Source organism: Streptomyces sp. NPDC032822 (assembly GCF_055578825.1).
Genome location: NZ_JBVIOL010000021.1, coordinates 56,596 through 109,255, shown reverse-complemented (window position 1 = coordinate 109,255; position 52,660 = coordinate 56,596). Strand labels below are relative to the sequence as shown.

At 68.2% G+C, this 52,660-nt stretch carries 48 protein-coding genes and 7 pseudogenes; 22 read left to right on the top strand and 33 right to left on the bottom strand.

What is annotated here, in order from left to right:
• Positions 1–218 (top strand): annotated as a pseudogene (locus ACZ5VD_RS37695) (hypothetical protein); the annotation flags it as partial.
• A 591-nt stretch (positions 219–809) separates the two neighbouring features.
• Here ACZ5VD_RS37695 and ACZ5VD_RS37690 read toward each other — a convergent pair.
• Both ACZ5VD_RS37690 and ACZ5VD_RS37685 read right to left on the bottom strand, forming a co-directional pair.
• On the bottom strand, positions 810–1,565 hold the full coding sequence (locus ACZ5VD_RS37690; protein ID WP_468684985.1) for a class I SAM-dependent methyltransferase: 756 nt from the start codon (positions 1,563–1,565) through the stop codon (positions 810–812).
• Positions 1,566–1,579: 14 nt separating this feature from the next.
• Positions 1,580–2,340, bottom strand: a pseudogene (locus tag ACZ5VD_RS37685) (transposase).
• Between the two features lie 89 nt (positions 2,341–2,429).
• On the opposite strand from ACZ5VD_RS37685, the gene ACZ5VD_RS37680 reads away from it, so the two are divergent.
• Entirely contained in the window at positions 2,430–2,852 is a 423-nt protein-coding gene (locus ACZ5VD_RS37680) for a hypothetical protein (RefSeq protein ID WP_468554517.1), read from the top strand.
• Positions 2,853–2,939: 87 nt separating this feature from the next.
• Here ACZ5VD_RS37680 and ACZ5VD_RS37675 read toward each other — a convergent pair whose 3' ends face one another.
• Positions 2,940–3,116, bottom strand: coding sequence for a hypothetical protein (locus tag ACZ5VD_RS37675; protein WP_468554518.1), 177 nt, complete (start codon positions 3,114–3,116; stop codon positions 2,940–2,942).
• A 507-nt stretch (positions 3,117–3,623) separates the two neighbouring features.
• Between ACZ5VD_RS37675 and ACZ5VD_RS37670 the strand changes: the two genes are divergently transcribed.
• The 3 genes from ACZ5VD_RS37670 (at position 3,624) to ACZ5VD_RS37660 (ending at position 5,328) form a co-directional block, all read left to right on the top strand.
• A complete protein-coding gene (locus ACZ5VD_RS37670; protein ID WP_468554519.1) occupies positions 3,624–4,046 on the top strand; it encodes a hypothetical protein in 423 nt (140 codons plus the stop codon).
• A gap of 435 nt (positions 4,047–4,481) precedes the next feature.
• Positions 4,482–4,646 (top strand): hypothetical protein, encoded by a 165-nt coding sequence (locus ACZ5VD_RS37665; protein WP_468684981.1) that lies wholly within the window; start codon positions 4,482–4,484, stop codon positions 4,644–4,646.
• Positions 4,647–4,977: 331 nt separating this feature from the next.
• Positions 4,978–5,328 carry a hypothetical protein gene (locus ACZ5VD_RS37660; RefSeq protein ID WP_468554521.1) on the top strand — a complete coding sequence of 117 codons (351 nt, stop codon included), beginning with the start codon at positions 4,978–4,980 and terminating at the stop codon, positions 5,326–5,328.
• A gap of 370 nt (positions 5,329–5,698) precedes the next feature.
• Here the strand turns inward: ACZ5VD_RS37660 and ACZ5VD_RS37655 are convergent, their stop codons facing one another.
• Positions 5,699–6,718, bottom strand: a complete 1,020-nt coding sequence (locus tag ACZ5VD_RS37655) for a Rieske 2Fe-2S domain-containing protein (protein ID WP_468684979.1) — start codon at positions 6,716–6,718, stop codon at positions 5,699–5,701.
• 542 nt (positions 6,719–7,260) lie between these two features.
• Here ACZ5VD_RS37655 and ACZ5VD_RS37650 point away from each other — a divergent pair.
• Positions 7,261–7,485 carry a hypothetical protein gene (locus ACZ5VD_RS37650; protein ID WP_468554523.1) on the top strand — a complete coding sequence of 75 codons (225 nt, stop codon included), beginning with the start codon at positions 7,261–7,263 and terminating at the stop codon, positions 7,483–7,485.
• A 257-nt stretch (positions 7,486–7,742) separates the two neighbouring features.
• Here ACZ5VD_RS37650 and ACZ5VD_RS37645 read toward each other — a convergent pair whose 3' ends face one another.
• From ACZ5VD_RS37645 to ACZ5VD_RS37635, 3 genes and pseudogenes are all read right to left on the bottom strand, one after another.
• Positions 7,743–8,207 (bottom strand): hypothetical protein, encoded by a 465-nt coding sequence (locus ACZ5VD_RS37645; protein ID WP_468684977.1) that lies wholly within the window; start codon positions 8,205–8,207, stop codon positions 7,743–7,745.
• Between the two features lie 94 nt (positions 8,208–8,301).
• Entirely contained in the window at positions 8,302–8,598 is a 297-nt protein-coding gene (locus ACZ5VD_RS37640; protein WP_468554525.1) for a hypothetical protein, read from the bottom strand.
• A 68-nt stretch (positions 8,599–8,666) separates the two neighbouring features.
• Positions 8,667–8,780: pseudogene (locus tag ACZ5VD_RS37635) on the bottom strand (hypothetical protein); the annotation flags it as partial.
• 117 nt (positions 8,781–8,897) lie between these two features.
• Between ACZ5VD_RS37635 and ACZ5VD_RS37630 the strand changes: the two are divergent.
• Positions 8,898–9,398, top strand: a complete 501-nt coding sequence (locus ACZ5VD_RS37630) for a GNAT family N-acetyltransferase (RefSeq protein WP_468684984.1) — start codon at positions 8,898–8,900, stop codon at positions 9,396–9,398.
• Between the two features lie 4 nt (positions 9,399–9,402).
• Here ACZ5VD_RS37630 and ACZ5VD_RS37625 read toward each other — a convergent pair.
• Positions 9,403–9,669 (bottom strand): annotated as a pseudogene (locus tag ACZ5VD_RS37625) (IS5 family transposase); the annotation flags it as partial.
• Positions 9,670–9,808: 139 nt separating this feature from the next.
• On the opposite strand from ACZ5VD_RS37625, the gene ACZ5VD_RS37620 reads away from it, so the two are divergent.
• Entirely contained in the window at positions 9,809–10,351 is a 543-nt protein-coding gene (locus ACZ5VD_RS37620) for a hypothetical protein (protein ID WP_468554526.1), read from the top strand.
• Positions 10,352–10,390: 39 nt separating this feature from the next.
• Here the strand turns inward: ACZ5VD_RS37620 and ACZ5VD_RS37615 are convergent, their stop codons facing one another.
• From ACZ5VD_RS37615 to ACZ5VD_RS37600, 4 genes are all read right to left on the bottom strand, one after another.
• Positions 10,391–13,573, bottom strand: a complete 3,183-nt coding sequence (locus ACZ5VD_RS37615) for a family 78 glycoside hydrolase catalytic domain (protein WP_468684975.1) — start codon at positions 13,571–13,573, stop codon at positions 10,391–10,393.
• A gap of 85 nt (positions 13,574–13,658) precedes the next feature.
• Entirely contained in the window at positions 13,659–14,930 is a 1,272-nt protein-coding gene (locus ACZ5VD_RS37610) for an ABC transporter substrate-binding protein (protein ID WP_468684974.1), read from the bottom strand.
• A 29-nt stretch (positions 14,931–14,959) separates the two neighbouring features.
• Positions 14,960–15,781 carry a carbohydrate ABC transporter permease gene (locus tag ACZ5VD_RS37605; protein WP_468684972.1) on the bottom strand — a complete coding sequence of 274 codons (822 nt, stop codon included), beginning with the start codon at positions 15,779–15,781 and terminating at the stop codon, positions 14,960–14,962.
• Positions 15,778–16,728: a carbohydrate ABC transporter permease gene (locus tag ACZ5VD_RS37600; protein WP_468684970.1), complete on the bottom strand. Its 951-nt coding sequence runs from the start codon at positions 16,726–16,728 to the stop codon at positions 15,778–15,780. The genes ACZ5VD_RS37605 and ACZ5VD_RS37600 overlap by 4 nt, the downstream gene beginning before the upstream one ends.
• A gap of 319 nt (positions 16,729–17,047) precedes the next feature.
• On the opposite strand from ACZ5VD_RS37600, the gene ACZ5VD_RS37595 reads away from it, so the two are divergent.
• From ACZ5VD_RS37595 to ACZ5VD_RS37580, 4 genes and pseudogenes are all read left to right on the top strand, one after another.
• Positions 17,048–18,091 (top strand): LacI family DNA-binding transcriptional regulator, encoded by a 1,044-nt coding sequence (locus ACZ5VD_RS37595; protein WP_468684968.1) that lies wholly within the window; start codon positions 17,048–17,050, stop codon positions 18,089–18,091.
• A gap of 171 nt (positions 18,092–18,262) precedes the next feature.
• Complete coding sequence (locus ACZ5VD_RS37590) at positions 18,263–19,399, top strand: ABC transporter substrate-binding protein (RefSeq protein WP_468554532.1); 1,137 nt, start codon at positions 18,263–18,265, stop codon at positions 19,397–19,399.
• A gap of 796 nt (positions 19,400–20,195) precedes the next feature.
• On the top strand, positions 20,196–21,845 hold the full coding sequence (locus ACZ5VD_RS37585) for a carboxylesterase/lipase family protein (RefSeq protein ID WP_468684967.1): 1,650 nt from the start codon (positions 20,196–20,198) through the stop codon (positions 21,843–21,845).
• 184 nt (positions 21,846–22,029) lie between these two features.
• Positions 22,030–22,128: pseudogene (locus ACZ5VD_RS37580) on the top strand (IS21-like element helper ATPase IstB); the annotation flags it as partial.
• Positions 22,129–22,265: 137 nt separating this feature from the next.
• On the opposite strand, the gene ACZ5VD_RS37575 reads toward ACZ5VD_RS37580, so the two are convergent.
• From ACZ5VD_RS37575 to ACZ5VD_RS37565, 3 genes are all read right to left on the bottom strand, one after another.
• Complete coding sequence (locus tag ACZ5VD_RS37575; protein ID WP_468554534.1) at positions 22,266–22,598, bottom strand: hypothetical protein; 333 nt, start codon at positions 22,596–22,598, stop codon at positions 22,266–22,268.
• Between the two features lie 693 nt (positions 22,599–23,291).
• Complete coding sequence (locus tag ACZ5VD_RS37570) at positions 23,292–23,978, bottom strand: IS3 family transposase (RefSeq protein ID WP_468684965.1); 687 nt, start codon at positions 23,976–23,978, stop codon at positions 23,292–23,294.
• A 3-nt stretch (positions 23,979–23,981) separates the two neighbouring features.
• Positions 23,982–24,155, bottom strand: coding sequence for a hypothetical protein (locus tag ACZ5VD_RS37565; RefSeq protein WP_468554537.1), 174 nt, complete (start codon positions 24,153–24,155; stop codon positions 23,982–23,984).
• A 265-nt stretch (positions 24,156–24,420) separates the two neighbouring features.
• Here ACZ5VD_RS37565 and ACZ5VD_RS37560 point away from each other — a divergent pair, with 265 nt between their 5' ends.
• Positions 24,421–24,945, top strand: coding sequence for a P-loop nucleotide/nucleoside kinase family protein (locus ACZ5VD_RS37560; protein ID WP_468554538.1), 525 nt, complete (start codon positions 24,421–24,423; stop codon positions 24,943–24,945).
• A 111-nt stretch (positions 24,946–25,056) separates the two neighbouring features.
• Here the strand turns inward: ACZ5VD_RS37560 and ACZ5VD_RS37555 are convergent.
• Positions 25,057–26,509: pseudogene (locus ACZ5VD_RS37555) on the bottom strand (IS701 family transposase).
• 169 nt (positions 26,510–26,678) lie between these two features.
• On the opposite strand from ACZ5VD_RS37555, the gene ACZ5VD_RS37550 reads away from it, so the two are divergent.
• Positions 26,679–27,869 carry an RNA-guided endonuclease InsQ/TnpB family protein gene (locus ACZ5VD_RS37550; RefSeq protein WP_468684964.1) on the top strand — a complete coding sequence of 397 codons (1,191 nt, stop codon included), beginning with the start codon at positions 26,679–26,681 and terminating at the stop codon, positions 27,867–27,869.
• 71 nt (positions 27,870–27,940) lie between these two features.
• Positions 27,941–28,366: a hypothetical protein gene (locus tag ACZ5VD_RS37545; protein ID WP_468684962.1), complete on the top strand. Its 426-nt coding sequence runs from the start codon at positions 27,941–27,943 to the stop codon at positions 28,364–28,366.
• 55 nt (positions 28,367–28,421) lie between these two features.
• Here the strand turns inward: ACZ5VD_RS37545 and ACZ5VD_RS37540 are convergent, their stop codons facing one another.
• From ACZ5VD_RS37540 to ACZ5VD_RS37520, 5 genes are all read right to left on the bottom strand, one after another.
• The gene (locus ACZ5VD_RS37540) at positions 28,422–28,850 is read right to left on the bottom strand and encodes a NucA/NucB deoxyribonuclease domain-containing protein (protein WP_468684960.1); all 429 of its coding nucleotides are present in this window, start codon (positions 28,848–28,850) and stop codon (positions 28,422–28,424) included.
• 96 nt (positions 28,851–28,946) lie between these two features.
• Entirely contained in the window at positions 28,947–30,503 is a 1,557-nt protein-coding gene (locus ACZ5VD_RS37535) for a hypothetical protein (RefSeq protein WP_468684959.1), read from the bottom strand.
• Positions 30,504–30,704: 201 nt separating this feature from the next.
• Positions 30,705–30,851 (bottom strand): hypothetical protein, encoded by a 147-nt coding sequence (locus ACZ5VD_RS37530; RefSeq protein WP_468554542.1) that lies wholly within the window; start codon positions 30,849–30,851, stop codon positions 30,705–30,707.
• A gap of 45 nt (positions 30,852–30,896) precedes the next feature.
• Positions 30,897–31,058 carry a hypothetical protein gene (locus tag ACZ5VD_RS37525; RefSeq protein WP_468554543.1) on the bottom strand — a complete coding sequence of 54 codons (162 nt, stop codon included), beginning with the start codon at positions 31,056–31,058 and terminating at the stop codon, positions 30,897–30,899.
• A gap of 984 nt (positions 31,059–32,042) precedes the next feature.
• Positions 32,043–32,435 (bottom strand): ester cyclase, encoded by a 393-nt coding sequence (locus tag ACZ5VD_RS37520; protein ID WP_468554544.1) that lies wholly within the window; start codon positions 32,433–32,435, stop codon positions 32,043–32,045.
• A 128-nt stretch (positions 32,436–32,563) separates the two neighbouring features.
• Between ACZ5VD_RS37520 and ACZ5VD_RS37515 the strand changes: the two genes are divergently transcribed.
• Positions 32,564–33,142: a PadR family transcriptional regulator gene (locus ACZ5VD_RS37515; protein ID WP_468554545.1), complete on the top strand. Its 579-nt coding sequence runs from the start codon at positions 32,564–32,566 to the stop codon at positions 33,140–33,142.
• A 20-nt stretch (positions 33,143–33,162) separates the two neighbouring features.
• Positions 33,163–34,146: an NADPH:quinone reductase gene (locus ACZ5VD_RS37510; protein WP_468684957.1), complete on the top strand. Its 984-nt coding sequence runs from the start codon at positions 33,163–33,165 to the stop codon at positions 34,144–34,146.
• Between the two features lie 38 nt (positions 34,147–34,184).
• On the opposite strand, the gene ACZ5VD_RS37505 is transcribed toward ACZ5VD_RS37510, so the two are convergent.
• Positions 34,185–34,547, bottom strand: coding sequence for a hypothetical protein (locus ACZ5VD_RS37505; protein ID WP_468554547.1), 363 nt, complete (start codon positions 34,545–34,547; stop codon positions 34,185–34,187).
• A 37-nt stretch (positions 34,548–34,584) separates the two neighbouring features.
• Here ACZ5VD_RS37505 and ACZ5VD_RS37500 point away from each other — a divergent pair.
• A pseudogene (locus ACZ5VD_RS37500) lies at positions 34,585–34,770 on the top strand (IS630 family transposase); the annotation flags it as partial.
• A gap of 27 nt (positions 34,771–34,797) precedes the next feature.
• Here the strand turns inward: ACZ5VD_RS37500 and ACZ5VD_RS37495 are convergent.
• Positions 34,798–36,249: a pyridoxal phosphate-dependent decarboxylase family protein gene (locus ACZ5VD_RS37495; RefSeq protein WP_468554548.1), complete on the bottom strand. Its 1,452-nt coding sequence runs from the start codon at positions 36,247–36,249 to the stop codon at positions 34,798–34,800.
• Between the two features lie 423 nt (positions 36,250–36,672).
• Here ACZ5VD_RS37495 and ACZ5VD_RS37490 point away from each other — a divergent pair, with 423 nt between their 5' ends.
• Together ACZ5VD_RS37490 and ACZ5VD_RS37485 are read left to right on the top strand one after the other, a co-directional pair.
• Positions 36,673–37,272 (top strand): TetR/AcrR family transcriptional regulator, encoded by a 600-nt coding sequence (locus tag ACZ5VD_RS37490; RefSeq protein ID WP_468554549.1) that lies wholly within the window; start codon positions 36,673–36,675, stop codon positions 37,270–37,272.
• Positions 37,273–38,024: 752 nt separating this feature from the next.
• Positions 38,025–38,603, top strand: coding sequence for a MarR family winged helix-turn-helix transcriptional regulator (locus tag ACZ5VD_RS37485; protein ID WP_007379215.1), 579 nt, complete (start codon positions 38,025–38,027; stop codon positions 38,601–38,603).
• Positions 38,604–38,887: 284 nt separating this feature from the next.
• Here ACZ5VD_RS37485 and ACZ5VD_RS37480 read toward each other — a convergent pair whose 3' ends face one another.
• The 10 genes from ACZ5VD_RS37480 to ACZ5VD_RS37435 form a co-directional block, all read right to left on the bottom strand.
• On the bottom strand, positions 38,888–39,607 hold the full coding sequence (locus tag ACZ5VD_RS37480; protein ID WP_468554550.1) for a gamma-glutamyl-gamma-aminobutyrate hydrolase family protein: 720 nt from the start codon (positions 39,605–39,607) through the stop codon (positions 38,888–38,890).
• Positions 39,604–41,094, bottom strand: coding sequence for an aldehyde dehydrogenase (locus tag ACZ5VD_RS37475; RefSeq protein ID WP_468554568.1), 1,491 nt, complete (start codon positions 41,092–41,094; stop codon positions 39,604–39,606). Before ACZ5VD_RS37475 ends, ACZ5VD_RS37480 begins: the two co-directional genes overlap by 4 nt.
• 517 nt (positions 41,095–41,611) lie before the next feature.
• Positions 41,612–43,069, bottom strand: coding sequence for an APC family permease (locus ACZ5VD_RS37470; protein WP_468554551.1), 1,458 nt, complete (start codon positions 43,067–43,069; stop codon positions 41,612–41,614).
• Between the two features lie 211 nt (positions 43,070–43,280).
• The gene (locus ACZ5VD_RS37465) at positions 43,281–43,916 is read right to left on the bottom strand and encodes a TetR/AcrR family transcriptional regulator (protein ID WP_468554552.1); all 636 of its coding nucleotides are present in this window, start codon (positions 43,914–43,916) and stop codon (positions 43,281–43,283) included.
• 129 nt (positions 43,917–44,045) lie between these two features.
• A complete protein-coding gene (locus tag ACZ5VD_RS37460; protein ID WP_468554553.1) occupies positions 44,046–44,891 on the bottom strand; it encodes a fumarylacetoacetate hydrolase family protein in 846 nt (281 codons plus the stop codon).
• A 12-nt stretch (positions 44,892–44,903) separates the two neighbouring features.
• Positions 44,904–45,839: a 3,4-dihydroxyphenylacetate 2,3-dioxygenase gene (locus ACZ5VD_RS37455; protein WP_468554554.1), complete on the bottom strand. Its 936-nt coding sequence runs from the start codon at positions 45,837–45,839 to the stop codon at positions 44,904–44,906.
• On the bottom strand, positions 45,832–47,295 hold the full coding sequence (locus tag ACZ5VD_RS37450; RefSeq protein ID WP_468554555.1) for an aldehyde dehydrogenase: 1,464 nt from the start codon (positions 47,293–47,295) through the stop codon (positions 45,832–45,834). Before ACZ5VD_RS37450 ends, ACZ5VD_RS37455 begins: the two co-directional genes overlap by 8 nt.
• Before the next feature lie 34 nt (positions 47,296–47,329).
• On the bottom strand, positions 47,330–48,136 hold the full coding sequence (locus tag ACZ5VD_RS37445; protein ID WP_468684956.1) for an acetoacetate decarboxylase family protein: 807 nt from the start codon (positions 48,134–48,136) through the stop codon (positions 47,330–47,332).
• Between the two features lie 12 nt (positions 48,137–48,148).
• The gene (locus ACZ5VD_RS37440; protein ID WP_468554557.1) at positions 48,149–49,363 is read right to left on the bottom strand and encodes an NAD(P)/FAD-dependent oxidoreductase; all 1,215 of its coding nucleotides are present in this window, start codon (positions 49,361–49,363) and stop codon (positions 48,149–48,151) included.
• A gap of 5 nt (positions 49,364–49,368) precedes the next feature.
• A complete protein-coding gene (locus ACZ5VD_RS37435; protein WP_037898529.1) occupies positions 49,369–49,557 on the bottom strand; it encodes a ferredoxin in 189 nt (62 codons plus the stop codon).
• A gap of 366 nt (positions 49,558–49,923) precedes the next feature.
• Here ACZ5VD_RS37435 and ACZ5VD_RS37430 point away from each other — a divergent pair, with 366 nt between their 5' ends.
• Both ACZ5VD_RS37430 and ACZ5VD_RS37425 read left to right on the top strand, forming a co-directional pair.
• Complete coding sequence (locus ACZ5VD_RS37430) at positions 49,924–51,279, top strand: glutamine synthetase family protein (protein WP_468684954.1); 1,356 nt, start codon at positions 49,924–49,926, stop codon at positions 51,277–51,279.
• A 20-nt stretch (positions 51,280–51,299) separates the two neighbouring features.
• A complete protein-coding gene (locus tag ACZ5VD_RS37425) occupies positions 51,300–52,598 on the top strand; it encodes a cytochrome P450 (protein WP_468554559.1) in 1,299 nt (432 codons plus the stop codon).
• Positions 52,599–52,660 lie beyond the last annotated feature (62 nt).

Genomic DNA, 52,660 nt, shown 5'->3' with positions numbered 1-52,660 from the left:
GCCACACACGACACCGACTGAACACCGGCAACCCAGACCCGGTGGGTCAGAACTCGACCGCCCACACCGGGTCAGGATTCAACCGCCGCCGACACTTCGCGGCCTACATCGCTGGCGGCATCGACTCCGGAAGTCTGGAGACGGACCTGCAGATCTACCTCTACTGGCTACAGGAACGCCGCTCTCCCACCCCGGCCGACCGACTGCCCGAGCTCTAGACCGATATATCCCGACTTACCTGAGGCAGGACAGCGGCCCTCAGCCTCACATGACTCTGCAGCCACCACAGGTCGGACGACGGGTCCCGAGACCACGGCAACGAGAGGTGAGGCAGAACAGAATTCTGACGTCACCATCGGGGCTGCGGTGTCAAGCTGGATGTGCCCAGAAAAGGAGCACCCCCGATGCCGCCGGGCCAGTCGAAGGTCGAGTTGTACGCCACGCTGCGGCGCGACTCTCGCGATAGCATGTCGAACCGGGCGTTGCCGTGCAGTACGGCGTCACCTGGAGCACGGTCAACAGGGCCCTGGCCTCGCGGCTTGGCCGCAGCCATGCACGACAACCGCTTCGGTGCGGCCGTCGAAGCTGGATCCGTTCACGCTGCTGATCGACGAGATCCTGCTCATTGATCTGGACGCGACCAGGAAACAGCGCCATACCGTCACCCCGGATCTACCGCCGTCTGATCGACGAGCACTCCTCGTCCGAGGCGTTGCGTTGGCGTTGACCACTTGAACCCGCACCGATGAGAGGGCGCAAGCATCCTGCGAGCAACCGGGCGGTCCGGCCAGGGACTGAGAGTCCGGTGTTCATACCTTGCTCGCGACCACCATGTAGTTCTCGGCCCCAAGATCGAACGTGCTCAGTTCCGTTTGGAGTCCGACCCGGTGCAGCTCGACTTCGAGTTCCTCGTACCGGTAGGGCCAGCAGGACAGCAGTTCCGAGCGGACAAGAACCAACCCGGTCGCATCAACTTGCGCGATCGCAATCTCGATGTGGTGCTCCTCCTCCCAATGCGGCGCAATCTCCCAGCGGTAGACCACGACGGCATCGCGACCGTTCCGGCGGACGAGTCGGTCACTGATCTCCAGCCGGGAACCTCTGGCCCTCACGAGTTCCCAAGTGCGGGATGTGAGTACCAAGCGCCCGCCGGGGCGCAGAAGCCGTGACATCGACTCCAGAGCAGCACCCCTGCCTGTCGCGCCCGCGGCATGGTGAAGTGAGTTGCCGACGCAGAACACCATGTCGAACGTGTTGTCCTGGAAATGGTCGGGCAACTCTTCCCAGTTCGCCCGTACGGCCCGGACGGATGCCCCGAACTCCTCAGACAACTCTGCAGTCCGACGAACCATCGCCTCGCTGGCGTCAGTTGCGACAACCTGCATGCCACGACCGGCGAGGCCAACCGCCAACTGTCCAGTTCCGCACGAACAGTCGAGGACGTGAGCGTTCGACGGCAGGAGATTGAGGACGTCGTCGAACGACGCAGCGAACTCGGCTGGAGGCAACTTTGCATCCGAGATGAGCCATTCGTACACCTCGGCAAGCACGTCATAGCCTGTCACAACCACTACCCCCGTCACGCGGCAGACTCACGGCAGGACTGCAGTCCATCAGCGGAGCAAGCCGGGCACCAATGGTTTTCGCAAGGGTGGTGAACGCCGTCGCCCTTGAGGCGGCAGTCGCGGAGCATCTTCCAGGTCTTCATACGGGCGAAGGCGTGCTCGACGCGGGCGCGGACCTTGCGGTGGGAGGTGTTGTGTTCCTCTCTCCAGGGCCGGGAGTTCGGCCTGGCCGGGTTCACGGCGGTGCGGGATGACCAGGCCGGTGCCGCGGTAGCCGCCGTCCGTGATGACCGTGGTCTTGCCGACGGCGTCCTTCGCGCCGGACAGTTCCCACCCCTTGCAGTCGTTGCGGTTTGCGGGCAACAGGCGGCCGACGGCGACGACGAGCCGGGTGTCGGCGTCGATGACGACCTGGTGGTTGGTCGAGTGGCGGTGGTTCTTCGACTGCTCGGCGACTGCGTGGTCGCGGGTGGGGACCAGGGTGCCGTCCACGATCAGCACGGCGTCCTTGCGGAAGCGCTTGCGCTGCTGGAGTGCGAGCGCGGGTCCGAGGTGGTCGATGATGCGGTCGGCGGCCGACTTCGACACCCCGAACAACGGCGCCAGTTGACGCAGTGTGAGGTTGGTCCGCCAGTAGGCGGCGACCAACAGCACCCGCTCCTCCAGCGGCAGGCTCCACGGGCCGGCCCTTGCGCACCGGGTCGGCGCCCTCGCGCCGCAACGCCGTGATCAGCTTCCCGAACTGGCGCGGACTCAGCCCGGCGAACGGGGCTATCCAGACACCTCAGGGTCCTAACTCGTCAAGCCGCACGCTTGCAGCCGCTGTGTAGCCTGTCGATCTGTTCGAACGGGATGAGGAGGCCGATGGTGGATGCCGAAGGAACGCATACTGCGATCCAGCTTCCCGAAGGGTCCTGGTGGGACTGGGACGTCGTCGCTTGGGACGGCGGACAGCTCAGGCTCGCCGCCGACCACGACCTGACCTACCACCACGGCCTGGAACTGGTCTTCGGCGATCCGGTCTTCGTCAGCTGTCCGTCCGGCTTCCACGACCCGGTCTTCCGATCCCCGTCGCCCGCCGAGCTCCTGAAAGTCGCTCGTCAGCTTGGAGAGAAGCCGCCCGTCGTGGCCGCCTTCGAAGCCGACGCCGGCGGGCAGGAGCCGGTCTCGTGTCTCATCGCCGCAGAGCGCCTCGACATCATCCAGGAACTGGTCCTGCGCTACTGGCGCGAGGATGCAGGCCCCGATCAGCGCTTCGCTCCCTGGGTGACACCCCCAGGCCAGTAGACGCACTGCGCCAGGCGGCCGCTGCGGTGACCTCGGTGGCCGGTGCTGGGAAGGCCAGTACGCTGACCGGAACCTTGAAGGCGCCCGTCATCCGGGCACCGGCCCGGCCCGGCCCGCGAGCGCAAGACCGACCGCCACCAGCGTCGACCGCAGCCGCTCGGTCATTCGCCCGAACCTGCGGGTGAGTCCGGGTACTTGCTCGGCGAAGGTCTTGCGCGGGCAGCAGTCCTCCGCGCAGACGAACCGCCGCACACGTAACGACACTTGCCCGCTGTCGGCAGGTCACGCGGAAACCGCAGGTAGGAGCCATGTATTCGCCCTGACCAGCATCCGCACCCCGGGCAGGCCGCCCGTCCTGCGGTCATATGAACCTCGATCCGGACGACCGTGTCGATCACCGACCGACTCCACTAACACGCCCTCGACCGAGGAGAACAGCAGCTCATCCAGCTGTGGCAGCATGTCGTTCACGGCGAAGAACTTTCGACCACAGCACCGTCCAGTCTCGCAATTTTCGGGCGAACTCAACCGGCATCAGGCGGAGATCAACAGTCACCCTGCGTACGCGACCGCACCAAGTGGACCAGAGCCCGTTGCGAGCTTCGCAGCCAGTCGGTCGACGATAGGGCTCGCCGGTGGCCAGGAGTGGGCCCACGTCGTAGCAGGTCGCGGGACGGCGGTTCTCGGAGTCCACGACGCGGTTGACCTTTCGGCAGGAATAATGAGGCCGATACTGCCGCCGGCCCTACAGGCCCCACCTCCGGAGACGACATGCCCAGCCCTTTCGCCGCCGCCCTCAGTACCGCCGCACTCACCGCGGGCATGCTCCTCGGCGCTCCCGCCGCCGGTGCCCAGAGTGCCGCGTATCCGACCAGCTCCTTCGACGTCACCTACGGGAACACGTACACCCGGGGCACGATCACTTGGTACAACCGGGAGGTCGTCGTGTCCGGCGAGCACAAGTCGGTCAGTGCGACGAGTTGCCGCGGCACCACCGCATTCGGCGTCGACTCCAAGAACCACGACGTGGCGGTCAACTTCAGCGACCACAACGTATGCGGCGCCAGCGCGTCGTTCAGTTTCCCCGTGACCTTCTACGTGGCCGGAGTCGGCGTCGTCCGGATCTGCCTCGACAACGGCGCGGAGAACCCTCCCATCAAGTACCTCAAGTGCACGCGCTACGGCCGCCCCTGACACATAGGTCCCTGGCAACGGACGACCGCCGGCGCCGTCGTAACGGGGAAATCGGACCGGCCTACGGTAGTGCGGTGCCCTAGCCTTCCCACGACGATGCCGATCTTGTGCCCGCACCCGTCCTAGTCGTGCTGCCCGCCTTCCTGCTGCTCGGCACCGCACAGCAGGAAGGCATGGCGCGACTGTGGCAGCGGCGGCAAACCGACACGGGCTGCGTCCATCTCGTGGGGCTGCCGTCCTACCGACATCGCGAGGACAGCGGTGTGGACGCGTCGGAGTACCGGGTGTTGGTGCGCGCCCCAGAACATCTGCGGCCGGTCGACGTCGTCGACTACGACCAGGTCGTCACCGAGAAGCTGGAGCGGTCACCGCAGTCGGCGGTCCGTGAGGTCCTCGGGGAGCGCCGGCCTTCGGGGTGGGTGCTGGTGAAGCTGCATGGAAGCACCGGCGGGCGCGCCGCTGCTCGACGTGGGCCGCGCCCTGGACGCGGCGGGGCACCCGGGCACCCGCCTGTACACGCTGTGCGGAGCCGCCCAGGAGCTGACACCTCTGCTGCGCGGCTTCGACCACATCACCGACTCCGCCCCCGACGACTCCTGACCCCGGCCGCCGCACCGTCGGCTGCCCCGGCGCGGCGGCCCCGCCCGGCGCGCAACACCAGCGAACGCGCCCCGATCCCCTCGCCGGCCGCCCGGGCCTGACCCACCGCCCACCTTCCTTGTTCTTCCCGCTGTGGGGCGTGGTCCGGGGCGTAGAGAGGACCGGGTGCGTTCGTACGGTGGGGATGACCTGCACGGATGCGGCGCCATCGGTGAGGCTGACGCACGAGAAGTCGCAAGAGATGCCGTAGGAGAAGACGCAAGAGTCGGCGCAGGAGATGGTGCCGCGCGGCAGACCGAAGCACGGTTCGACCAGCAGTACCTTTTGCCCCGTGGCAGCTTCGTACGACTTCCCTCAGGGCCTGACCGACGCGCAGGACGAACTCCGTCAGGTCCGCGCTGAACTGCGGACCCTCTACCAGCGGGTGCCGTGGTCAGCCGAACCACTGGACGCCTGGAAGACCGACGACAACGTCTGGCGCCAGGCCTCCCGCCCCGCCTCCCAAGGCTGGGACCTCCAGGACGCGACGGAGATCGCCCGGCTGCGGAAGCGGGAACTCGAACTCGCCACGGCGATCGTCACGCACCCGTACTGGAGCGAGTTCACCGCGTCCGACGTCCTCGCCGCCCGCACCGCCCTCAAGCACCACCACCAGCTGCAGGTGACCGACGCCTCCAGCTAGCCGCCGACCGCTTCCCCCGCCGCCGCACCGTCGGCGGCCCCGCCCAGCGCGCAACACCGGTGGCTTTGTAGGTGACAACCTACAAAGCCAGCCCCCTTCGTGGGACCGTGGATGTCTGTGATGCCCTTGATGGTGGGTCTGGAATGGGCGGCGAAGGCCGCACGAATCGCCCACTGAGAACGCGAGAACGGCCGGGTGCTGTGGCGGGGCCGCGTCGGGAGCAGGCCCTGGGAGGTGTCGTGGTCCCCGGCCGGCCCCCGAACACCGGCTCGAACCGCGAAAGACGCCCCGCTTCCCGTCTGAGTAGCCGGGGTGCCGCGCTCGGCGAACTCCAGGGGCGATCGAGCCTCGTCCCCGCCCTCGCCCCCGTCTACGTCGCAGTCCGCACCGGCTCGTCGCCCCCTGTCCGCCCGACAGCCTCGGCCCTGGCCTCCGGCGCCGGCTGGCGCGCCCCCGGAATCGTCACGTCAGCCGGGTAGAACTGCCCGTACCACCGGCGCAGCGCCCTGATTCCCTTCTCGTGCGGGAGCAGGACCGGGCGGGACCGGTGGATCTTGTGATCCCAGATCTCGACCTCCTCCCGTACCTCGCCCAGAGCCTCCGCGCGGAAGACGAGCTTGAGCGCGGGCGTCAGGAAACGGAGCGGGAGCCGGGACGGTTTGCGCAGGTAGTACAGCATCCGGAGTTCGCTCGTGCGGTCGTCGATCGGGGTGGTGAGGGCGACCGCGGTCACCGACAGGACGGGGCCGTGGACGCGGACCACCATGACGCCCGGGCCGTACATGAACGCGTCGAAGGTGTTGTTGATGTCCCAGCGCAGGACGCGTCGGGCGATCCGGCCGCGGGCCTCGGCATACGGGCCGTCCTGGCGCCAGTCCTGGACGGGGGGTTCGGCCTGGCCGTGGATGAAGTGGAAATGGGACTCGTCGACGATGTTCTCGCGCATCTCCTGGACGTGGATACGTGCCCGGCAGGTGTCGTCGATCGGGGCGGCGTAATCCTTGGACTCCGTCTCGGGGATCTCCGGTACCTCCCACGACGGTTCGCCCGGCCCGGTGTACACGAGGACGAGTCCGCTGTGTTCGCGGACCGGGAAGCCGCCGAGGGACACCTTGGGGGTGTGGGCGGCGAACGGTGCCTCCACGCACCTACCGTCCGTGCCGAACCGCCAGCCGTGGAACGGGCACACCACCGTGCCGTCCACGACCTTCCCGCCGGCGCCCAGGTGGGCGCCGTAGTGGGGGCAGTGCGCGTCCCGGACGGTCGCCTGTCCGTCGGTCCCTCGGAAGGCGATGAGCGCCCGGCCGAAGTAGTGGAGGCTGACGACCTTGCCCGGCCGTAGCTCGGCGCTGCGGAGCACGGCGTACCAGCCGTACGGAACGAAGGGCATCGGATACTCGTCGGCCCGGGGGTCGCGGGGCAGGGACGCAACCGTGTCATGACTCCGCCATAGACGCATGTGCCGATGTTAGGTCGCTGAAACAGTGTTCGACAGGATGCCGCTTCACCCAGGTCCCGTCTGTCTCCCCGTGGGCGAAGTGTTCGTGGTCGGCACACCGTTCACCACCTGGTGGTGATTCAGCGCCGGCCCCGGCGACCATCCACACACGGCTGCGAACGTGCCCACGGGGAAGTCGGCCGAGACCGTCGCCAAGAACTCCGGCACCTACGCCAAGGAAGCCGACGAGGCCGCCGTACAAGCAGCGGAGTACCAACGCGAGCAGGAGCGCGAAGCCCGCGAGGAGGCGGTCCGGAGCAAGGAGAAGGGCGACGCGTACTCCCTGGAGGAGGCCGAGCGCACGGACTTCGAGCCGCGCCTCCTTCTGCTGCCCGGGGACACGTTTCGTGACTTCACACTCATGGCAGCCTCGTGCGCGTTGTCGCCCCCGTTGGGCTGTCCGCCGCGACTGCTTCCGCGTACTCCTGAACGTCTTGAACGAGGGAGGACAACTGATCGACGAGGTTGTGGGCTGCTTCCGCGACGACCTCGGGGCCCTCCAGCACCACCGCCAGTCCCCCGCTCTCGGCATCCTTGAATTTCAGCCTGATTGCGGCGATCCGCGTCTCGTCGAGCGGGACCGGAGCCTGCCCAGCGCGCAACTCACGGAAGCAGGCTTGGTTGTCCCGGTCAGCGTTGCCCAGCGCTTCAAGGAATGAAGGGTCGCCGCCACCTCGGTGAGACGGACCAGATCACCTGAGACGACAAGCGAATCGGGCCAGATCACCTGCGACAGGCGCGAGATCCCCCCGAGACGGACAAGTCGGCTCCACTGTTCAGGCCGGGCTCGGTGTCCCGTCGCCCCGAAGATTGATCGTTCCTACCGACCTTTAACCACGGCGTGTGTGGCGTGAGCGTTGGCAGTTGCGATCGCGGTGGGAGCCGACCCACACAGTGAAGCGGGCACCGACAGCCGTCAGCTGTTGTCGTTCACACCCAGGTCGGCCCTCATTGCAGTGCGTACGAGTGTCATCGAGTCCATGTACTTGTTCATAGCTTCCGTGCCCCGGACATGGATGTTCGTGCCGTCGATGATGACGTCTCGCACAGCTCGCGCGCACGAATCCAAGTCCCGAGCTGGGGACAGCACTGATGGAGAGGCCGACACCTCAAGCTCGGAACGCGAGGCAAAGCAGCCGGCGTAAGCCGTGCGGGCTCGATTCGCTCGCTCCTCATCCGAGAGGCCGGAGGTCGCAGCGAGGACGCGCAGTTGCGTGCGCATATGGGCGTGAGCCGCCAGGTAGCGCGCGTACAGGTCCTGCTTGATCGCGCGGCGATCGATTCGGTCCTGCCTGCGTTCGCGACGGCGCTCAACGAGGAGGGCAGCGGTGAGCGCGATAGCCGCTCCGACAACAGTCCCAAAGAGAGGGAGCCACGACATGCCATGACGATAGGGAGGGCAGCGGTGGCAGGGAATGGCTAGGGCGTTGAGATCAGTCGGCCTTCGGTGAGACGAGACACTCGGGCCACCTGTTTCACATGCCGCGGCCTGAGATCATCTGGTCCACGGCTTTCTGGACCTTGGGCAGGAACGCCGCGATGGTCTCGCTGTTGGGTTCCTCACCGAGCTGGTCCAGAGCGGTCTCGCGGGTGAGGACGATGTCAGGCTGGTAGACCAGGCCTGCGGCCCACACATCCAACTCCGCTTCGGTGTCCCCGTCGCCAGGACCGTAGTTGATGTACAGAACGGGGAGCTCAGCGGACGAGTCCAAAAGGGTACGGATGTCTGTGACGGTGACCTGCGGCGCTGGCCTGTGGACGGTCGGTTCCATGGTGTGACGCTCCTCCGGCTGATGGTTGAGCCAAACCTATGTGAACCGCTCCGGGATCGGTGGAGGCTCTATGCATTGACTCCAGCCGCCGGTCGGGGCTGGTGATGAGCGTAGTGGTTGGTTTCGTGCTCGTGGGGCGGAATATCGCCGATAGCGGTGTGGAGTCGCTGGTTGTTGAACCGGTCGACCCATTCCGCGGTGCCGAGTTCGACGTCGGCGAGGCCGTGCTAGGGCGTGTGTCGGAAGTGCTCCTCCGGGGCTCCCACGGAACGTGGTCTCTGTCGTGTGATCCTGTTGTCATGACTGATCACCGCGAGGTTGCCATCGTCCGCTGGCCAGGCCAGACTCCTCCGATCGAGGACGGCCTGGCCGCCTTGCTGGCGGCCTACCATCTGCGGACTGAGGCTGAGAAGGGGGAACCGGTTGCCCATGTGGACGGGTTGCCGGATCGCTACCGAGCAGAGATCACCGACCCTCGGACCGCGTTTGCCGGTGACGTCGTGCTGGTGGCTCTCCTGCGGGATGCCGCTGTGGGCTGTTTGGTGCTGACCTCCCCGGCCAACGAGCCATCGGAGATCAAGAGGCTCTGGACCGACACTGAATTCCGTGGCCGGGGCATTGCGTCCGCCTTGCTCGGCGCTGCGCTCGCCCATGCCGCGGAGAACGGCGTGGACACCGTCCGGCTCTCAGTGTGGGAATGGCGGACCGGGGCCATTGCCCTGTACGAACGACTCGGCTTCACTGTCATCGACTCATGGGATGAGCGGGATCAATTGGTGTGCATGCAACGCGCTGTCTGAGTGGTCACAGCCATTCGTTGATGGCCGCGATGAGAACGGTTGCCTCGTAGGGGACCGCGAGCTTGTCGTATGTCGTAGCGACGGCACGGTGCCTCTTGAGGCGGTTGATCCCGCACTCGACCGCCTGACGCTCGCGGTAGTCGACCGGGGCGAAGTGCGGCGGCCGGCCACCGCGGGAGCCGAGCTTTCGGCGGTTGCGTGCCTGGTCGGCCTTGTCCGGGATGGTGCAGCGGATCCCGCGGCGGCGTAGAGAGGCCCGGTTCTTGCGGGAGCAGCGTCAGCTTCCTTGCCCAGACGTTCGAGCCATCAGCACACCATCGTGGTCGTGTCTCCGGCGGCCGGAGAGTGAGGGGGGCGGCTGGTCAATCCCAGTCGGATGCCAGCTGGCCGACTACGCAGAGGAGACCTCCATGCCCGTCCTGCGGGTTGTCAACTGCAACACGCTCTTCGGTGGGCACACAGACTTCGGGCTCGGGTCGGCCGACCGGTGGGACGGGCAGATGGAGTTCCTGCGCTCCTTGATGCCGGACGTCCACGCCCTACAGGAGTGCAACTTCTGGGAGGTGCTGGGCAGGCGGCGCCTTCAACGGGCGGTCGCTTCGCTGGGCATGGCCCGGGGGTTCCTCGCGGAGGCCAACGTCACGACGGCCGGCCGCCGCTTCCACTACGCGATCCTGCTCAGCGACCATGTCGCCGTCGATGCCGAGGCCGCGGACCGTACCCGCTACCACCACGTCATGGGCTGGACGAACCTGCGGCTCAAGGGCGTGGACGGGCTGTTGGAGCTGCGCAATCCGCACCTGGACCCGTCCGAGCCGCGCAGCACTCCGCTGCCTGACTCATTCCGCCTCCTACGACACCCGTTCCTACCGACACGACACCGGCCGTCGCCGCGAGCACGGTCCGAGGGCCCACTGCCGTTCCGTGTCCGCGGGGTGCGGGTTCTTCGCTGACATCGCGGTCGGCGTCGTCCGCGCTGTGCGCCTCATGGCTCACGCCTCGGTCCTCTCGGTGTTCCGGGAATCGGTCAGCGGATCGCGGGTGGTGAACGTGTGCCGGCCCGAGCCGACGACGTAGGTGGCGCGGTCGCCCATAGGCATGCGGACCTCCGCCGTGGTGTTCGGCGGGAGTGCCACGTGGAGGCGGAACCTGCCGTTCTTACGGACCCACTGCACGGACACCACGCCGTACGGCGTGCGGTAGCCGCCCTCGGCATGAGTGAGGTCACCGACCGGGCGGGGGTCGATCACCAGCTCGCGGTAGCCGGCTCTGCCGCGTGCCTGGCGGATGCCCACCAGGCCGCTGTGGAACCACTCCTCGATCTGCAGCAGGATCATGTGGTTCTTGGAGTTGCCCATGTCCCACTGTTCGGGAACGGTCGTCAGGCCGCCGGGGTTGGCGAGGGTGGGCGCCATGAAGTAGCCGTAGCTCGGACGGGTGTCCTCCCGGAGGACGTCCCACAGGACATCGTCGCGACCGCCGTCGTGCAGGGCCCTGACGATCGGGGCGAGACCGATGGTGCCGCCGCTGAAGTGTGGACCTCCACCGAACGGCCGGTGGGCGTGGACCAGTTCGACCAGCGCGTCGAGAACCTTCCCTCGTTCGCCCTCCGGTACCAGGCCCTCGTCCAGAGCGAGCGCCTGCGCGGCCTGTGTCGCGCCGGCAGCGCCCTGGCCGCCCTCGGCGGTGTAGCGGCCGAGGGCCTGGTTGTAGAAGGCGTCGTTGAACGCGTCCTTGATGCCTGCCGCGAGGCTGCGGTACTCGGCCGCGTCGGCCTCACGCCCGAGCAGTGCCGCCATCCTCGCCATGCGATCGGCGATCTGGTGGTAGCCCCAGGTTCCGGTGATGCGGCCCGAGGTGTTCTCACTGGCGATCCAGTCGGCCAGGGCCGCGTCCACGATGCGGGCGTTCGTGCCGGTGCCTGCCTTCCTGGTCCTGATGTAGTCCAGGAAGGCCTGCATCTGCGGGTAGTAGCGCGCCATCGTCCGGGTGTCGCCGTACGTCTCGTACAGCAGCCAAGGCACCAGGATGATGCCGTTGCCCCAGTTGATCTCGTCGCCGAACCGGCCGGTGTAACCCCAGTCGTACACCGGGGCCTTGAGCGCCACGTTGCCGATGTCGGCACCGGCCCTGGACTGGCCCTCCGCCAGATGGCGCTGCATGGTGCGCAGGTAGGCCGCGTATCCGAAGGTGCGGTGGATGGATCCGAAGGGCTGCACGTAGTCGGCGGGGTAGGCGAGCTTTTCGCGGCCTGGGCAGTCCGTGAAGGTGGACATGGTGTTGCTCATGATCGAGTAGCGGGCCATGCGGTGAATGCGGTTGATCCGGTCGTCGGAGGTCCGCACGGAGCCGGCCTTCGGGACGTCCGCGTGGATCTGCAGGGCGGTCACCGTGTCCCGGGTCGGGACGTAGCCCTCGGGCAGGCCGGTCATCTGCAGCCACTGCATGCCGAAGTAGTGGAACTGCGGGTGCCAGCGCTCGCCCCGCTCACCGCCGTGCGTCGTGTAGGCAGCGAACACGTCGGTGCCGCGTGCCGCGCCGCCGCCCATGATCGATGCCTGGTTGACGCTGCCGTCGGCGTTCAGTGACTCGGCGGGGTACAGCTTGACGGTGGTGCCGGCCGGGAGCGGGGCGTCGAGCGTGAGCAGCGGCCAGCCGGCGATGTTCTGCCCGAAGTCGAAGACCCACACACCGGGCTGCGGCTGCTTGACGCTCACCGGACGCAGTCTGTCGACGACCTTGAGCGGCTCTGCCACGCGCCACACCAGCTCGGTGGTCAGATTGGGCGGCGGGGCGATTCCGGCGTCGGTCCAGCCCATGGCCGTGCCGTCGCGCCGTTTCACCGACGCGCCGAGGTCCGCGCCGGGGACGGTCCAGGCGGGCTGCTCGCGCCGGGCGTCGTAGTCGGAGCCGGAGTACCAGTTGGCCGTGGTGGTCGGGCCGAGAGCCGCCTTCCACGAGCGGTCGCTGACCACGGTCTCGACCGTGCCGTCGTCCTTCGTGAGTTCCAGGCGGGCGATCAGACGTGGTGTGACGGCCGCGCCAGCACTGGCATCGGTGCTCGCGAGCGGGTTGCCGGAGCCGGTGACGACGGCGCCGTTCTCGTGTCCCGAGGCGAGCCCGGGCTCGAAGGTGATGCCGGTGCCGTCCGCCCCCGCGGTACCGATCGCGGTGATCGTGTGTGACTCCAGGCGCTCGCCACCGTCACCCGTGTCGATGTTGACGGTGCCACCGACGTGGTAATTGGCCACGTTGTTGACCTTGACGGTGGTGGCGCCCCGGGCAGCGGGCGCGACGAGGCCACCGCTGCCTTTGAACTGGCTCTGCCACCAGCTGTACGGTGCCGTGCGGCCGGTCGTGGGATTCGCGACGGACCGCGTCACCAGCGCCGTGCCGTGGCCCAGTTCGACGCCCAGAGTGTTGTCGCCGTGGCGGACGAGACCGGTGACGTCGAACACCCGGTACTCGGTGGAGAGCTGGTAGTTCGAGTTGCCCGGCGCGAGTACCTCGTCGGTGACGGGTCTGTCGTTGAGTCGGGCGACGTGCAGTCCGACGCCGGACAGGTACAGCCTCGCCCTGACGATCTTCCCTCGGCGCCTGTCCACGCGGAAGGCACGGGCGAACACGGGCAGTGGCTGGTCAACGGTGCGGCCCGGGTACTCGATCCACCGGGCCTTGCCCCAGTCGGAGCGCTTGAGGAGCCCCATCTCCCATGAGGCGGGCCGGCTCCACGGTGTCGCCTCGCCCTCGGTGCTCCACGCCCGCACCTGCCAGACGACCCGGTCGCGCGAGGCCGGGGCAGGACCGTGCCAGGCGACGTCGGTCTGGGCCGAGGAACGGACCTTGCCGCTGTCCCACAGAAGACGGCCCCTGTCGAGATCCGGCTCGGTACGCGCCGCCCGGATCCGGTAGGCGGCCTGCGTCCATCCCTCGGCGGTTCCCTCCACCCGCCAGCTCAGTCGCGGGGCGGGGTCGTCGACGCCGAGCGGGTTGTCCTCGCGGCCATCGATCGCGAGAGCAGTGACCCTCGCCCCATGTCTGCTGCCGTTCCCCTCGGCGTAGGCCTCCGATGTGAGAGGACCGAGGACGGTGGGCAGCGCCAGCCCTGCCGCGGAGACGGTCACGGTGCCGACGACCTGTCTACGGCTGAACGCTCCGCCCGCTGTGCCGGACATGCCGAACCTCCGTTGATTCGAAAGGAGTTGCTTCGAAGAGACTTGGAGAACCTGGTACGTGCACCCACGTGCCCGTTGGCCCCGCTCAGCTCCCGGCCTTGTAGTCGGCGTCCATCTCGTCGAGGAGTTTCTTAGGCGTGGACTGACCGCTGAAGATCTCCTGCAGGCCGCTGAGCATGGTCTGCTGGACCTTCGCGTTGGGCCAGAGCTGGTCCATGAACGGCACGGTGCGGTCCGAGCCGATGAACTCGGAGAGTTCGGCGAGCGAGGGGTCCGCCTTGAATCCCGTGTCGGGGAGGGAGGGCAGGCCGCCCTGCTTCTCGACGAAGAGGTTCATACCCTCGGGGGACATCACGAAGTTCACGAACTTCAGAGCGAGTTCCTCGTTCTTGGCCTTGGCGTTGACGCCGTAGCCGGCGCCCGCTGCCGCCGGAATGATCGTCTCGGACGGAGAGTCGTCGGCGGGCAACGCCTTGAGGATGAAGGTGGCCTTCGGGTTCTTCGCCTCAAGCAGGGCGATCACCCAGTTGCCCTGCACGATGCCCAAGGTCTTGCCGGTGGCCGCGAGTTGCTGGCTGGCTTCGTAGTTGGTGCCCAGGGGGTTCTTCTGGAAGCAGCCGGTCTTCTCCATCGTCAGGTACTTGTCCAGGGCGGTGGTCCACAGTGACTTCGCGAAGGTTGCCTGGCCGGCCTGCATCTTCTGGTCGAAGTCGCGGTCCTGTCCGTAGACGGTCGTGGCAACGAGCGCGTAAAGGACGAGCTGGGTGACCCAGTTGTCCTGGTTGCCCAGGGCGAAGGCCGGGGTGCCCTTGGCCTTCGCGGCCTTGCAGAAGGCCAGCAGGTCGGTCCATGTCTCCGGCGGAGTGAGTCCGGCCTTCTTCATGGCCTGCTCGTTGTAGACGGCGCCTATGCCGTTCTGACCGAAGATCGCGTTGTAGGTCTTCCCCTCGTACTGGGCGACGCTCTTGATCGCCTCTGGCATCTTGGCGGCCCAGGGCTGGTCCGAGAGGTCGCGCAGATAGCCGGGCTTGGCCAGGACATAGGTGGCGGCCGGGTTTCCGTTGCCGGGCCAGACCGACATCACGTCGGGCGCGGTGCCCGAGGACAGCTGGGTGCGGATCTGTTGCTGGTACTGGTCGGCGCCGCTGGTGGTGTAGCGGACCTTGACACCGGGGTTGGCCTTCTCGAACGCCTTGACGACGTCTTCGATCGAGCCCTGGTCCACCGAGGCGAGCGTCAGCGTCTTCGAGCCGCCCGAACCGCCTTCGGAGCCCGCATTGGTGCCGCCGCTGCACGCGGCCAGCAGGGCCACGGACGTCAACGTCGCGATCAGGAGCGGGAGTTTGCGTGTCTTCATGATGTCCCCCTCGGGGAAGCGCCACGTGATCATCCGCGCAGCCCTCCCGCGAAGCCGTTGATGATGCTGCGCTGCAGCAGGAAGTAGACGAGCAGGACGGGCAGGATGCTGATCACCAGTGCGGCGAAGATGAGGTTCCAGTCGGTGACGTACTGGCCGACGAAGCCGGCGATCGCGACCGGCATGGTCTGCTGGGCGCTGCCGCTGAGGTACAGCAGCGGCGTGAAGAAGTCGTTCCACACGGCGACCGCGTTGAGCACGAGAGCGGTCACGGTCACGGGTTTGAGCATGGGCAGGATGACGTGGCGGAAGCCCTGCAGCGGGGTGCAGCCGTCGATCAGGGCCGCTTCCTCGAAGTCGCGGGGCAGGGCGCGCAGGAAGCCGACGTAGAGGAAGACGGTGAAGGGGACTTGGAGACCGGAGTAGAAGAGGACCAGCGCCCAAGGGGTGCCGAGCAGGCCCATGTCGCGCATGCTCTGGTACAGCGGCAGCGAGGCGAGCTGGAAGGGGAGGACCAGGCCGAGGAGGAAGGTCAGATACGTGCCCCGCGACCAGCGAGCTGTGACACGGGCCAGCGGGTACGCCGCGAGCGACGACACGGCCAGCACGATGACGACACTGCAGGCGGTCACCAGCAAGCTGTTGCCCAAGGCCCCGCCCAGCGAGCCCTGTTGCCAGGCCTGAGTGAAGTTGTCGAAGGTGGGCGAGGTGGTCGGGCTGATCGGCGACGAGGTGTCCGAGGCAGGTCGCAGGGCCAGGTTGACCAGGATGTACACGGGGAAGCCCACGGCCAGGGCGGCGGCGATCATCGCCAGTTCCAGCGCGAGGGTGCGCGGACGGTAGCGGCTCACGATGCGGCCCTCTCGTTGCGGGACAGCACGACGTACTGCCCGGTCGAGACGACCGCCACGATGATCGTGAGCACGACCGCGAGCGCGATGCTGTACCCGAACTCGCCGAGCGTGAAGGCGTCCTTGTAGATCAGCGTCGAGATGGTGTCGGTGGCATGTCCCGGCCCGCCGCCGGTCAACGCGTAGACCTGGTCGAAGAGTTTGATCCCGCCGATGATCGACAGCATCAGGTTGATCGTGAGGGCCGGAGCCAGCAGTGGCCGCGTCACCGACCAGAAGCGCCGCACCGGGCCCGCCCCGTCGATGGCCGCCGCCTCATGGACCTCCCTCGGCACCGACTGCAGCCCGGCCAGGAAGATCACCATGGAGTAGCCCGCGAACTGCCAGACGATCACCCCGACCACCGCCCACAACGCAAGCCCTGGACTCCCCAGCCAGTCCTGCCGCCAGTCGCCCAACCCCACCGCCCCGAACACGCTGTTGACCGCACCGTCCGGACCGAGCAGATTGCGCCAGAGGTACGCGGTCACGATCGGCGTGATCACGGCCGGGGCGAACAGGAACACCCTCAGCACATTCCGGGACTTGATGGCCGTGTCGACGCCGAGCGCCAGCAGCAGTCCGAAAGCGTTCTGAACGACTGTGATGGACACGGCGATCAGCAAGGTGTGCCAGATCGCCTGCTTCGCGTCCGCGTCGTGGAACATCTTCGAGAAGTTGTCCAGGCCCACGAAGGAGAAGTCGGGATCCAGGCCGTCCCAGTCGGTGAAGGCGTAGTAGACACCGCGGACACTCGGCACCAGGACGACGAACGCGAACAGCAGCAGCGCGGGGAGCGCGAACCACCAGGGCGGCGTGGTTCGCGCCCGGCGGACCCGGGCTGCCACCGGTTGTGGATCCGGGGGCCGGTCGTGGTCCGGGAGTTGCTCGTGCGGGGCGAGGGTCACCGACGGACCTCCTGTCTTGAAACGATTCAAACAGCTCGCCGGGCGAGGGATCGGGCCGATTCGGCACGGGAGCACGCGATGACTTCCGCGCATGGGGGCGGTGCGGTCCGACGCCGGGCCCGGTCGCTCGGAGTCCCTCATGTGCAACGTTTCCCAAAGGGTGTGCCAGACCCTAGAGAGCGGCCCGTGTGACGTCAAGATGCCGCACACGCTGCCCGATTGTTACGACGGTTCGGAACTGCGGCTGCTTCAGCGCCTGCTGGACTGCGTTGTCCGTCCGTACACTCGGCGACAACGTTTCCCGACGGGAGGGAGCAGGATGGAGCCGCCGGCACGGCCTCGTCGCGTCACCCTCGTCGATGTCGCGAAGCACGCCGGGGTGTCGACCACCGCCGCGTCGAAAGTGCTGCGCAATGCTTATGGAGCGAGCCCGGAGATGCGCGCGAAGGTGCGCCGGGCGATCGACGAGCTGGGCTATCGGCCGCACGCGGGCGCCAGGGGCCTGCGCGGGCAGACCTACACCATCGGCGTCATGCTGCCCGACATCCGCAACCCCTTCTTCCCCGAGATCCTCGACGGCGTCACCGCCTCACTGGCGGACACCGAGTACCAGGTGTTCCTGGGACCGGGCTGCAACGGGGAGAAGGAGGAGGCCCGCGTCACCGAGGCGATGATCGACCGCGGCATGGACGGCATCATCCTGGTCGCGCCCGTGTCGCCGCCCGCGCATCTGGAACACATCGCGACCTCGGCACCGACCGTCGTTGTCGGCCGACACGGCAAGTCCCCGCTGTACGACACCGTGGTCGACGACGACGCCGAGGGCGCGGCCCTGGTCGTGGGCCACCTCGCCGGCCTCGGACATCGTCGGATCGCCCACATCGAGCATCGCGAGACCGACCCGACGCGCCTTGCGGAGATGCCCAACGCCCGGCGCGCCGACGGTTATCGACTGGCCATGCGGGCGCACGGGCTGGAGGAGTGCATCAACGTGATCTCCACCAGCTACACCCAGGAAGGCGGCTACCTGGGCGCGAAGGAGCTGCTGGCCCGCACCGCCACCGTCCGGTCCACGGCCGTATTCGCCGGAGCGGACATCGTCGCCATGGGGGTGCTCGACGCGGTCACCGAAGCCGGACTGTCCGTGCCCGGCGACCTCTCGGTGGCCGGATACGACAACACCACGTTCGCCGCGTTCGCTCCCATCTCGCTGACCAGCGTCGACCAGTCGGGCCGCGAGATGGGCAGAAACGCCGTACGCCTCCTACTGGAACGGATCGCCGACCGCAGCCGGAATCCGACCCAGGTCACCCTCTCCCCCACCCTCGTGCCGCGACGGTCCACTGCGCGACCGACGGTGTAAGGCTTCGACGCCGAGCTGCGCAGCGGGCGTTCAACCGTTCGGTTAAATGTTGGATCTCACCATTGGGAAACGTTGCCCATCCGTGTATGCGGAGCCAGAATGGAGGGCGCCCGACGGTCATGGCCGAGCCATGCACCGGGCTTCACCCCCCATTAGGAAGGTCTCCCCAACGTGTCCAGCTTCAGCAGACGACATGTCCTGGCCACCGGCGCAGGCGCCGCCCTCGGCGTCGGCGCGTTCGGCGCCGCCGCCAGTCCGGCCGCAGCCTCCCCCGCGGATTCCCGCGGTACGGGCGGACGGGAGGAGACGCGGACGCTCGACGAGCTCTACCGGGCCGCGCTCGCGGAGGGCGGCAAGCTCGTCGTCTACGCCGGCGGCGACACCCCCACCCAGCAGGACGGCACCAAGGCGGCCTTCAAGGCCCGCTTCCCGGACATCGACCTGACGCTGATCGTCGACTACAGCAAGTACCAGGACGTCCGCGTCGACAACCAGTTCGCCACCGGCACCCTCGTCCCGGACCTCGTCCAGCTCCAGACCCTCCAGGACTTCACCCGCTGGAAGGGACAGGGCCGCCTGCTGCACTACAAGCCCGCCGGATTCTCGAAGGTCTACGACAGGTTCAAGGACCCGCAGGGCGCCTGGGTGGCCACCACCGCGCTCGCCTTCAGCTTCATGTACAACACGGCCGCGGTCGGTTCGACGACACCGCTCACCCCGCGTGACCTGATCGACCCGAAGTGGAAGGGCAAGATCGCCTCGTCCTACCCGCACGACGACGACGCGGTCCTCTACCTCTTCACGCTGTACGCCCAGAAGTACGGCTGGGACTGGGTGGCCAAGTTCGCCGCCCAGGACGTGCGGTTCGCGCGCGGCAGCAACACCCCGGGCGACGCCGTCTTCGGCGGACAGAAGACCATCGGTGTCGGCACCGCAGGGTCCGCGATCAACACCTCTCCCGTGACGTTCGCCATCGGCGCCGGACACCCTTTCATGGCCTGGGGCCAGCGCGTGGCCATCCTCAAGCAGGCGAAGAACTCCACGGCCGCCAAGCTGTTCCTCAACTGGCAGCTGTCGAAGGAAATGCAGAACGGCTCCTTCAACGGCTGGTCCGTCCGCACCGACATCACTCCCCCGGCGGGTCTGAAGCCGATCTGGGAGTACCCGAACGCCCACGTGGACGGCTTCCCCCGCTTCATGGAGGACCGCGCCGCGATCGAGCGCTGGAAGCAGACCTTCGCCCTGTACTTCGGCGAGGTCAAGGGCGACCCGACGCCCGGCGTGCTCGGACTGCACCCGGGGGCGTAGCGGGAGTACGAGGCGGCGCCGGGTGTGGGCGACGGTGATCAGCCCGGCCCGCCACGCCGGCGGTGTAGGCGTGACGGGCTTCCGGCAAGGCCGGCCGGGTGTCCGCCTCATCGGCCGGAGGTGTGCTCCAGGCCGTAGCGACAGAGGAACGCACGGTGTCCAGCGGCACGGCCCGAGAGGTGCTGCCCGCTTCCGGGGCGCGGCGAAGGGGTACGGCCGACCCTGCACGGACTGCCCCTTGCCGTCAGCGTTTTGTCCGTAAGCCCGGCAGAACAGCCGGTCCCGCCCGGCCGGGACATCGGGGCGGGGGCGGCTGCTCACGTCCGCGGTCGGCGCGCGGTGCACCCGCGCGCCGACTCCGCCCGGTCCCGGTCCAGTGCCGCGTACAGGGCCCGCACCCACGCTGGTGCCGACCGTCAGCCAAGGCTCGACCAGCATCTTCGCCTGCCCCTCCGTACCCAGTACCACGTCCGTGAGCTCGAAGAGCGCATCCCCGCGGGCATGAAGGCACTCCTAGAACCCGATCCCAAAGCGGGACAATGCTGCGAACCCCTCGCCTGCGGCCCCAGGGACGGGGAGACTCATACGCAGCAGTCGTTCTCTTGGGTTTCGTTACCCATGCCGCCCCGAAGTTTGATGAACGCTGCCTCCGCAGTCGCGGGAAGAGCCGCAGATCAGCAAGTCGAGTGAAAGGCGAGGGCAGGCGTCAAAGCCTGCCATGAACTGAAACGTTTCATGGCACTTCAGGGAAGCGTCCGGAGCGCAGTCGGTTGCGCTCTCCGAAAGAGGAGGTCTGATGGTGGGCTCGGAAATGAACCGCAGGGCGATGATCGGCAGTTCGCTGTCTATGGTTGCCGCGATGAGCATGCCCTTCCCGGCACATGCACGGTCCGCTGGGAGCACGGTCGTGGCACCGACCCGTTACGGCAAGGTCCGAGGGAAACGTGAGGACGGCATCGCCAAGTTTCTCGGAGTGCCCTACGCCACGCCGCCGCTCGGCGAGCTCCGGTTCAAAGCCCCGAAACCGCCCACGCGGTGGTCCGGCGTGCGCGACGCAGTGAGCTTTCCCAACCCGGCGTTCCAGGTGGCGGGCGGCGAGATGGGTGCAGGCGGGAACGGCCGGATGCCGGCTCCCTCCGAAGACTGTCTCTACCTCAACATCTGGACCCCCGCCGCCGACGGCAGACGGCGGCCAGTGATGTTCTACAACCACGGCGGCGGCTACATGATCGGCTCCGGCTCCTCCACCGGGCAGGACGGCAGCCACCTGGCAAGGCTCTACGACGTGGTGGTGGTCGAGTCCAACCACCGGCTGGGCCTGCTGGGCTTCCTGTTCCTGGGCGATCTCGCCGGCCGCGACTATGCAGCCAACCAGGGGATGCTGGACATTCTCGCCGCGCTGCGCTGGACCAGGGACAACATCGAGAACTTCGGCGGCGACCCCGACAACGTCATGGTCTGGGGCGAGAGCGGCGGTGGTGCCAAGACCGCGGCCGTCCACACCATGCCGGCCGCTGTGCCGCTGTTCCACAAGGCCTCGATCGAAAGCGCCGCGCCACTGCGCTTCCCCACCCGCGACGGTGCCACCGCCCGGGCCCGACGCACGCTGGAGTTACTGGGACTGACCACGACGGACCTTCCCCGGCTCCATGACATTCCGGCCGCGAGGCTGCTCGAGATCCAGCAGTCCGAAGCCGCGAACGGCGCCCCGCCGTGGGGCGACCCCGGCACACTCCCAGGCTTCGGCGCCTTCGTCGACGGCACCGTCATCCCTCGACACCCCTTCGCCGACGGCGCCGCGCCCTTCTCGGCAGACAAACCTCTGATGTGCGGCACCTGCCGCGACGAAACGGTGTTCTTCAGCCTCTTCGGGCCGCCCGACATCTTCCGCATCGACGAGGCCGGACTGCGCGCCAGGCTGAGCAGCACGTACCAGGGCGCAGAACTCGACCGGATCATCCGCACCTTCCAGGCGTCTCGGCCCGGAGCGACGCCGGCACAGCTCTACTTCGCGATCACCACCTCGCCCATCTGGCGCGACTCGATCAAGATCGCCGAGGCCAAACGGGCACAGCACGCCGCGCCCGTGTTCATGTACCAGCTCGCCTACCCGAGCCCGACCCTGGTGCCCGGCACCGATTTCCCCATCGGCTCACCGCACGCGTCGGACATCAACCTCAAGTTCGCCAACACCGACAAGAACCTCGACTACATCCTCAACAAGGATCAATCACCAGAACGGCTGGCAACCGCACGGCACATGAGCGAACTGTGGGCTGGCTTCGCCCACACGGGCCGACCCACGGCGGCGGGCGTGCCGAGATGGCCCGCCTACACTCTGACCGACCGTGCCACGATGTGGCTCGACGCCAGGTGCCGGATCGTCACCGATCCGGACAGAACCGAAAGACTGTTCTGGGAGAACCGCGACCGAGTCGTAGACTGACGTCTATCGCCTGTGGTCGAACGCGGCCTCGAACCTGCTGATGTCTTCGGCCGAGTGCCGGACAGGAGAGCGGCCTTCGCCTGATTCTGTGCTCCGCCGCAGGGGCACTTCACCAGCACGAAGACCGTTGCGACAAGTCTGCTGCAGCAGGGTGTCCCGCAGGGTGCGTGCGCCGAACTGACGCTGCGCCGCCATCGTCGACCGGCTCACCTTCGGCGGCAACATCCTGGAAACCGGCACCGAACCCTACCGCCTCGCTCACAGCCGCGAACTCGCCCGCTAAGCCATCCCCACACCATCCGGACTGCCGTCAGAATTGACCAACATCCAGCCGTCCAGAGGCCACGAACCCCCGTCAACTTTCACGGCCAAACGACGCCAGCATTCACGGTCAAAGCCACTCGGCGCGATGCCGGCGGATCAGTCGTCAGCAATTGGCGTGAGGGTGTCAAGCCAGACGTCGAAGACGAAGCGTGTAGCGTTGGGGCCGCCCTCCAGCCACCAGGTGCTCACCGTGGCGACGTCGTCAGCGATCTCTTCGATCGTGCACTGGATGCTGGTCGGGCACGGGAAGGGCGAGGTCGGCTGCAGCTCTCCGCCGAAGTAGGCGGTTTTGCCGACCAGTTGGTGAGGGCGGTCGTAAACGTCGGCGAACTCCACCAGGATCATGCCCGGTTGCGGTTCGTCGGCGAGCCAGTAGACAGCGGTAGCGGGCAGTTCGCAACCATCACCCTCGCCCAGATTTGTCCCCATGGCCGCACACTACCCATCGGGGGTCGCACGGCACTACCGGTTTAGCGGCACCAACGAAGCACCACTACAGGCTGGGGGCCTGCAGGCTCCGCAGGTTCGTGAGCGCTTGCGAGTGCCTGACCTGCGGTACCGGAGGAGGCGAGCGCCCTATGCGTTGCTCGGCGTCTGGGGCTCCAGCCCGCATAATCCATGGACGCAGAACGGCGAGTCCGGCACCCACGACGAAGAAGCACATCCGATAAAAAACTTCATGTCCGTCCCCTCCACATCCATACGACTTGCCCGGTCCCAACGACACCGCACCTCGCTGCGCCAGGCCCGGCAAGAGCGTGCGGATCGGAAGTTGGCCACCCTTCCAGGGGCCGACCCGCCCCCTGGAAGGAGGACAGGGAAGACAAAGGGCGGAAGTGCCGAACGCGCCCCAGCCCTTCTCCGTGCCCTCCCCCGGCCTGCACCACGCTCTCCGGAGGCGCAGCTCGTCATCGACGTCGGGACTGGTGGCCCCGCATGTTGAGGTGTCGCGTATCTTCCAGCAGTTTCCAGCTCGGTCACCCTGAGTGTCCGATGGCGCCTACTGATCGCTCTGCGCCGTCGTGACCGGGCGCGTGAGGCGGGATCGTCCAACGCATCGCTGTCTGGCCCGTGGGGCCCGGCGGCGAGTGGAGTTTCCCCGCGATCTTGGACCCTCGATGGTTATGCCGCGAGGGTGTGTTGATGCCGCTGACTGGTCTCGGCTGGGGTGAGGTATCCGAAGGTCTTGTGTTTACGCAGGCGGCGGCGGTTGTAGAAGGTCTCGATGAAAGTGAAGACCTCGGCGCGGGCAGTGGCCCGGTCGGGCCAGCTGCGGGTGCCGATCTCCTCTTCGAGCAGAGCCCAGAAGCTTTCCGTGGCGGCGTTGTCGAAGCATGATCCGGTGCGTCCGCAGCTGTTCCGCAGCCCCAACTCCCTGATTCGGTCGCGGACTTGGGTCGAGGTGCACTCGCTTCCGCGATCGCTGTGGATCACGCAGCCGGGCTCCAGGTTCCCGCGGCCGTGGGCCATGTCCAGGGCATCGACGACGAGTTCGGCGCGGTGGTGGTCGGCCATGGCGTAGCCGACGATCTCGCGGGTGGCCAGGTCCAGCCAGCAGGCGAGGTAGAGCCAGCCCTCGGCGGTGGGCAGGTAGGTGATGTCGCCGACCAGCGTGGTTCCGGGCCGCTCGGCGTGGAAGTCGCGGCCGATCAGGTCCGGAGCCGGCTTCGCCTTCTTGTCGGGCCGGGTCAGCGTGCGACGCTCGCGCCGGGTGACGCCGCGGATGTCGCGCTCACACGTGACGCGGGCGACGCGTTTGCGGTTCACCCGGCGCCCCAGACACCACAGTTCGGCGTGGATGCGCGGCACACCCTAGGCCTTTCGGGAGGCGATGTGCAGCACGGTGATCTCGTGCGCGAACGCGTCGTCGGCCACCTGCCGGGCCTGGCGGGCGGCCTCGCCCTCGCGCCAGCCCCAGGAGTCGACGAGCGCGATCGCGTCCCGCTTGAACCCCTCGGTGTACCGCTTCGTGTACTTGTTTCCCACCTGGTGCTACTTCCTCTGGAACCTCAGGTCCCAGTCTCCAGGTGTCCTGGATCAAGGGGAAGCTTCACTACGTCTTCCACGGCACGGTCGTCGTGGCTTCGATCCGCCTCTGGCTCAGGTCGTAATCAGCCGATGAGCAGGACGTCAGTCCACTTGCCTGGGACGAGTACGGTCACCACCACGCGCTGCCCAACCGCAGCGCGGCCCGGCGCTCCCGGCGGAAAGCAGTCGCCCTGCACTTGGTCTTCCTGCTTACGATTGGGATGTGACCACGCTGTTTCTGACGATCGGCCTGCCCGGCGCCGGCAAGACCACGAGAGCTCGGCAACTTGCCGAGGAGCACGGCGCTCTGCGGCTGACACCGGATGAATGGATGATTCCGCTGTTCGGCGAGCCGGAGGCGGATGGGAAGCGCGACGTGCTGGAAGGCCGGCTGCTCTGGCTCGGTCTGGAGGCGCTCAGACTTGGAACCGACGTGGTCCTGGACTTCGGATGCTGGTCCCGTGACGAGAGATCCGCGATCCGCTGGTTGGTCGAGTCTGCGGGGGCAGACTGCCGCCTTGAGTACGTGCCGGTGGACCATGAGACCCAACGTGCTCGAATCGCCCATCGCCGGTCGGCTACCCCGGATCAGACCTTCCCGATGAGCGAAGCGGACCTCGTGCACTGGAGGACGCTGTTTGAGGAGCCCGACGCCGCCGAACTCGGAGGGCATGAGATCGGAGGTCCGCCTCCTGAATGGTCGGGATGGCTGGAGTGGGCTGCCGATCGGTGGCCGTCTCTCACGTGAACCCAACCTTGACGCGGCCCAACGTCGGGAGCGGCAGCCTTGGGCACACTCGGGGAGCAGCCCACGAAGTCGTGCCAGGCGAGCCGAGTAGAAAGATCCGCCGGAAAAGCCCTAGCGGTGGTTTGTTGGGCCGGGACGTAAAGGTTCAGGGGTCTGCCGGTGCCGACGGTGTTGATCAGTTCCTGTAATGCTGCGGGCGGGGGCTCCGTCGTCCAGGCTCGCCAGTAGCGTTGCAGCGTGGCCCAGGGCATCAGCCAGCCACGGACGGCGCGGATGGCCTGGGGCCAACAGGCCGGTCGGGGCTGCTGGGACCCGGAATTCCCCCCTCTCTGCCGGTCCTGACGGTACGTCAGGCTCGGGTGGTGGGCCGCCCGGAGCGGGCGATGGTGGGTCGGGGGTGAACCAGGTGTTCCAGCAGAAGCTCAACGCACAGTTCACAAGGGTCTGGTGGCGGCGGATCGCGGTGTCGGAGCGGACCTGGAAGTCGGCCCAGCCGAGTTCGTCCTTGCCCTGCTTGTAGCTCTACTCGACCCAGTGCCGCAGCCTGTAGAGCCGTACCCCTTCGGTGAGATCGGCGGCCGGGTGGCGGCTGTGTGCCTCGCGGGGGGATCCAGGCCGGGGCAGGTTGGTGGCCAGACACCAGGTGGATATCTCGGGCAGGGTGGCCGGGTCGGTGGTGGCCACCACGAGCCGGATCACGCCGTTGGGTCCCCACCAGCCCAGCTGGGCGTCGGCGGCCCATCAGGTCGCGGTGCGTCCGTCGCGGAAGTTGCGGGTCACCGGCTGCCAGTCGCCGCTCTGTTCGGGGCCGTGCCAGGCCGGTTCGCGAGCGGCATCGACGGGCCGGAAAGCGTCCTTGTACTGCCAAGTACCGTGGCCGCGTTTGAGGGCCATCACGAACGGAAGACGGGCGTCGGACAGTTCAGCGCGGAAGGTGTTGTGATCGCCGTAGGCGCAGTCGGCGACGACCGCCCGGAACACCACGCCCGCTGTCTTCGCGGCGCGGGCCAGAGCGGCTCCGATCTGCAGCTTGGTGCGGAAGGCCGGGTCCTTCTTCCCGCCGGGGAAGTGATGGGCGGGGGTGTAGGCCACGGCGTGAAGCGGGTGGTAGAGGCGTTCGTCGGCCCAGCAGGTGGTCACCGTGACCACCCCACGGTCGATCTTCCCGACCGAGCCCAGGTACGGCTTGCCCACGTGGGCGGTCGCGCTGCCGTCCTTGCGGTCCCCGGAATCGTCGATGACCAGCACCCCGCCGTCATGCGGTGCGGTCGCCGGGTCGGCCAGCAACAACTCCAAGCGGCGGGGATTGACCTGCTCGCCGTCCCAGGTCGACTCGGACAGGAAGGACTGCAGGCGCTGCACCGCCGCATGCTGGGCACCCACCACGGGCTCCGTGCCGGCCAGGCAGGTCAGCGTCTTGTTGCGGTCCCGCGGCAGCAACAGACCGGCCAGGTACTCACGAAACCCACGACGCTGTGCCAACGTCCCGAAAAGATCATCGAAAGTCGGCGGCATACGCCTCCAGCGGACCCGGAGCGGGCGGACACGGCAGCCGCTTCGTTATCGGGGCGTTTCTTCGTGGATACCCCCGGTTTCAGCCGGGGGAGGAAACGAAGCTTCTGCGGAGCAGGGCAGGAAAAGCGGGTCCGCCCCCGGGGGTGGACCCGCGTTGGCCGGTTACCGGCCACCGGCCAACACCCGTTGCCTGTATGGAAGCTGATAGCTTGTGGGGTATGGCGCGGCAGGTCAAGCGGGCGTTCAAGTACCGCTTCTACCCCACCGACGGTCAGGCGGCAGAGCTGTCGCGGACGTTCGGCTGCGTCCGCCTCGTCTACAACAAGGCGCTGGAGGAACGCACCCGCGCCTGGCACACCAAACAGCGCCGGATCTCTTACGCGCAGTCTTCTGCCGCGCTCACGCAGTGGAAGAAGAGCGAGGAATTCGCCTTCCTTACCGAGGTGTCCTCGGTCCCGCTCCAGCAGGCGTTGCGGCACTTGCAGACGGCGTTCGCCAGCTTTTTCGCCAAGCGGGCGAAGTATCCGCGTTTCAAGTCGCGGAAGAAGTCTGGTGCGTCGGCCGAGTACACCCGTTCCGCCTTCACCTGGCGCAAGGGATGTCTGACGCTGGCGAAGATGCCGGGGTCGCTGGACATCCGCTGGTCGCGTCCACTGCCCGAGGGAACACAGCCGTCCACGGTGACCGTCTCCCGTGATGCGGCGGGGCGCTGGTTCGTGTCCCTGCTGTGCGAGGACTACATCACCCCGGCCCCCGCCACCACAGCGGCAGTGGGCCTGGATGCCGGAATCACTTCCCTGGTGACCTTGTCCACGGGTGAGAAGATCACCAACCCGAAGCATGAGCGGCGTGACCGCGAGCGCCTGGCCAAAGCCCAGCGGGAGCTCTCCCGTAAAGCCAAAGGCTCGGCGAACCGGGAGAAAGCCCGGCACCGTGTCGCCAGGATCCATGCGCGGATCACTGGCCGGCGCCGTGATTTCCTGCACCAGCTGTCGACTCGTCTTGTCCGTGAGAACCAAACGGTCGTGATCGAGGACCTCACCGTCCGCAACCTGCTCAAGAACCACAGCCTGGCCCGCGCCCTCTCCGACGCCTCCTGGAGAGAACTGCGCTCCCTGCTGGAATACAAGTGCGCCTGGTACGGACGTGAACTCGTGGTGATCGACCGCTGGTTCCCCAGCAGCAGGCTGTGCGGGGTCTGCGGCAGGGTTGCGGCGAAGATGGCGCTGGACGTCCGTACCTGGACGTGTGAGTGCGGTGCTGTGCATGACCGTGATGTGAATGCGTCACGCAACATCCTGGCCGTCGGGCTGACGGCGTCTGTCTGTGGAGCCGGCGTAAGACCTCAACGGAGCACTCCGGGCGGGCAGTCGGCGATGAAGCAGAAACCCCTACAGCGCGAGCCGTAGGAATCCCCCTCCTTCAGGAGGGGAAGCAAGTCAAGGCTGAGCTTGTCCTGCTGCAGCACCTGGATGCGGACGTGGGTTACCACGCCTTCGGACTCCAGGAGTCCGACGATGCCGACTTGCCCCTTCCGTTTCCGGACGGCTTCGTGCGCGGCGTGTTCCTCAACGTCTTCCCGGGGCGCCTGGACATCTACAGCGCCGGCCATACGCACACCGCCTCGCTCGACGTAGAGGTGTGGGACGGGAAGCCGCCTGCGCAGGACCGTCCAGCGTGGGATGAGCAGGCTGAGGCGGACTTCGAGTCACTCAGCGGTGAGGTCGCGCTGTGGTCGATGAGCCTGGGCCGCACTGAGGAGGTTTTCACTCTCGGCTCGCCGGGCCTGTGCCAGGTGCGGGTCAGCTGCGCCGGCCGCGCCGAGGCCGCTGCACTGTCGGAAGGCGAGGTCACCGGCGAGGGCGTGGAAAAATATCTGGCGCAGGTCTGGCCCGCCAGGCCCTGAACCCTGCGCGGGGTGTGAGCGGCCCGGCGCCCCGTCCACACCCCGTGCGCCGGTCTCAGGAGACGATCTTCACAATGAAGGCGTCGTTCGTCCCGTCGGTGATGCAGTTCTTGCCGTAGAAGCTGAGCAGGATGCTGCCGCCGGCGCCGTTGTCGGCCTCCGCGATCGGTTTCACGGAGAAGTTGAACTTCTTGGCGTCAGCGTCGTAGTCGTGCTCGGCCGCTCCCTCATGGGTGGGGGCGAAGGGATACTCGTCGCACTCCCGGGCGCCGCCCTGGGTGTAGTTGGCGCCCCAGTACCGCTTGCACTGCTTGACGGCGGCCTTACGGTTGTCGTTCTTGCGGGTCTTGTTGACCGTCCGGTGCAGCGGGTCCCCGGTGCTCTGGCCGGGGACCTTCTTCGCCGGCATATACGGTTTGGTGTCCCCGGGCTTGGTGAACGCCGTCTTGATGTGCTGTGCCACCGCGCCCACCTCCAGTTCCACCGCGCCTTCCCCTCTGGCAGTTCGAGGAGCATCGCAGTGAGCTGGTTGCCGTTCGTATCCGCCCTCCCGACACCCCAGTGGCCGGCCCGCTCCAGGTCACCCCGAAGCCAGCTGCTCCGCTATCTCCGCGATCCAACCGGCCGTCTTCGCCGGGTCGTTGAGGGTCTCGGCCCACACGTCCGGCTCCAGCTTGTGCTTGGCGGGCCCGGATTTGAGGGCGATGAGCAGGGACCTGGCGGATTCCCGCATCTCGGCCGTGGTGTTCCCGGAGATGTCGGGGCCCGCCGCCAGGGCGTAGATCTCGCGCGCCATGGCCTGGCGTTCGCCCTTCGACACCTTCTTCCAGAACTTCATCGCGTGCTTCAGCGACTCCGTGCGGGAGGCGGCCTCCGCCGGGCTCTCGCCCTGCGGCGCCCAGCGCTCGGGGTGGTGGACCTCTTCGTAGCGCTTCGTGGCGGCGCGGAGCGCCTTGTACATGGTGACGCCGAGGACGAGACCGGCCCCGGCCCCGGCGAGGCCCCATCCGACCGGGTTGCTCGCCAGCCCGACCGTTCCCGCCGCGACCGCCGTCACGACGCCGGCTGCGGCCTTGACGGACTCGCCCCCGCCGCCGGCCGTCTCCTTGCCAATCTTGGTGAGCTGCTTCTTCTTGGCGTACTGCTGGACCTTGCTCAGCTTTTCCACGTCGTTTTCGGCGTGCTGGAGGTTCTGGGCGGCGTCACGGGCTTCACCCATCGCTTCCCAGGCGGCGTCGATGGCCTCGGAAACGACCTCCAACCGCCCCGGGCCCTCATGCTTCCAGTAGGCATCCAGCGCGATGTAAGCCTCCGCTGCGGCCCAGCCGGCCTGCTCGTGCGACTCGTTCAGCCGTGCCAGTGACCCCGCCTGGACGAGGTGGGGATCTCCCAGCTGTTTGACCTGCTTGTACTTGTTGGCCGCTCCCCCGATGCGGAAGGCGGACCGCATGCCTTTGATCGCGCCGATGGAAGCGCTGGCGATACCGCTCGCCTCGGATGCCACCGCGGCGTCCGCCGCCTTCTGGATCTTGGTCACTTCCTTGGCGATGGCGGCGCTGTAGCTTCCCGAACTGGCGGCGCCGACGACCGTGTCGGCCCCCTTGGTCCTGGCCTTCTTCTCCGCCTTGTGGTGGTCGGCCCCGGTCTCGTGCTTCTTGGCGTCCTTCATGTTCTTGTACGCGTCCACGCCACTGACCACGGTGCCGGCAGCCTCCGTGAGGAGGTTGCCCGACGCGGCGGAGGTCCCCGAGGCGGCGGCGGAGTGCTTGAGGCCCTCGTTGGCCGCGACCGCGGCCTGCTGCGTGAAGGCCGCGTTGGTGGGGGTCTGGAAGCCCTTGATGAAGGTGTCGATGGGTTCGAGATTCTTCTTGAACCTGTCGAGGAGCGCGGCGATCCGGTCCCGGTAGTTCTTCTTCGCTCCGGGGGACGCGTCGCCATTCGCCGCCGCATTCTTTCTCTCGGTGTCCCGGAGGCGCTGCACCGCCGCGGCCGTGGCCCGGTTGCCGGCGCGGGACTGCATCAGCAGGAAGGCGCGCTCCGGCGAGCGTGCGGACGTACTCCCTCCTTCACGGTGCCGGGCCGATGTCGGGGCGGATGCGGTCTGCCGTGTCGCGGTGCGGTGGATCGGCGTGCTCATGCATGTACCTCTCCTGTACCGGACGGGGCGAGGCGAAGGTAGCCAGACCTGGCCAACAGCAGGGGTACGGCGGAGAAATTCCCCACGGACGCTGTGGGGCGCACCAGACACCGGCGGCGCTGGAGCCGGTGCTGCCGGGCGCATGGTCGGGTCCGTGGTTCTGGGTTCTAGCGGTCGGCCCCGACCACGACGGCGCAGGCTTCAGTGCTTGATGGCGGACTCGCCCGTCTCCAGGTCCAGCGGGCGGACCGGGCGGCGCTTGTCGTGCTTGCACACAGCACTCTGGCCGTGGTCGCGCGCCCACCTCCAGTTCCACCGCGCCTCCCCCTCCGGCGGTTCGGGGAGCATGCCGGTGAGCTGGTCCTTCCAGGCGTTCAGCGCCCGCTGGGCGGCCTAGGGTGTTACGCACGCGTCGCCGCGGTGGGTTGTCGTGTCGACGTCGGTGACGACGCCCGACAGCAGGCTCACCGCCTCACGGGCGTCCTCCAGCACGGCGACCGCGTCGCCGATGAGGACCTCGCAGTGGGCTTCCTGCTGGTGGCGGGCCGCACTCACGCCAGCGACGTCGTCGTGCTGATCACCGCGCGTCGTGCCGGTCTCCCCGCACCCCTCCCGCTCGCAGGTCCAGCGGGACCAGAGCCCCGTCCCTTCGCCGTGCAGCCCCTGCTGTACCCGGCCAATGTCTGCCGTTCTCCTGGGGTCGAGGAGCCGGTACATCTACGGTCCCAGGGGTGGGGCGGCGGTTCGCGGCAACCGTTCCGTCCACGAAGACTCATCGCCTGGCCGCCAAGGTCACCATCTACGCCCGCTTCCACTCGTACATGCCCCTCGCGCTCCACCGGCCGCACGAATCGGTGGAGGAGGACTGGCGGCGCCACTACCCGCTGTTCCCGCGGCTGCTGTTGGTCCTGGACGGCAGCGGCCCCACCGGAGTGGAATCTCGTATCAGCGCGCTGCGCGCTCAAGCAGCGAGTCCGCCAACTGACCGCCGACAACCGCACTCTCGACGAACGGCTCAAGGCCGCCCGCTCCAACCTCCGCTTCCAAGACCGGCGCGTCGCTGACCTCGAAGCCCAGCTCGCCTCTCCCGAAGGCCAGCCGCCCGCCCCGCTCACGGGCCGCCGCATAATGCCGAAGCGGATCGTGTTCGGACTCACCAGGAGGCGAGACGATCAGTTCTCCATCGCCACGACGGACAGCGCGGGCCGTGGAGGCCGCACTGCGTCCGGTCAGGAAGTAACCACCGCACAGCGCGCCGCTCCATTGGTGGACTGCCGGTATTCGAGGGTTGCAGTATTCGCCGTAGAGCGAGCAGTTCCGTACCCGGCTCGGTCACGTCAGCGGTGACAAGGTGTAAAGCTCTCGCCGCAACGGGCGCTGTCTGCGCGAAGACGCCGGAGCAAGAAGAAGACCGGCCTCTTGCGGTGAACCCGCGCCGGCCGCCCGCGCTCCGGTGCGGGACTTTGCCCACCGCGCGGTACGGCCCCCTCCCGGCAGCGGCAAACCCGCGGAACAGTAGCTCACCCGGCGCTACGAGGTTCACGGCGCCGGTACGGCACCGATCTGCTGCATCACGCCGAGGAGGTCGGGCTGGCCCCGTTCGCCGACGATCCGGCCGTCGGCCAGGTAGTAGAAGTTCATGGCCTGCACCGAGATCTTGTTGCCGCTCGCCGGGATCCCGAAGAATTCACCGTCGTGGGTTCCTCGCATGGTGAACCGCGCGGCCACGGTGTCGCCTTCGGTGACCGTCTCCTCCAGCGTCCACTGGACGTCGGGGAAGCCGCTGCGCATCATCCCGAGGACTTCCATGTACCCATCGGGCCCCCGCAGTGGTTCCGGGTGACTGGGTGCGTGGAACACCGCGTCCGGAGAAATGACCTCGCGGGCGAGATTCTCGTTGCCCGTGTTGATGAACTCGACGAACCGGTTCATCACTGACTCGGTGGACTGCGATGGCATCGTGCTGTGCCTCTCCGAAGACGTTTGGGCGGGTACCTGCGAGCGTAACATCGAAACGATGTTTACATCGTTTCGATGTTAGGGCGTGCGAGGATGGAGTCATGCTGGAACTCGCGATACTCGGCTTCCTCACCGAGGGACCCTTGCCTGGACATGAGCTGCGCCGCCGCATCTCACAGCTGACCGGCTATACGCGGCCGGTCAGTGACGGCAGCCTGTATCCGGCGATCAATCGTCTGACCAGGGCGGGCTTGATCGAGCGGCGCGCAGACCCGGCCGCGGGGGCGGCCCGGTACGTGCTCAGCCTGACCGCGGCCGGGCGGGCCGACATGCTTCAGCGCCTGCGCAAGCCCGCCGACCACGAGATCACCGACTTCACCCGGTTCTACGTCGTCCTGGCCTTTCTCTCCCACCTGCCCGACGTGGCCGAACAGCACGCGGTGCTGCGCAGACGGCTGGAGTTCCTGGAAGAACCGGCGAGCTTCTTCTACGACAACGAACGGCCCCTGCGCGCCGAGGAAATCGCCGACCCCTACCGGCGGGGCATGCTGCTCACCGCCCGCGCCACCAGCCGCGCCGAACGGACCTGGCTGCGCGAGACCCTCGGCGAGGAACCGCCCGTATTCGACACCGCATGCACCGACAGCGATCCACACGCACCCGCCGCTCCCGCGGGCTGAGTGTCCACGGAGGTCCCCCCATGCTTGCTTCCTGGTACGACGCCCAGGGCCCCGCCGCCGATGTCCTGCACGTCGGTGAACTCTCTGATCCCGTCCCCGGCCCCGGCGAGGTCCGCGTCCGCGTCACCGTCTCGGGCGTCAACCCCGGCGACACCAAGAAACGGCGCGGCTGGCTCGGATCGTCCATGCCCTTCCCGCGGGTGATCCCCCACAGCGACGCCGCCGGAGTCATCGACGCCGTGGGCGCCCAAGTCGACGCCCGCCGCGTCGGACAACGGGTCTGGGTATACGGCGCCCAGTCCTACCGCCCCTTCGGCACCGCCGCCCAGTACACCGTCGTACCCGACCACCAAGCCGCAGTCCTGCCCGACCACCTCAGTGACGAGTTGGGGGCGAGCCTCGGCATCCCCGGCATCACCGCCCACCGCACCGTCTTCGCCGACGGCCCGGTCGACGGCCGACTGGTCCTGGTCCACGGAGTCCTCGGCGGCGTCGGCTCCCTGGCCGCCCAGCTCGCCCACTGGGCCGGCGCGACCGTGATCGCGACCGTCCGCCGCACCACCGACCTCGACCGCGTCGACCCGGCCGTCGTCTCCCACGCCGTCGCCCTGGACACCGGCGAGCCCGCCGCGGCCATCCGCGCGTACGCGCCACGGGGCGTCGACCGGATCATCGAGGTCGCACTGTCCGACAACGCCGACCTCGACAACGCCGTCGCCGCCAACAACGCCGTCATCGCCGCCTACGCCACCCGCTCGGACCGCCCCGAAATCCCCTTCTGGCCTCTGCTGTTCAACAACGTCACCCTGCGGCTGCTCGGCAGCGACGACTTCCCCGCCGAGGCCAAACGCCAGGCCGCCCGCGACCTCACCTCCGCCGCCGCCGTCGGCGCCCTCACCATCGACGTCCGCCACCGTCACCCGCTGGAAGACATCGCCAAGGCCCACGACCACGTCGACACCGGCGGTGGCCACGGCCGAATCCTGCTCGCCCTCCCCCAATAGCGCAGACTCGGAACACTGCCCTGCTCAACTGCCCAGCCCTATGGGTCGGCCCGTCGCGCTGCCAAGCAACCGCACCAGTTCCCGCCGGCGAGGGTGGCCCAGCGTTCGGCTGTCATGAGGTGGACGCCGAGCAGGTCGGCGATGACCATGGGCGGCAGGTCTACCAGGGCATCCATCATGGCGGTGTTCCGTGCAGCGCGGGCGGGCAGACCGCGGTCTCTTAACGTGTCGGCGAGGCCGAGGGGGTTGCGCGGGCATCCAGGGCTGTGACCGGCAAGAGGTATCCGCATCCGGCCGCGTTGCTCCTCCAGGCCCTGCCGGCAGAGTTCCTCCGGCAGCCGGTCCGGACAACGCACATGCATCACCCTCGCCGCCCGGCCCGCCGATGCGTCCGCAGTCACGACAACCACCTCCCACACCCACGCAATCAACCTCCTGTCCTACAGCCCCGACTTGAACCCGGTGGAAGGGGTTTGGTCCCTGTTACGAAGAGACCTGATGGCCAACACCGCATTCACCGACCCTGACCACCTCACCCGCACCCTCCGCCGGAGCCTCGCCCACATCCAGCGCCACCCGGGACTCATCGACGGCTGCCTCACCGAATCCGGCCTGACCTCAACCCCGGCACCCGAAGCTGATCCAGCCAGCTCATCCGGCTCCACCGCTCTGGCGAGCGGCTTTGCGAAGCGAGTCCCACAGGGTGTCGATGTGGTCGGGCAGCGTCGTCGTCGCGCCGATGGCGACGCGAATCGCGAAGTGGCCGTTGACCGATGTGTGCGTGAGGAAGGAATGCCCTTCGGCGTTGACCGCCTCCATTGCTGCCTTGGTGGCGGCGTCGTCGGGGAGCCCTTCCCGGTCGACGAGATACAGACATACGAGTGCCAGTGATGGCGGGGTGGCCAGGGCGAAGCCCGGCTCGCTCTCGATCCGGTCGGCCAAGGAGTTGGCCATGGCGACGTGGCCGCGGATGCTTTCGCGCAGGCCTTCCAGTCCGGCGCCGTGTACCACCGACCAGATCTTCAGCGCACGCATACGACGGCCCAGTGGGACCTGCCAGTCGCGGTAGTCGATGACTTCGCCCGATTCGGTCGCAGCGTTACGCAGGTACTCCGGTGTGATGGACAGGGCTGTGGGCAGCGCTCGGGCATCCCTCACCCACATGAACGAGGCGTCGAAGGCGGTGTAGAACCACTTGTGTGCATCGGTGCAGAACGAGTCGACAAGGTTCACGCCGTCCAGGAGCCAGCGGAACTCGGGACACAACGCCGCGACACCTGCCCACGCGGCGTCGACGTGCACCCACGCCTCGTACGCACGCGCTGCCAGCGCGACGTCTCTCACGGGGTCGATGGCACCCGTGCCGGTTGTTCCCACGGTCGGACAGACCATGACCGGCCTCTTTCCGGCAGCCGCGTCCTTGGCCAGCATGTCTGCCAGGGCATCCGCCGACATGGACAGGGTGCCCTGGGTGAAGGGGACGATCCGCAATGCTCGCGCGCCGAGCCCGGCCACACGTACGGCCTTGGCCAGTGACGAGTGTGTCTCGGCAGTGACGTACACCGTCTCGGTGCCGTCCACGCCGTGTTCGCGCCAGTCCGGGTTGCTGCGCTGCAGCGCAGCCAACAGGGCAGCCAACGATGCCGACGAAGCCGAATCCTGCAGTGAACCGCCTCCGCCTCCGGCGAAAGTGAACTCGCGACCAAGGCCCAGGGCATCCGCCAGGCCGTCGAGCAGGACCTGCTCGATCTCCGTCCCGGCCGGCGATGTCGACCAGAGCATTCCCTGCGCTCCGATCCCGCCCGATGCGATGTCGCCGAGGAGCGACAGCAGGGACGCGTTCGCTGGGAAGTAGCCGAAGAAGCCCGGGTGCTGCCAGTGGAGCGACGAGGGGACGACCACGTCGTTGAGCAAGGCGATGAGATCATCGCCCAGCGCCTGGGACGGCTGCTCAGGGAGTTCACGAGGAAGCTGAGCCTTCACGGAGCCCGGTGAGACCTTCGGCCGCACGTGCAGGGAAGGGAGTGAGGTGCGGTATTGGGCGACCCAGTCGACCAACTGGTGGCCCTGGCGGCGGAATTCATCTGGCTCAAGATCAGTCATGCTCTGTCCTAAGTGGTGGTGTTGGTCATGACGAGGGCTGCGCGCCTACCTGAGCGCTGGGGATGATCAGGTGCCCGGGGCGAGCTGGCCGCTACCGGATTCAGAGGGCCTCGATGCCGCGTACCGACTGGTGCCGCACCGGAGCGTATCGTCTACAGTTGTAGATTAATAGCTCCAATGTAATCCCTTATAGGGTCGCTGGGAAGGGGGCGCCATGGGGACCCCTCTCACGGCCGCCGGGAATGACAGCTCTCCACCCTCCCTCCGTGCGCCCCTGCCGCGAGCACGTGGCGTAAGAGGTTCAGCAGGTCACAGCGTTGGGTCTGCGGGTCACACGACCCCTCGGACTCATCCGCCGTAAGGCCCGCGAGTGCGACCACAGCCCTCAGCATTCAGGCGTCTACCCGTTGGTAAGGTGTCACCGTGCCCAAGATCGTGGACCACGACGCGCGGCGTGAAGAGATAATCGAAGCCGTATGGCGCCTTGTCGCGCGGCGAGGATTCGCGGCGCTGAACATGCGGGATCTCGCCGCCGAAGCTGGATTCACCAACGGTGCGCTCGCACGATACTTTCCCACCAAAGCAGCCATTCTGCGGGCCGCGCTGGAGCGCGCCAATGCAGCCACCGAGCAGCGGGCCGCCAGCACCATCGCCGGCGCCAACGGCCTGAACGCGTTCCGCAAGTTCTGCGTCGAGATCATGCCCCTGGACGACGAGCGTCTCAATGAGGCCCGCGTGGTCATCGGCTTCTGGAATTACGCGGTAGCCGATCAGGAACTGATCGACGTCTACGACCAGGCGATATCGCGCTGGCGCGATCAGATGCTCTCGTATCTGCACGCTGCGGCTGAAGCGGGAGAGATCAACCCATCCTGCGATCTCGATGCGTTCCTGGACCTTGCGATGGCCACACTGATGGGACTCCAGATCAACGCGATCTTCGCGGCTCGCCTGACCACACCCTCCCGCCAGTTGCGGATACTCGACGGACTCATCGCGGGGTTGCAGACCGGCACCTCATGATCTGAGCACGCAGGCGCAGACGTACTCACCTGCGGATCAGTTGCATCTGATCCGCCCCTTGTGTCACAACCACCGGTGCCCATGGACCCGCGACACCACCGTCCACAGGGAAAAACCACGGCAGCCGGGAACGCCTCAGCAACTCGTTCGTGCCGTAGTCCAGGTGACGTGCACCACCGCCGGCCCGGCTTCGCGCCGCCTTCCGCCCTGCAGACATGCGAAGGGGCGAGAATCGACGCGCCGGGCTTCTCGGCAGCGGCGGCGTAGGCAGGTGCCGTGGCACGCTGGCGGCGATGCCCTCGTCCGGGCAGTACACCGCGCCGGCTCGCCGGCTCATCCAGCCGGCGTTCGCGCCGACCAGTCTCCCCGAACCCCGCGGGACATGACCGGACAGGGGAATCGACGGCGCGATGACATCGAACCCGTAGCAACCGCCTCGCCAGAGGTGCAGCTCTGTCTGCACGTCGGCCGCACCCTGTTCGCACAGTTCAGGGCGACCCCCAGCACCCGGAATTGACGGCGGTTGTCCAGCATCTCCTGGTGACGTCCAGCACCGGGGCTGCTTCCGCTGCACCTCAGCACCTACGCGACCTCGCAGCCGGCAAGTCCACCAACCCATACGGAAAGCGAAGCCGCCCACGGGCACATCGGCGGCCGATGGCCGAGCGCTCCCTCACTCGACCTTCGTACAATTTGGGTCCGAACGGAAATGTCGATCCAGTGCGTCGCAGAGACGTCGAAGGGGTGTGCCCGTGCCCGGCCATCGATCCATCACCGAAGCCGAGAAGCTGGCCGCTGCGAAGCTCGGCGGCATCCCGATCCGCCATGAGCAGATGGCTGTGGTGGCCAATATCCACCGGGCGGCCTCGGCGGTACGGCAGCATCTGGAGAACTCCGTGCTCCGCGGATCCGATCTCACCTGGACGGCGTTCGTCGTGCTCTGGGTGGTCTGGATCTGGGGCGAGTCGGAGACCCGGCACGTGGCTGAGGAAGCGGGGATCTCCAAGGGCACACTCACTGGGGTCGCGCGCACGCTGGAGGCTCGGGGGCTAATGCGACGGGGCGGCCATCCCACCGACGGGAGGCTGGTTCTGCTCAGCCTCACGGACGAGGGTGAGGAACTGATGCGGCGGGTGTTTCCGCAGTTCAACGAGGAGGAGGCATTCGTGGCCGAGCAGCTGGACGACGACGAGTGCCGCAGCGTCGCGGACGGACTGCGGCGAGTTGTGCTCCAGGTCGAGGAGCATGGCGAGGAGCGTCGGCGCGCCCTGCTGAACGGTGCCGAGCCCGCCCTGCGTCGCAGTGGTCGCCGTCCGAAGCCGAAGGCGTGAAGGGGGGCCCGCGCAGCGGGACAGCACTCAGAGGGAGAACGCCTCCGCCGCGATAACGGCCGGCGGCGCTCGGAGCCCCCGCGTTACCGGTGACGCGGTGGCAGCGATCCCACTCCCCGCCGGTGGACCGCGGCAGCTGATCGCATCGGGCGATGGCGATGTCCTGCGGTCCCAGCCCTCGGGCGGCGGTGATGCGCCGCAGAGCCATGCCGGGAGCGAGGTAGCCGCGGGGGCAGGACTTGTGCGGCGTCCGAAGAGGAAGACAGCGGTGAGTTCTCGTGCTGTCAACGGCGGTCGCGTGCGGCGCCTACAAGGGCGTCGAACAGCCCCTGCTGGACGGGGTCTTCATGGGCCGTGTCCTCGGGGTGCCACTGGACCGCGGCGAACCAGCCGAGAACTCCGGGCAGTTCGAGCCCTTCGACTGTGTCGTCGGCAGCCCGGGCGGTAATCGTGAGGCCGGCGCCCGTACGGTCGACCCGCTGGTGGTGGTAGCAGGATGCCTCCACCTTCTCGGCGCCGGTGGCCTGTTCCAGCAGCGAGCCGCGCCGGATCGCCATCGGGTGCACGACATGTCGGTGCTCCCGGTCCGGACCGCCCATGTCCTGATGGAGGGTGCCGCCGAGAGCGGTGTTGACGACCTGGAGGCCGCGGCAGATCGCGAGCAGGGGCAGGCCCAGGTCGATGGACTGGCGGGCGACTTCCAGGTCGAAGGCGTCCTGGAGGTCGTCGACGTCGTACACGCTGTCGTGGGTGTCGGCCGCGCCGTAGCGGTACGGGGCGAGATCGCCGCCGCCGGGGAGGAGGACGCCGTCGAAGCGGGCGAGGCGGGCGGCCACGCCGGCGGCGGTGGGCTCGGCGGGGTGGATGGTGGCCGGTTCGCCGCCGGCCCGCCAGACCGCCTCGACCAGCGCGCGGGCGTTGACCTCGGCGGCGTAGCGCAGGGCGGAGGTGGAGGCGGCGAAGCGGGCGGGGATCGCGATCAGCGGTCGCGCGGGCGTCGTCACAGCTGGATCCAGGTGGTCTTGAGTTCGGTGTACTTCTCGATGGCGTGGGCGGACTTGTCGCGTCCGTTGCCGGACTGCTTCACGCCGCCGAAGGGCACGGTGAGGTCGCCCTCCTCGTAGCAGTTGACCCAGACCGTGCCGGCCTTCAGCGCACGCGAGACCTGGTGGGCGGTGGACAGGTCGGAGGTCCACAGCCCGGCGGCCAGGCCGTACTCGGTGTCGTTGGCGAGCGCGACGGCCTCGTCGAGGTCGTCGAAGGTGAGCACGGACAGGACGGGGCCGAAAATCTCCTCACGGGCCAGCCGCATGCCCGGATCCACGTGGTCGAAGACGGTGGGCTGCAGGTAACTGCCGCCGGTGTCGGTGAGTGTGCGGCTGCCCCCGGCCCGCAGCCGAGCGCCCTCGTTGAGGCCGGTGCCGATGTGCTCCAGTACGCGCTGCAGATGGCGCTCACCGACCAGCGCCCCCATCTCGGTCGCCGGGTCGAGCGGGTCACCGATCCGTAGTTCCCGGGCCCGCGCCACGATGGTGTCCATCACGCGCTCGGCAATAGAGGAGTGGACGAGCAGCCGCGAAGGGGCCGTGCACATCTCGCCCTGGTTGAAGAAGATGCCCCAGGCGGCGGTTTCGGCGGCCTTCTCCAGGTCGGGTGCGTCCGGGAGGATGATGTTGGGTGACTTGCCGCCCAGCTCCAGCCAGACGCGCTTGAGGTTGGAGTCGGCCGCGTACCGCAGGAAGTGCCGCCCGACGGCGGTGGATCCGGTGAAGGCCAGCACGTCGACGTCCGGGTGGAGGCCGATCGCCCGTCCGGCGGTGGGCCCGTCGCCGGTGACGACGTTGAGTACGCCCGGCGGCAGCCCGGCCTCGGTCGCCAGCCGACCGAGCAGCAACGCGGACAGCGGCGAGTTCTCCGACGGCTTGAGCACCACGGTGCAGCCGGCCGCGAGCGCCGGAGCGACCTTCCAGCTCGCCAGTGTGAGAGGGAAGTTCCAGGGGACGACCGCGCCGACGACACCTGCCGGTTCGCGGGTGACCAGGGCGAGCGCGTCGGGCGCGGTGTGCGGCGACTCGTCGGTGAGCTTGTCCGCCAGCTGCCCGTACCACCGAAAGGTGTTGATCGCGGCGCGCAGCTCGATGTCGTACGCGTCCGTGATCGGCTTGCCCATCTCCAGGCTGACCGTCAGCGCCAGCCGGTGACGCTGCTCCTCCAGCAGATCAGCAATCCTCAACAGGACCCGGCCCCGGTCGGCAGGTGCGAGGCGTGGCCACGGCCCCGAGTCGAAGGCCCGGCGCGCGGCGGCCACAGCGGCGTCCACCTCGGCGGGCTGGGCGTCGGCCACGTGCGCCAGCACCTGCCCGTCGCGGGGCGAGAGGGCCGGGTAGGACTGGCCTCCGCCGGGTTCGTCGGCGCCGTCGATGTGGTGCGCACCTGACACGTCCAGTGCCTTGGCCCGGCGCAGCCAGTCGTCGTGGGTGATGTCCAGCATGCGTAGCCTCCAGGTCATGACGTTACGTTTGAACCCAAACGATAAGCCACAGGCGGTCCCCGCAGGGGAGACCGGGGTCTCGACCGGCTTGTCGTTCGGTCGTACGGTCAACGGGTCATAGACATGCACGGGCGAACTCGCGCCCCTGTGCATGGATCACCACCTCGGCGCACCGGTGCTCGGTGCCTGCTTCGGCGGCCGGGGGCCGACCACCGCGCTCGGTGGATCGGTCAATGCGTCATCGCGCCCGGAGATCGGCCGGCGTTCCAGATGGGGCGCTTTCCGGGGATGCGGATCGGGGGATCACCTGGGCTATGACGCGCGACTGCCTCGACCTCGGCGGCGCGGAGCGGTGCGTACGGCCGGCACGTCGGCCGCCTGGCGTCGCGGCCGGCTGACGGCTTCTTCACGCACCCCGGACTCAGGGCAAGCCCTCCCCCGGCCCGGAGAGGTCGTTGTGGCCGGTCGGGCCCGAGGGGGAAGACAAGGACCGGGCCGGCCACACCGCGGGGCAGGCTCAGACGTCGGCCAGCGCCCTGCCACGAGTCAGTCGCGCGGCGATGACGCCCAGGACCAGGACCGCCGGGACGGTGAGCTCCAGCCACATCGCCGTGCCCTGGTCCCCGCCGATGAGGGTGGTGAAGTTGGCCAGGATCAGCCAGATGGCACCGGCGATGCCGAGCGCACCCAGGACGGGGGCGATCAGCGTGTTCCAGGCGCGAGTGTCCAGCCGTTCCCGGCGGAAGAACACGACCACCGAGACGGAGGTCAGGAAGTACAGGAGCATGACCGCCAGCACCGCGACCCCACTGAACCAGGAGAAGAGGCTCAGCACCGGGTCCTTGCCCAGTAGCGCGAAGGGCATGACCAACGCGAGCGAGATCACGGTCTGCACGCCGCCGGCCGTCCAGGGCGAGTGGCGTCGGTTGATCGCGGTCAGCCCGCGCGGCAGCAGGCCGTCGCGGCCGAGCGAGAACAGGTAGCGGTTGGCGGAGTTATGGAAGGCGAGGACACCGGCGAAGAGGGAGGTGGCCAGCAGGATGGGCAGCGCGTCGCCTGCCCATCCGCCGAACTGCGCGGTGATCGGCGCGAAGACCCAGGACGTGGCGTCGCCGCTCTCCAGCGCCTTCCCGGCGTCCGCGGTGGCGTTCGAGGCGCCATGGGCGGAGACCAGCATCCACGAGGTGAAGGCGAAGAAGACGGTGACGACCATGACGGACAGGTACGTGGCCCGGGGGACGGTCCTGCGGGGCTCCCGTGCCTCCTCGCCGTAGATCGCTGTGGCCTCGAAGCCGAACATCGACGCCACAGCGAACATCAGCGCCACGCCCGGTGCCCCCTGCAGGGCCGCATGGGGCGAGAAGCTGTGGGCGAAGCCCAGCCCCTCGGGACCGCCGCCCTTGAAGAAGGTCACCAGGGCGAAGACGAACAGGATGCTGAATTCGGCCAGGACGAAGACGGCGAGGATCTTGGCGCCCATCTCGATCCCGGCGGCACCGAGGATCTGGACGATCACCATGGTGACCAGGACCCAGACCCACCACGGTGCGCTCAGCCCCGTGTACTGCTCGACCAGGCCGCTGACGATGAAGCCGTACAAGCCGTACATGGCGGCCTGGACCGCACAGTAGGCGAAGAGCGCGACTCCTGCGCTCCCGGAGCCGATGGGGCGGCCGAGCCCCTTACCGATGTAGGTGTAGAAGGCGCCGGCGTCCACGACATGTCGCCCCATGGTGACGAAGCCGACGGAGAACAGCAGGATGACGGCGCCGACCGCGGCATACGCGGCGGGCGCACCCGCGCCGTTGCCGATGGCGACGGCGATGGGCACGGCACCGGCTATGCCGGTCAGCGGCGCCTGCGCGGAGAGAACGAAGAAGAGGATTCCCAGAACACCGAGGGAGTTGGGTTTGAGCCGGCCTGCAGCGGAGGGGCTCTGCACGGTCTGCGTTGGTTCGACCGTCTGACTGTCCACGCGGATCACCTGCCTGGAAAGGGGAGAGGTTTCGTTTCGAGCCAAACGAGTTGCCTCATAGTGGGCTGGAACTATCCAGATGGCAAGGGTTCGTGTGGTGTTTTTTGGGCCACCGCATCGTCTGTACGAGGCCGTGGCCGAGGTGGCATTCGAGCCGAACGAAGCCCCGGGCGCCAAGCGTCCGGGGCCTCACAACAGGCAGGTCGGCGAGTCAGGCGCCGCTGTCGCCCGCACTCTCGGCGTCTGCGTCGGCGTCGAGCAACCGCAGCAGGGAGCGGAGCTCCTCGATGGCCGCGTCGGTGACCTCGGGTCCGCCGCCCAGAACGAGCTGGTGCAGGACGAGGCCGTCGAGGGCGGCGAAGACCAGTCGCGTCATCGCCCGGTTCGCACCCTCGGGGAGTATCCGGGACAGCTCGCGCTCGGTGGCATCGAAGTACTCGTCGTACAGCCCACGGATCAGCGGCAGCAGTTCCGGCCTTCGCCGGGATTCGAGCAGCAGCTCGTACTGGAAGGCCTGGGTGTCCGGATCGGCCGTGACCATCTCGGACACTCCGGCCGAGAAGTCGGACACCTTGCCGGTCCCCGGCTCGACCGCGCTGACGCTCAGGCTGGAGCGTACGGTGTGGGCGAGCGCCTCCTCGATCAGCGCGTCGCGGGTGCCGAAGTGGTGGACGACAAGACCGTGGGTGACCCCTGCCTCCTCCGCCACCGCGCGATAGGTGAGCTTGCGCAGACCGCCCCGGGCCACCACCCGCACGGCCGCGTTGAGCAGGGCCTCCCGGCCCTCCCCGTAGTTCACCCGCTTGCGCGGCCTGCGGCCCTCAGGGGTCCCGGTGGCTTCGGTCATGGGTGCGACCCTACCGGCCCGTACACGCACGGCGGCCTCTCCCCTGCCCGGCCGCACGGGACGGACAGGTGAGGCACCACGCCGGGCGCCGTCGCGGCAGACCGGGTGCGGTTCCGCCTACGGTGGGCATCAGCGCTTGGGGGACCGGATACCGCGGAACTCCCAGTCGCCGCCGAGCGCGGTGGACAGGACCTCTTCCGATTCGGTGGGCTGGGCTCCGACGTCCGTACGGATCGAGGTGGGGCCGGTGACGATGTGGTTGGTGAGCCGCCCCAGGCCCTCGACCTCGACCTCGACGACGTCACCGGGCTGGACAGGGCGGGAGTTGGCCGGGGTACCGGAGAGCAGCACGTCGCCGGGGTGGAGAGTGATGGTGCGCGCGATGTCGGCGACGAGGTAGTGCATGTCCCACTCCATCTCGTCCGTCGAACCGTCCTGGACGACCTCGCCGTTGACGTACGTCCGCAGGTACTTGCCGTGGAAGTCCCAGTCGGTGACCAGGCCCGGGCCGAGCGGACACAGGGTGTCGGAGCCCTTCACCCGCAGCATCGAACCGGCGTCGGTGTCGCGGAAGTCGTGCAGGCCGTAGTCGTTGGCGACGGTGTAGCCCGCGATGTACTCGCCCGCCTCGGCAGGAGAGATGTTGCGCGCGGTCTTGCCGATGACGATCGCCACCTCGCCCTCGTAGTTGAGCCACTTACAGCCCTCGGGGCGGACGATGGCCCCCTTGTGGGAGTTGAGGGCGGAGGTCGGCTTGTGGAAGTACGTCGGCGTCGGGGTCAGCTGGATCTGGAACTCGTCGACCCGGCTGCGGTGGTTGAGGTGAACGGCGACGACCTTGGACGGCACGACCGGCGGCAGGTGCTGGGCGTCCTCGATCTTGACCCGGCGGCCGTCCCCGGCGACGAGTTCGTCACCGTCACGGACGGTCTCGACGGCGGCTCCGTCGAGGAGGACACGGCGGTATTCGGGCATGGCGGGGCCTTTCTAGGAGCGGCTGTGCGGGGTGCGCGGGGAAGCGGACGCGGGCGCACCGGTGCCGGTCCAGCCCTCGGCCGGGCGGTCGAACCAGAGGTGGACCTGGCCGGTGCCGATGGAGTTCTCGTACTCGCCGTACTGACGTGCCTGGGCGACGCATGCCTGCTCGCCGAGGGCGCCGGCCATCATCAGGTAGTGGTAGAAACGGGCCTCGGGCTTGTACTTCCAGAACTCGTCCATGGTGTCGAGGACCTTGCCGTGGCGGCCCTCCTTGAACCAGGCGATGCGCTCGTAGTCGGCATCGCGGGCCTCGGACGTGAAGATGTGGCCGGGGTCGCTCGACTCGTGGTCGCGAAGCTCGCGCAGCGGCCAGAAGGTGTGCGACAGCGCTCCGGAGGCGATCAGCAGCACGCGGCGGCCAGGAGTGGCGGCGATACCGTCCGCCAGGGCGCGGCCGAGCCGCAGGTGGTCCTCCATGTCACCGGTCTGGCAGACGCCGATGGTCACCCATCGCTTGTCCGGCAGCCCCTCGCCGAGGAACTTCCACAGGTTGATGGTGGCGTAGTAGATCGGGAGGTACTCGTCCTCGATCGCGGTGACCCAGGTGCCGTGCTTGTCGGCGAACCGGGCGATGTTGTGGGCCAGTTCGGGATCACCCGGGAAGTCGTACGGCATCCGGCACATGCCGCGCGGCAGTTCCTCGGAGGTGAACAGTCCGGCCCTGCGCTGCTGGGCGGTGACGACGAACTCGACGGTGGTGGCCCAGTGCGAGTCCAGGACCACGACGGTGTCGTAGTCGTCACTGTCGAAGACGTCCTGGCGGAGCTGTCGCAAGCCGGTGACGAGGGTGATCTCCTTGCCCTGGTTCAGCTCGAGCCGGTCCCCCTCCGGCAGCACGATGGTGGGGACGTGGGCGAGCAGACCCGCCCCGACGATTTCACCCATGGTCTTGCCATCCGTTCGGCGCGGTGACGGTGTTCTTGACGTCGCAGTAGAAGTCGAAGCTCCATGTGCCGCCCTCCCGGCCGACGCCCGAGTGGCGGGAGCCGCCGAAGGGAGCCTGGAGGTCGCGTACGAAGAAGCAGTTGACCCAGACCGTTCCCGCGACGAGCCGCGCGGTGACCCGCTCGGCGCGCTCGTGGTCGCCGGTGACAAGGGTGGCGGCCAGACCGAAGCGCGTGTCGTTGGCGAGGCGTACGGCCTCTTGCTCGTCGCCGAAGGTCTGGAGCGTCAGGACCGGACCGAAGACCTCCTCCTGGACGATCTCCGAGTCCTGGGCGACGTCGGTGAGGAGGGTCGGCTCGTAGTACAGAGCGTCCTTGCGCTTGCCGCCGATGACCGCGCGAGCCCCGTCGTCGAGCGCGCGACGCACGAAGCCGTCGATCTTCTCCAGCTGGCGCGGGTGGATGCTGGGACCGAGGTCGGTGGCCTCGTCGCGCGAGTCACCCTGCCTGAGGCGGCTCGCCTTTTCCACGAACCGGCGGGTGAAATCGTCCGAGACCGTCTCCTCGACAAGGATGCGGGTCGCGGCCAGGCATACCTGTCCGGCGTTGTCGTACTGCTCCACCGCCAGGTCCACGGCGAGGTCGAGGTCCGCGTCGGCGAAGACCAACAGCGGTGACTTTCCGCCGAGTTCGAGGCTGAGAGGGGTGAGGTTGGCGGCGGCCGCCCGGGCGATGTGCTGGGCGGTGGGCACGGAACCGGTGAAGCTGATCCGGCGGACGTCCGGGTGCGAGACAAGAGCGTTGCCGACCTCGGTGCCGTATCCCTGCACGACGTTGAGGACACCGGCCGGCAGCCCTGCCTCGGCCGCGATGTCGGCGAGCAGCGAAGCAGTGAGCGGGGACCACTCGGCGGGCTTGAGGATCACCGTGTTCCCGGCGGCCAGCGCCGGAGCGACCTTCCAGGTGGCCAGCATCAGCGGGGCGTTCCACGGCGTGATCAGCACGCACGGGCCCGCCGGGTCCCAGCTCACGTGGTTGGTGTGGCCGCGAGTGGCGAAGTCCTGATGCTCCAGCTTCAGCAGCCAGTCGGCGAAGAAACGGAAGTTATGCGCCACGCGCGGCATCACACCGCGGCGGTGGGAACGCAGGAGGGCGCCGTTGTCCAGCGTCTCGACATTGGCGAGGTCCTCGATGCGCTTCTCGACTCCGTCGGCGATGGCGTGCAGGATGCGGGCGCGCTCGGCGCGCGACGTGGCGGCCCAGGCGGGAAAGGCGGCGCGAGCAGCGGCGACGGCCGCCGCGGCCTCCGTCGCCGTGCCCCGGGAGAGATCTCCAAGGGTGCTTCCGTCGATCGGCGACACGTCGGTGAACGTCTCGACGGACGCCACGCGTTCGCCGCCGATCCAGTGCCGGGTGTCGACGGCGACCCCGGCCACCGCGGTGATGTGCTCGGTCATGTCCGGTCTCCAGGTCTTTGATGCGTAAGGGGGGTTACTCGGCCTCGGAGGCGCCGGACTCCAGCAGTCGACCGCCGTCCCAGACAACGCCCACCTGCCGGTAGTACGCGGCGATCGGCTCTCGGATCTCCAGCCGGGCCAACTCTTCCGTCGGCGCCTCGAACAGCTCCAGTTCCGCATCGCCGACCCACGGCTGTCCGGCCTCGAAGGACGCGGCACCGGTCTCGATCAACTCGTCGAGCGCGAGGCCCTTGCCGTTCTCGATGGAGGGAAGCCAGCGGTGGTGGGCCATCGGGTGGCCGTTGACGAAGCCGTTGGTCTCGGACGGCTCGCGCAGGGTCACCACCGTCTGTGCCAGGCGCCGGTCGGCTGCGGCGAGGGTGGCGCCGAAGCGGGCTCCGGCCTCGATGCGCGGGGCCGGACCGTATAGGTGCGGGCGCGTCTGGTGGATCGAACCGAGCTTCTTCGGGTAGCCCTGGTGCAGCCCGCGGGCGATCGCGAAGTCCTTGTCGACCCAGATGTACACGCAGCGCGAGTACGTCCGCCCCTGGTACGAGCAGCGGACGACGGCGAAGGCCTCCTTGTACTGGGCGCGCACCGGGTCCAGCAGCTCCTCCTTCGTACCGGAGCAGGACTGCCAGTCGGCCCAGATCAGCGCGACCGCGCCCGGGTCCTCCTCGGCGAGTTCCAGCGGTGCGGGCAGCAACTCCCGTACACGTGCGGGATCAGTGCGGTACTCGATCGTGAGCAGGTCGCCGGAGTAGTGCCAGGGAGGTGAGGGGATCAGGGACGACGATCCGGTCGCCGTCTTGGGGTGGAAGTAACCACGGACGCTGGCCATGACGTTGGTTCCTTACGCGGTGAGGGCGGGCTGCTTGAGCAGCTGGGCGCGGTAGCGGGCGGCGCCGGTGGCAGCGGCTGGGCCGCCGAGGGCGACGACGCCGACGAGCTGCCCGCCGTCGGCGTGGTAACCGACGATCATGTCGCCGCCCGGATCGCCGGCCAGGACGCGAATGTCGGCGAGGCCGAGTACGGGGGAACCGAAGGACTGCAGCCGGAAGTCGTGCTGGTCGCTCCAGAAGGTGGGCAGCGGCGCGAACGGCGGCAAGCCGGCTTCCGCACCCGTGAGATGAGCCATCAGCGCCTTGGCCGCATGCTTCGCGGTGTCGCCGGGGATCGACCAGTGCTCGACCCGGCGCGGTACGCCGTCGTAGCGGGCATTGGGGAAGCGGGCGACGTCGCCGACCGCGACGACGTACGGCAGTCCGCCGACCCGCAGCTGCCCGTCGGTGAGCACGCCGTCGGTCAGGTCGAGACCGTTGCCGTCGAGCCACTCGGTGTTGGCGACGGAGCCGACCGACTCCACGACCACATCGGCCGGGAGCACCGTCCCGTCACTCAGTACGACCCCGGTGACGTGCTCCTCGCCCTCGAACCCCGAGACACCCGCACCGAGAGCGAAGCGCACACCGCGTTCCTCGTGCCGCCCCAGCAGCGCGCGGGCCGGCAGCTCGCCGAGCGGTCCGACCATGGGCAGCGGCAGCGGGTCGACCACGGTGACGTCCGTGACGCCGAGACCGACCGCGGTGGCGGCCACCTCGCAGCCGATGAACCCGGCACCGATGACGACGACCCGGGCGCCCGGCCGGACCAGCTCCGCCCGCAGGGCCTGAGCGTCACCGAAAGTCCGTACGGTGTGACGGCCGGCCCCGGGGACTTCGCAGCGCAGGCGCCGGGGACGCATACCCGTGGCGACGACCAGTCCGTCGAAGGGCAGCTCCTCGCCGCTGTCGAGCACGACGACCCGCTCGGCGAGTCGGGCGCTCGTGACGCTCGTACCGAGCCGCCACTCCACGTCGGCCGCGCTTGCCTTGGGAGTGAAGGCCAGGGACTCGAACGATGCCTTTCCGGCCAGCGCTTCCTTGGAGAGAGGCGGCCGGTTGTACGGCATGTGGGGCTCGTCACCGATCACGGTGATCGCGCCGGTCCACCCGGCGCCGCGGAGTTGTTCGGCCGCGCGCAGGCCGCCCATGGAGGCCCCGGCGACGATGATGCGCTGCGTCGTCATGCCGCTCAGTCCTCGATCCGGATGGCCTGCAGCGGACAGACGTCCGCGGCCTCCTCGACCTCGTCGCGCAGGGTGTCGTCCGGGTCGCTGACGTAGGCCAGCCGTCCGTTGTCGTCCAGCTGGAAAACGTCGGGGGCCGCGAAGACACACTGTCCGTGGTCCTTGCACTTGTTCATGTCGACGACGACCTTCATTGCCGGTCCTCCTGGAAGGTGGGTGCGCCGGAGCGGGCGGGAGAGCGGGGCAGGGGCTGGATGGAAGGGCCCGGCCTGTGGCCGGGCCCCTGGCCAAAGGGGTACGGGAGAGCCGAACCCCTAACTCGTTTGGCTTCAAACAACATAGGAAGCCGCCACGCTCTGGTCAATACCTATCCGGATGGATAAATTCTTTGGCCCACCCCCTTGCGGGAAGGTGGCCACCTCCATACCGTTTGGCTTCAAATGATTGACCGGGGCTTCACGACCGCGGCATCGCCCGGCGCCCCAACCAGTCTTCGCTCCGCCACCCTCCCCCCGGGCTCGACGCCCGAGAGGTGCCCCGAATCCGCCGAGGAGACATCGGTGAGCGCTCACGACACCCCATCCGTCCGCCGGCACCAGGACCGGCTCGCCGCCGACGGCATCGACGTGGTCCGGGTGACCTACCCCGACCTCCTCGGCACCGACCGCGCCCGCGACGTGCTGCTCGACCACCTGCCGTCGGCCTGCGAGCACGGCCTGGCCTTCTGCCGCGCCGTCTACCACACCACCCCGCGCGGCGACGTCGTCGCGATCGAGGGCGGCATCGAGGCCGGCCTGCCCGACATCTCCGTGCGACCGGACCTGAGCACCCTCGCACGCGTGCCCTGGGAACCCGGCGTTGCATGGTGTCTCGGTGACACCACCGACCCAGCGACCGGCGGCCCGGCCGCGGAGTCGCCGCGCGATCTGCTGCGCTCGGTGCTGGCCCGATGTACGGACGCGGGTCTGAGCCCGGTGGTCGGCCCGGAGCTGGAGTATTTCCTTCTCGAAGAGGACGCCACCGCGCCGAACGGCTGGCGGCGCAGCCCCACCGTCACCGGGTCCGTCTACACCGCCGGCCTGCGCGCCGACCCAGACAACCACCTGCTGCGTACCCTGCGACAGCTGCGCGACCTCGGCATCGGCGTCATCACCGGCAACCACGAGTTCGACGGCGGCCAGTACGAGATCAACCTGACCCACTCCGACGCCCTGGACGCCGCCGACCGGGCGTTCCGCTTCAAGGCCGCCGTCAAGGAACTGGCTCGCAAGGAAGGCAAGTTGGCCACCTTCATGGCCAAGCCCTTCAACGATTCCGGCGGCTCCGGCTTCCACCTGCACTTCTCCTGCGTCGACGCCGACGGCCGCAACGTCTTCGATGACCCGGCCGGCGCCTTCGGTCTCTCCGGCAACGCCCGGCACGCCATCGCCGGCCTCCTCACCCACGCCCCGGCGCTCGCCGCGCTGCTCAACCCGACCGTCAACTCGTACAAGCGCTTCGGGCCCGACACCCTCGCGCCCTGGTTGATCAACTGGGGCCTGGACAACCGAAGCGCCATGGTCCGCATCCCGCCCGAGCGCGGCTCCGGCGCCCGCCTGGAGCTACGGCTCGGAGACGCCGGCGCCAACCCGTATCTCGCGATCGCCGCGCTCACCGCCGCCGCCCTGCTCGGCGTCCAGGAGGGCAAGGAGCCGCCCGCGCCGCTGGAGGGCTACGGCTACGACCTGGAGAAGTCCCAGGTCCTGCCGATGAACCTGACCTCCGCGCTCGACGCCCTCGAAGCCGACGAAGCGCTCATCGAACTGCTGGGCAAGGACTTCACCGCGTCCTTCCTCACCTACAAGCGCGACGAGGCCGAACGCTTCCAACGACACGTCACAGACTGGGAGTTCGCCGAGTACTCCTACCACCTCTGAGCACCCCGCAGGAGCACACCATGACGAGCACCCTCAACACCACCGACACCCACCACGCCCCCGACGACCCGATGCCGCTGGACGAGGTCGACCTCGCCGACAACGACAAGTTCCTCGACGGCGTCACCCCCTGGCGCATGTTCCACACCCTGCGCCACCAGGACCCGGTCCACTGGCAACCGGAGCCCGAGCCCAACCACGGCTTCTGGGCCGTCACCCGGCACGAGGACATCGCCCGCGTGGGACGCGACCCGCAGACCTTCACCTCCACCAAGTTCGCCAACCTCGAAGAACTCGACGACGACCAGATCAAGAAGCGCGCCTCCATCCTGGAACTGGACGGCGTTCGCCACCGCGCGATGCGCAGCCTGCTGCAGCGTCAGTTCGGCCAGGGCGTCATCAACGAGTACGCCGACTTCCTGCGCGGCCTGACCGCCAGGACGCTGGACACGGCCCTCGCCAAGGGCACGTTCGACTTCGTCGCCGACGTCGCCGCCGACTTCCCCATCAACGTCCTCGCCCGGCTCCTCGACGTCCCCGCGGAGGACAACCAGCAGCTCATCGACTGGGGCAACCGGATTATGGGCAACACGGACCCCGACTACGCCGATGTCCTCCTCCACAGCGCGGAGAGCGAGCAGTACAAGGATCTGCCCTTCCGCAGCCCGGCCTCGCTGGAGGTCTTCGAGTACGGACGGGAGTTGGCCCGGCAGCGGCGGGGCGGCACCGGCACCGACCTGATCTCCAGACTCGTCAACGAGACCCCGCGCGACGGCGTCCCGCTCTCCGCGCAGGACTTCGACAACTACTTCCTGCTGCTGGTCGTGGCCGGCAACGAGACCACCCGGCACACCATCTCGCACTCCATGCTGGCCCTCATCCAGCACCCCGAGCAGCTGGCCAGGCTCCAGGAAGACCCCTCTCTCATCCCGGTCGCCGTCGAGGAGTTCCTGCGCTGGGCCACGCCCGTCTACCACTTCCGCCGTACCGCGACACGCGACGTCGAACTCGGCGGCAAGCGGGTGAAGGAGGGCGACAAGGTCGTCATGTGGTACGCCTCCGGCAACCGCGACGAAGAAGTCTTCGGCAACCCGTACGACTTCGACGTCACCCGCCAGGACAACGACCACCTCACCTTCGGCAAGGGCGGCCCCCACCTGTGCCTGGGCAACCTGCTCGCCCGCACCGAGATCCGCATCATGTTCGAGGAACTGATCCCGCGCCTCGCCGGCATCCGCCTCGCCGGGACCGTCCCCCGGGTCCGCTCCAACTTCGTCAACGGCATCAAGAAACTGCCGGTCGAGGTCACCCTCGCCTGACCGCCTGTACACAAGCTGTGGCCACCCGGACCGCTGGGTGCCCACAGCTCTGTGTGTTTGCG

Bases quoted from the DNA above. Each gene is read 5' to 3' on its own strand.
- ACZ5VD_RS37440 (WP_468554557.1), bottom strand. From the start codon at position 49,363: ATGACGACGCAGCGCATCATCGTCGCCGGGGCCTCCATGGGCGGCCTG.
- ACZ5VD_RS37455 (WP_468554554.1), bottom strand. From the start codon at position 45,839: ATGGGTGAAATCGTCGGGGCGGGTCTGCTCGCCCACGTCCCCACCATC.
- ACZ5VD_RS37435 (WP_037898529.1), bottom strand. From the start codon at position 49,557: ATGAAGGTCGTCGTCGACATGAACAAGTGCAAGGACCACGGACAGTGT.
- ACZ5VD_RS37530 (WP_468554542.1), bottom strand. From the start codon at position 30,851: ATGCTCCCCGAACCGCCGGAGGGGGAGGCGCGGTGGAACTGGAGGTGG.
- ACZ5VD_RS37475 (WP_468554568.1), bottom strand. From the start codon at position 41,094: ATGCTGGACATCACCCACGACGACTGGCTGCGCCGGGCCAAGGCACTG.
- ACZ5VD_RS37680 (WP_468554517.1), top strand. From the start codon at position 2,430: ATGGTGGATGCCGAAGGAACGCATACTGCGATCCAGCTTCCCGAAGGG.
- ACZ5VD_RS37535 (WP_468684959.1), bottom strand. From the start codon at position 30,503: ATGAGCACGCCGATCCACCGCACCGCGACACGGCAGACCGCATCCGCC.
- ACZ5VD_RS37640 (WP_468554525.1), bottom strand. From the start codon at position 8,598: ATGGAACCGACCGTCCACAGGCCAGCGCCGCAGGTCACCGTCACAGAC.
- ACZ5VD_RS37655 (WP_468684979.1), bottom strand. From the start codon at position 6,718: ATGCCCTTCGTTCCGTACGGCTGGTACGCCGTGCTCCGCAGCGCCGAG.
- ACZ5VD_RS37465 (WP_468554552.1), bottom strand. From the start codon at position 43,916: ATGACCGAAGCCACCGGGACCCCTGAGGGCCGCAGGCCGCGCAAGCGG.
- ACZ5VD_RS37620 (WP_468554526.1), top strand. From the start codon at position 9,809: ATGCCCGTCCTGCGGGTTGTCAACTGCAACACGCTCTTCGGTGGGCAC.
- ACZ5VD_RS37670 (WP_468554519.1), top strand. From the start codon at position 3,624: ATGCCCAGCCCTTTCGCCGCCGCCCTCAGTACCGCCGCACTCACCGCG.
- ACZ5VD_RS37515 (WP_468554545.1), top strand. From the start codon at position 32,564: ATGCTGGAACTCGCGATACTCGGCTTCCTCACCGAGGGACCCTTGCCT.
- ACZ5VD_RS37610 (WP_468684974.1), bottom strand. From the start codon at position 14,930: ATGAAGACACGCAAACTCCCGCTCCTGATCGCGACGTTGACGTCCGTG.
- ACZ5VD_RS37575 (WP_468554534.1), bottom strand. From the start codon at position 22,598: ATGGGGACAAATCTGGGCGAGGGTGATGGTTGCGAACTGCCCGCTACC.
- ACZ5VD_RS37645 (WP_468684977.1), bottom strand. From the start codon at position 8,207: ATGTCGTGGCTCCCTCTCTTTGGGACTGTTGTCGGAGCGGCTATCGCG.
- ACZ5VD_RS37510 (WP_468684957.1), top strand. From the start codon at position 33,163: ATGCTTGCTTCCTGGTACGACGCCCAGGGCCCCGCCGCCGATGTCCTG.
- ACZ5VD_RS37665 (WP_468684981.1), top strand. From the start codon at position 4,482: ATGGAAGCACCGGCGGGCGCGCCGCTGCTCGACGTGGGCCGCGCCCTG.
- ACZ5VD_RS37520 (WP_468554544.1), bottom strand. From the start codon at position 32,435: ATGAACCGGTTCGTCGAGTTCATCAACACGGGCAACGAGAATCTCGCC.
- ACZ5VD_RS37630 (WP_468684984.1), top strand. From the start codon at position 8,898: ATGACTGATCACCGCGAGGTTGCCATCGTCCGCTGGCCAGGCCAGACT.
- ACZ5VD_RS37615 (WP_468684975.1), bottom strand. From the start codon at position 13,573: ATGTCCGGCACAGCGGGCGGAGCGTTCAGCCGTAGACAGGTCGTCGGC.
- ACZ5VD_RS37585 (WP_468684967.1), top strand. From the start codon at position 20,196: ATGGTGGGCTCGGAAATGAACCGCAGGGCGATGATCGGCAGTTCGCTG.
- ACZ5VD_RS37450 (WP_468554555.1), bottom strand. From the start codon at position 47,295: ATGACCGAGCACATCACCGCGGTGGCCGGGGTCGCCGTCGACACCCGG.
- ACZ5VD_RS37595 (WP_468684968.1), top strand. From the start codon at position 17,048: ATGGAGCCGCCGGCACGGCCTCGTCGCGTCACCCTCGTCGATGTCGCG.
- ACZ5VD_RS37425 (WP_468554559.1), top strand. From the start codon at position 51,300: ATGACGAGCACCCTCAACACCACCGACACCCACCACGCCCCCGACGAC.
- ACZ5VD_RS37460 (WP_468554553.1), bottom strand. From the start codon at position 44,891: ATGCCCGAATACCGCCGTGTCCTCCTCGACGGAGCCGCCGTCGAGACC.
- ACZ5VD_RS37550 (WP_468684964.1), top strand. From the start codon at position 26,679: ATGGCGCGGCAGGTCAAGCGGGCGTTCAAGTACCGCTTCTACCCCACC.
- ACZ5VD_RS37495 (WP_468554548.1), bottom strand. From the start codon at position 36,249: ATGACTGATCTTGAGCCAGATGAATTCCGCCGCCAGGGCCACCAGTTG.
- ACZ5VD_RS37445 (WP_468684956.1), bottom strand. From the start codon at position 48,136: ATGGCCAGCGTCCGTGGTTACTTCCACCCCAAGACGGCGACCGGATCG.